This window comes from Pandoraea pulmonicola, from assembly GCF_000815105.2.
GTDB classification, from domain to species: domain Bacteria; phylum Pseudomonadota; class Gammaproteobacteria; order Burkholderiales; family Burkholderiaceae; genus Pandoraea; species Pandoraea pulmonicola.
Genome location: NZ_CP010310.2, coordinates 2,695,986 through 2,753,656 on the forward strand (window position 1 = coordinate 2,695,986; position 57,671 = coordinate 2,753,656).

The window sequence follows — 57,671 nt, forward strand, 5'->3', positions numbered from 1 at the left end:
CACGATGATCGGGCTGGAAGTCGAAGGCAAGCCGCTGCTGCGTGCCTACAGCATGGCGAGCGCCAATTACGAGGAAGAGCTGGAGTTCCTGAGCATCAAGGTGCAGGACGGCCCGCTGACCTCGCGTCTGCAGAACATCAAGCCGGGCGACAAGGTGATCGTGGGTCGCAAGCCGACCGGCACGCTCATCAACGACAATCTGCTGCCGGGCAAGAACCTCTATCTGCTTTCGACCGGCACGGGCCTCGCGCCGTTCATGAGCATCATCCGCGACCCGGAAGTCTACGATCGCTACGAGCACATCATCCTCGTGCACGGCTGCCGTTTCGCCAGCGAACTGGCGTACCGCGAACTGATCACGCAGCATCTGCCCGAGCACGAGTACCTCGGGGAGTACGTCCGCGACAAGCTGATCTACTATCCGACGGTCACGCGCGAAGAGTTCGAGAATCAGGGCCGGATCACGGAACTGGTCGAGTCGGGCAAGATCTTCACGGATATCGGCCTGCCGGAGTTCTCCCCGGAACACGATCGCGTGATGCTGTGCGGCAGCCCGGCCATGCTCAAGGACACGCGCGAGCTGCTGGAAAAGCGCGGCTTCGTCGAGGGTCACAACCATGCGCCGGGGCACTACCTCGTCGAGCGCGCGTTCGTGGGCTGAGCCCCGCGCCCGGGATCGTACGCCCGGTGAGGGCAACGAAGAAAGGCCGCTCACATTCTGAGCGGCCTTTTTTCATGCCTTCATCCTGGTTCCCGGTTCCGTCAGAAGTCCATCGTCGCGCTGGCCAGGAACGTGCGGGTCGAGCCAGGCAGCACGAAGCCGTTGTATGTCGTTGTCCAGTAGCGCTTGTCCGTCAGGTTGTTGACGGCCGCGCGCAGCACCACCGACTTGCCGGCGATACGCGTGGCGTACTTGGCCGACAGATCGATCGTGGTGTAGGCGGGCACCGAGATCGTGTTGGCGGCATCGACTTCCTGCTGGCCGGTCACCTTCACGCCGGCGGCCAGGGTCAGGCCGCGCACGAACGGCGTGTCGTACTCGACCCGGCCGGTCACGACATAGCGCGGCGTGGCGAAAATGCGCTTGCCCGAGACCACCGGATCGTCGACGTCGACGGCCTTGGTGTTGAGCAGCAGCACGCCGCCAATGACGCGCCAGTTGCGCGCCAGGCGCACCCAGCCGCTGGCGTCGAGTCCCTGGAAGCGCTGCGTGCCGTCCTGCACGTAATAGCCCGACTGATTGGTGTAGCCGTAGCCGCGCTCCACGCGGAACAACGCAAGGTTGGCGCCCCACGTGTCCTTGTCCGCCTTCCAGCCCACTTCGTATTGCTTGCTGGTGAGCGGGCCGAACGTCTGCCGATAGTTCTTGTCCGTCACGCCGGCCGAACCGCCCGGTTCCATCGACTCCACATAGCTCACGTAGGCCGTCGAATCATTGTCGGTCTTGTACATCAGCGCGGCCGTCGGCGAGACGGGCTTGGCGCGGTAGGACGCCGTCGTCTGCGCACTGATGTCGTACACGTCGTCGTGGAACTCGGTGTAGCGCAGGCCGGCCAGCACCGAAATGCGTGAGGTAATGCCGATCGTGTCACTCGCGTAGATCGCGCGCTGCGAGATCTTCTCGCTGCGGAACGGCTGATAGTCCAGCCCGATGTCCTGGTTCGGCAGCAGCGAGGGGTTGTAGATGTTGCTGGTACCGAGCGAGATGCCGTTGCCGCCGATGCCGTTGTCGTTGAGCTTCGTCTGGCTCTGATAGCCCACGCCGAACACCACGTCGTGCTTGAGCGGGCCGGTGCTGAACTTGCCCTGCACCATGCCATCCCACGCCTGATAGTAGTAGGCCGTCTTCCACTTGTACTGCGTGTCGGCATAGTCGCCGGCGGCGTTGAGCACCGACAGGAAGCTGTCGCCGTTAAGGCGATTCTGGCGTGCGAAGCGATACTTGAAGTTCGCCTTCCACTGATCGTTGATGCGGTAGTCCACCGACGTGCCCGCGGAGAGCGTGTCGCCTTCGTAGTACGTGAACGGCTGGGCGAGGTTGCGCGCGACCTTGTTCGCGTCGGCCACCGCGCCGGCGCCGCTGAAATTCATGCCGAACAGTGTGCCCGTGGTCTGGCGCTTCCAGTACATCACGTCGGCGCCGATCGTCAGGTCGGGCGTGACGCGGAAATCGGTCGCGAACGAGAAGGTCTTGCGGCGCACGTGGTTGTTCGGCTCGGCGGTGTTGCCTTCCTCGTTGACGAGGTTCAGGCGGTAGCCGAAGCGGTTGTCCGGACCGAAGCGGCCGCCGAGGTCGACCTTCTGGCTCCACACGTTACTTGCTTCGTAGCCGACGGAGAACTGGCGCAGCGGTTCGTCGGTCGGGCGTTTGAGCACGTAGTTGATGATGCCGCCCGGTGCGCCGAAGCCGTACATGAATCCCGACAGGCCTTTGAGAAGCTCGACCTGCTCGAACGGCTCGAGCGGGATGTCCGCCTGCCATGTGACGAAGTTCTGCCCGTCCACTTTCGTGCCGTCGAGCATGTCGACACGGATGCCGCGCACTGCGAAGTACGAGTTTTCATTGCGCTTGTTTTCCGAGAGCGTGGTGACGGACGGATCGTACTTGAAGGCATCCATCGCGGTCTGCGCCATCTGGTTCTTGATCTGCTCGCTGTTCACGGCCGTCACCGAGAACGGCGTGTCGACGGCGCGGCGCGCACCGAGCGCGCCGCTCGAGACGCGCTCGACCTTGACATCGTCATCGCGCCCGGCGGACACGGTGGTGGCGGGCAGGGCGGCCGCCGGAGCGTTCGCCGCCGGCTGCGAGTCTTGCGCTTGCTGTGCGAAGGCGCTGCCGGAAGCGAGCGAGAGCGAGGCGGCACAGACGGCGAAGACGCCGGCAACGGCGCGCGTCATGGACGAAGGCGAGGGCTGACAGAGCGTCGGGGCATGCGCGGCGCGCGTGCGGGCAACGCCGCAGCCTGCGAACGGACGGTGGTGCAACATCGGTGTGAATCTCCCTTGTGTAAAACGACGTGTGTGCGGGTCTTCCTGTGGGGGCGTAGCGGTGCGTACGGGAAGCGAACGTCGTTTATCGACGAGGTTCGCCATTCCCGCCGCTCGTCAGCTCTGCGCGGGGTCCGGCTGCTCGGGCAGCGCTGTCGTTTGGGTCGAGGCGCTCTGTTTCGCGGCGCGCGCAACCGCGGGGTGGGCCCAGACGCTGTTCGGATCGCCGAACCGCGCCCGTCGCCATGTGGCGCGCGCAAACAGCGCGAAGATCGCGGCGCATGCGATCGCGACCAGATCCACGCCGGCGAGCACCCAGTCGCCGCTGGCCATCGTGCGCAGCAGATTGTCCGGGGTGACGAGTGCATCGACGGTGGGAATGGCGAGGCACACGAGCGCCGTCGCGATCAGCAGGCCGGTGGCGGCCACGGCCGGTGCGCACAGTGCCGCGAAGGCGAGCGAGACGACGAGCGTGCCGGCGAAAACGGAGATTGCCGTCATGCCTGGCGCGACGACGGCCCCCACGAACGCGACGGCGATACCCAGGCACGTGCCGAGGAAAACGCCCGCGGTGGCCTTGGCCATCCAGCGCAGGTTGGCCGGTTGGATGGCGGCGTTTCGCTTGCGGCGCGACTCCAGCCAGAGCAGATTGCCGCTGTAGACGAGCACCGCGCCCATCAATCCGAGGACGAAGTACACCCAGCGCATGGCGTCGCCCGCGAAGTTGCCGAAGTGTGCGCCGTAGATCATGCTCAGCACGGCGTGGTTCGTGTCGCGGACGCCCGGGCTGTGCTGGCCGACGATGGCGCCATCGTTCAGGCGAACGGACACGGCGCCGAACACGCCGAGCGAGTCGCGCGCCTCGCCGTAGACTTCGGCCACGGCGTCGGGCTTGCCGTAGCGCGTCCATGCCACTGCGGTCGTTTCCATGTCGGGCGCGGCATGTTCGGCGCGCGCGAGCACGGCGCTCAGATCGAGCGGCTTGCCGTCGACCGGCGCGATCTTCGCGGGCACCGATCCTGTGATCTGCGGGATCTGCGACATCAGCTTGCTCTCGAACGTCACCACGTTGAACGCCATCATCAGTGGCAGGCTCAGGCAGAGCAGCGCGCCCGTGAGCGCGAAGACGATATGGAACGGCAGACTCAGCACGCCGATGGCATTGTGGGCGTCTTGCCAGAAGCGCTTGAGATTGCGCCCCGGGCGCAGTGCGAAGATGTCGCGCGTCACGCGCGGCAGATGCACGATGACGCCCGAGATCAGCGCCATGCCGTAGAACAGCGATACCACGCCCATCAGATACAGGCCGTAGTTCGGGATCGACAGCGAGTAATGCAGTGCATTGATGGTGCTCGACAGGCCAGGACGTGCGTCGCCGACCGTGAGCGACGGCCCGTCGGCGCCGGCGTTCAGATTCAGCCGCGCCTGCATCCATTCGCCGTTGGGTTCCTGCCAGTAGGCGAATGGCGTGGGGGAGTGGTTCGGCAGCACTACACCCATCTGCTCGCGGGCGGCCGGGTACTTCTCGCGCACGAGTTCGGCGAGCCGCTCGGTCTGGGCGAGCGAGAGCGGCGCGTGGCGCGTTGCCGGTTGCTCCCAGCGTTCGATCTCGTGATGAAAGACGGTCAGGGCGCCGCCAAGCATGGCAACAAACAGGGCGAAGCCGGCCACGATGCCGGCCCACGTGTGAACACTCAGATATTGACGCAGGGTTTGCGCGCGCATCGGTCGATCCTTACCAGACGGTACGCGCCAGCAGGAGCGCGGCCCATGCGACGAGCGTGGTGGCGCCGAGGCCGACCCACGCGCGCATGGCGGTGCGGCTCGCGTAGACCACGGCGAACAGGCCGAGCCACGCGAGCGGGAAGAGGGCGATGACGGGGATGACGGCCGTTTGCCAGCCGGCGGGCGTCAGATAGGCGATGGCGCCACACAGGGCGATCGCGGCGAAGAAACCGAGCACGAGGCCCGCGACGGTTCTACTCCACATGGGCGTCTCCGCGTAGCCAATGCCAACCGCCGGCGGCGTATGGCCAGAACAGGAGTCCGAAGCAAAGCGACGCGATCGCGGCGGCGATGCCGGCCGACGGTCCGGCCGCCAGCCACCAGCAAACGAGGCACGCGACGGCAGCGGCCAGCGACAGGGCCCGCGCAGGTTGCGCGGGCAAGCGTTGCGCGCGAAGGCGCTGGTGTTCGGAGGTGAGGTAGCAGGCACCGCCTGCCAGCCATGCCAATGCAATGGCCGATGCAATCAACATGCTTGCGAATCGCTGAAAGTGAGGCCCGGCAAATGAGTGCACCGCTGTTGGGGGCGGTGCACTGCCAAGGCAAATCCATACGCGGTTTCGTTGACGCGCCTACCCTCATCCTGGTCGATGAATGAGGACGTAAACGTTAACGAAAACGATTCGCATTTATATCATGTTTTGGGAAAAATCTGAAATAGTCGGGCGCGAGTTCGAACATGCATCGTTGTGCCATGCGTGTCTGGCGCGGTGTTGAGACAACGGCGCGCGAGGCGCCGTTGCGCGTCCGGTGGCACGGAACCGGCTGCCCCGGCTTTCCGACGACCGAGCGGATCGAACGAGGGGTGGGCGATTAGCCCGGCGTGACGAGGGGGCCGAGCGTGTTGGCGCGCAGCGGGCTGCCGAACTGGCGGAAGACGGCGCGCCAGTAAGCGATTGTCGGACCGGCGCTCGGCTGGGCGGCATCGATGGCGGGGAGCATATGCCAGGGGGCCGTCGGGTAGAGATGGTGCACGCGATGCAGGTGCTGATTGAGCAGTAGCGCACGCCCCAGCGCCAGTGCATGGAAATTGCGCGAGCGGCCCGGCTCGTCCATTGCCACGCCGTAGTGCGGCAGGTTGTCGGCGATCGACAGCCATATGCCACGCGCGGCGAACGTGGCGACGAATACCGGCCACCAGGGACCGTATGCCCAGATGGCGAGCGCGAGGGCGACGATCAACAGCGCGAAGTCGCGCCGGATGCGCCGACGGCGGACCGGGTCCGAGGCGAACATGATCACGCGACGGCGCACATCCTCGTCCTGCACGTCGTTGCCGAGCGCCGTCAAGGCCAGCGCTGGTAGGCGGCGTACCGGCACCCAGGCGACGAGCGGCGCGAACAGTTCGGCCAGCCACATACCGCCCAGCAGCCGGGATTGATAGCCCGTCCATGCGCGCACGCGCGCCATCGTCGATGCGTTTTCGGGCAGCGTCGAGATGTCCGGGCGGTCGTAGGGCTGGCGGGTGAAGCGGTGATGCATCAGATGGCCAAAGCGCATGATTTCGTAGGGCAGGCCGAGCAGCACGGCAAGCATGCGGCCGGTCTGCTCGTTGGCACGCGCTTTCAGGCACAACTGGCCGTGAATCGATTCGTGAACGAGGCCCCAGTGCATCGGCGTGAGCAGCAGCACGGGCAGCAGCGACCAGGCCGCGATGTCGCCCCATTGACGCAGGGCCCAGCCCAGCCCGAACCACTGCCAGAGCCCGGTCAGTCCGGTGAGCGAGATGAGCCAGGGGTTCCAGCGCGACGGCCGGCTGTGCCGCCACAGGGCAGGCGACGGGGTGAGCGAGGCGCCGTCGGCGTCTGCACTGCCCGGCGCCGTGTGCGGCGGACGATGCGAGGAAGAGGAATCTGCGTCTGGCGTGGCGGGGTCGATCTGTGTCGGATGCGCGACGACATTCTCCATGGGGTCTCCGGGGCGAGATGGCCGTGAGTCATCCGCCCTCCCGCACATTGGCAGGAGGGGGGCACGGCGACGACGGAAGTGTATGCCGCGACCCAGGATGGAATTATGTCAGTGTCGTTGCAATGCCTTGCATCAGTCTGTCGTGTTGCGCGCGACCCGCGTCGGTCAGTCGGGCGAGACGTTGGCCGCGCCCGTCTTCGGGCGCGCTTTCCTCCGTGTTCTCCGTGTTTCGCGCCGCGTTTTCCGCCGCCACCCCCACCGCCACCCAGCCCACACCGGACAGCACGCTCAGATAGCGCAGCAGGGCGCTCATGGGTAACCCGCTGCGCTTGGCCAGACGCGCCAGCGACATGGTTTCACGTCCTTCGTGACGACGGCCTTCGGCGAGCGTGTGGAGTACGCGCGCGAGATCCTGCGTCGCCCGATCGATGCCGTCGTCGGGTGCGTGAGGTGCGTGCGGTGCGTGCGGGGCCGCATGACGCTCAACCACCGCGCCGCTCCAGCAACACCGGCACGGACTTCGACGTGGGCGTGCCGGCGCCATCGACCGTCGCGTCGAGCGGCACCAGTCCGTTCGTCTCCGGGTAATAAGCGGCGATGCTGCCGCGCGGGATGTCGTACGCCACGAGCAGGAAGTCTTCGGCACGACGCTCGATACCGTCGTTCCAGATGCCCACGAGGTCGACACGCTCGCCGGCGCGCAGGCCGCGGGCATCGAGATCCGCAAGGTTGGCGAAGACCACGCGCCGCTGTCCGAAGACGCCGCGATAACGGTCGTTGAGCCCATAGATCGTGGTGTTGTACTGATCGTGCGAGCGAATCGTGGCCAGTTGCAGCACGTCGGCCCCGCGTGCGCCGGCCTGACGGCGTGCGGTGTCGATGGGCATTTCCCGCGGCAGCGGGTGAGTCGTGAAGTTGGCGCGTCCGTTGGCGGTGAGCCAGCGGCGTTGCGACGGCGGGACATCGAGGCGGAAGCCGCCCGGATGTCGCACGCGACGATTGAAGTTCGCGAAGTCGTCGAACGTGGCGGCGATCCCGTCGCGAATGCGATCGTAGTCCGCAACGAACCAGTGCCAGTCGTCGTGCCCGCCCGGTGCGCGGCCCAGCGTGGCCTGTGCGATGCCGGCGACGATCGCGGGCTCCGAGCGCAGATGCTCGGACGCCGACGCATTGATGCCATACGACAGATGCACCATGCTCATCGAGTCTTCTACCGTCACGCCCTGAACGGCGCCGTCCTGCATGTCGATTTCAGTGCGCCCGAGGCAGGGCAGGATCAGCGCTTCGCGTCCGTGCACGAGATGGCTGCGATTGAGTTTCGTCGCCACGTGGACGGTCAGATCGCAGCGGCGCAGTCCCTCCCACGTGCGCGGCGTGTCGGGCGTCGCCATCGCGAAGTTGCCGCCCATGCCGATGAAGACCTTGATGCGGCCCTCGAGCATGGCGGCGATCGTGTCGACGACACCGAGTCCTTCCTTGCGGGGCGGATTGAAATCGAACGCCTTGCCGAGGCGGTCGAGAAACGCGGCCGACGGCTTTTCATTGATGCCGACCGTGCGGTCGCCCTGGACGTTGCTATGCCCGCGTACCGGACACAGGCCCGCGCCGGGGCGGCCGATGTTGCCGCGCAGGAGCATCAGATTGACGATCATCTGGATCGTCGCCACCGCATGCTTGTGTTGCGTGATGCCCATGCCCCAGGTGGCGATGACGCGCTCGCCGCGCAGATAGACGTCGGCAATCTGGCACATCTGTGCCTGCGACACGCCCGACGCGCGCTCCAGGTCGTCCCAGCGCTCGGCGCGCACGTCGGCCGCGAATGCCTCGAAGCCGTGAGTGTGCTCGGCGATGAAGGCGTCGTCCAGCAATGCCGGCAGGCCGTCGGCGCGCGCCTGGGCGTCGCGCTCCAGCACATGCTTGATCACGCCCTTCACGAAGGCGAAGTCGCCGCCGTTCGCGGGGGTGACGTAGTGGCCGCTGATCGACGTGCCACTCATGCTCAACATCTCGGTCGGACTTTGCGGGTCTGCGAAGCGCTCCAGGCCGCGCTCGTGCAGCAGATTGACGGAGACGATGGTCGCGCCGCGGCGCGCGGCCGCGCGCAATTCGCCGAGCATGCGCGGATGGTTGGTGCCGGGGTTCTGGCCGAACAGCAGCAGCGTGTCGGCCTGCTCGAAGTCGTCGAGCGTCACCGTGCCTTTGCCCAGCCCCACGACCGGCGGCAGGCCGACGCTGGTCGGCTCGTGGCACATGTTCGAGCAGTCGGGGAAGTTGTTCGTGCCGTACTGGCGTACGAAGAGCTGATAGAGGAACGCGGCCTCGTTGCTCGTGCGACCGGAAGTGTAGAAGGCCGCCTGGTCGGGGTCGGGCAGCGAGCGCAGATGGTTGCCGATCAGCGCGAACGCGTCGTCCCACGCGATCGGCACGTAGTGATCGGTGGCGGCGTCGTAGCGCATCGGATGCGTGAGGCGGCCGTAGCCTTCGAGCGTGTAATCGTCGCGGGTGAGGAGTTCGGCCACGCTGTGCGTGGCAAAGAACTCAGGGGTGACGCGCCGCTTCGTGGCCTCGGCGGCGACCGCCTTGGCGCCGTTCTCGCAAAACTCGAACGTCGACGCATGCTCCCGGTCCGGCCAGGCGCAGCCCGGGCAGTCGAAGCCGCTGGGTTGATTCGCGCTGAGCAGTGTGCGGGCGCCTTTGAGCGGAATGCCCTGCGTGACGAGTTGAATGGCGACGTTTCTGAGCGCGCCCCAACCGCCGGCGGGGCGGTCGTAAGGTGCAATTTTGGGGGCTGACATGAGGCGGGTTCGGACGGAAGTGGTGGCGGTGAAAAGCGTTGCTTGACATCAAATAGGCAAATTAATGCATAATTCGATGGTGTTGTAACGAGGTGTTGGCGATGATGTCCGCACAAATCACCTTGAATAATCGATGTTGTAGGCATCTTATCAGGATTTTGCATAGATCGATTTATGCAATGAATAGCATAAAGGTGAGTCCATGAAGCGAATCTCCATCGCGCCGCAATTGCGTTTCCGCCACGATGGCAGCGACCTCCCGCTCGACAAGGTGCTGTCGCTGCTCGCGCAGGTGCAGGCGCACGGCAATTTGCAGGCGGCCAGCCAGGCGCTCGGACAGTCGTACCGCGGGGCCTGGGGGCATGTGAAGGAGATCGAGACGCTCATGGGCGCGCCGCTGCTCACGATGGCGCGCGGACGCGGCGCGGTGCTCACGCCGCTCGCTCAGCGCCTGCTGTGGGGACAGAAGCGTTTGCAGGCGAGGCTCGGGCCGCTCCTGGAGACGATGGCTTCGGAACTGCAGACGGAGCTAGACGACCTGCTGCTGCAGAACAGCGACCAGTTGCGGCTCTTTGCCAGTCACGGGCTCGCCGTGGCGGCGCTCGTCGAATTTGCCGGCCGCGTCGGACTGCCTGTCGAGGTGAGCTACCGTGGCAGCATGGAGGCGATTGCCGCGCTCGCGAAGCACGAATGCGAGGTGGCAAGCTTCCATGTCCCCATCGGCGCGCTGGCCGAGCCGGTGCTCGACCAGTACATGCCGCTGCTCAAGGGTAAGGCGTACCGGGTCGCCGACGTGGCGTCGCGCCGGCTCGGGCTGATTGTCGCGCGCGGCAACCCGCTCGGCATCCGAACCCTTGCCGATCTGCCGCGTACCGGCGCGCGCTTCGCGAACCGGGAGCGCGGCTCGGGAACGCGCATCATCTTCGATCTGTTGCTCGTGCGTGACGGGATCGATCCGTCGGCCATTGCGGGGGCGGAGAATATCGAGTTCACGCATGCGGCCGTGGCCGCCTATATCGCCAGCGGCCGTGCTGACGTCGGCCTCGCCATCGAAGCGGCGGCGAGCCAGTTCGGGCTCGACTTCATTCCCATCCTCACCGAGCGCTACTGCCTGATGTTCCCCGAGAGCGCCGCAGACTCGCCGCATTTGCGCGGGCTGCTGGAAATCCTGCAAAGCGGTGAGTATCGGCAAGCCGTTCACGCGATTCCCGGTTACAGCGAAGCGGAGACCGGCAGGGTGACGTCGTTGTGGGAGGCATTCCCGTCTTTGGGGTGAAAATTTCATATGCTTTGTGTTGCATATGAAGTGCGCGTGAGAGCACACCCTTCGAAGCCCCGGCCAGCGTGGGTTGCGGCTGTCCGGCATGCTGCTGTGCAGCAATGTGAGTAGGTGAGGCGCCATCGGTATTTCCACGAGGCTTGTTGGCACGCGCCGTTTGGACTAATGTCCTAAGTGCTGAGCCCCAAAAAACGGGCCGTCATCATATGCAAAGAGAAACATATGAGGCGCCGTTTGCCCCAGGAGACTTTCGAGATGGTGTCCACACCTCACGCGACGCTCGCGACGCTGCTGGCCCGCCACGCCGGCCGCGCACACGAGTTGTTGCCGCTGCTGCATGCATTGCAGGACAGCGAAGGCTATATCGATCCGGCGCATGTGCCGGCCATCGCTGCCGCACTGAATCTGTCTCGCGCCGAAGTTCACGGCGTCATCACGTTCTACCACCACTTCCGTAGCGCGCCACCGCCGCCGACCATCGTTCAGATGTGTCGCGCCGAGGCGTGTCGCAGCCGCGACGGGGAGGCGCTCGTCGCGCACGTCGAAGCCTGCACCGGCGCGAGGATCGATGGCGAGCCCTGTGGGGGCGTCGGCATCGAGTCGGTGTACTGCCTCGGGCAATGCGCGTTGTCGCCCGCGGTGACCATCAACGGCGAGCTGCACGCCCGCGTGAGTCCCGCACGCTTCGACGCCTTGCTGGCCGAAGCCATCGACGACAAGGAGGGTGCGCATGTCTGAGGCTTCCGGACGCACGATTTACCGTATCTACATTCCGCGTGATTCGGCGGCGCTCGCGGTAGGCGCCGATCGGCTGGCGGCGGCGGTTGCCGCCGAAGCGATCCGACGCGGTATCGCCGTCGACATCGTCCGCAACGGTTCGCGGGGGTTGTTCTGGCTGGAGCCGTTGGTGGAAGTCGAGACGCCTGCCGGCCGCATCGGCTACAGCAACGTGCAGGCCGCGCAGGTGAGCGCGTTGTTCGACGGCGATTGGCCGGCCTGCGCGGCGCAGGACGCCGCGCAAGTCCCGGCTGCGCAAACCCCCGATGGAAGCTGGGGCGCCGCCATTCCCGCGTGTGTGGGCGTGGTCGATGCGATTCCCTATCTGGCGCGCCAGCAGCGTCTGACGTTTGCTCGCGTTGGCGTGACGAATCCGCTGGACGCCCCGGAGTACGAGGCACACGGCGGTCTGGCAGGTCTGCGTGCCTGTCTCGCGCTCGACGCCGAGGCCGCATGCCAGACGGTGCTCGACTCCGGCTTGCGCGGGCGCGGCGGCGCGGCCTTTCCCGCCGGGATCAAGTGGCGCACCGTAAGCCGTGTCAAGGCGCCGCGCAAGTACGTCGTCTGCAACGCCGATGAAGGCGACTCGGGTACGTTTGCCGACCGGCTCGTCATGGAGAGCGACCCGTTCGTGCTGATCGAAGGCATGATCATCGCGGCGCTGTCCGTGGGCGCTGGCGAAGGCATCATCTACGTGCGCAGCGAATATCCGCACGCCATCGCGGCGCTGGAAGCCGCCATCGCCATCGCGCGTCGCGAAGGCTGGCTCGGGGAGGACGTGCTCGGCTCGGGGCGCGCCTGCGAACTGCGCGTGGCGAAGGCGGCCGGCGCCTACATCTGCGGCGAAGAAACCGCGTTGCTCGAAAGCCTCGAAGGCAAGCGCGGGGTGGTGCGTGCGAAGCCGCCGATTCCCGCGCTCTCCGGACTGTTCGGCGCACCCACGCTCATCAACAACGTGATCACGCTCGCCAGCGTGCCGTTCATCTTCGCGCACGGCGCACAGACCTATCGCGAGTACGGCATGGGCCGCTCGCAAGGGACGTTGCCGGTGCAACTCGCGGGCAACGTCCGTCGCGGCGGACTGGTGGAGTTGGCGTTCGGCGTGACATTGAACACCTTGCTCGACGACTTCGGCGGCGGCACGGCGAGCGGCCGTCCGGCCAAGGCGATCCAGGTGGGCGGGCCGCTGGGCGCCTATCTGCCGCGTGAGCAATGGGATGTGCCGCTCGACTACGAGGCCTATGCCGCGCTCGGGGCGGTGCTCGGGCATGGCGGCGTGGTCGTGCACGACGACACGGCCGACATGGCGGCGCTCGCGAGTTACGCGATGGCGTTCTGCGCACTGGAGTCGTGTGGCAAGTGCACGCCGTGCCGCATCGGCTCGACGCGCGGTGTCGAGGTGATCGAACGGATCCGTCGTGGCGATACCTCCGCGCGCCAGGTGCAACTGCTGCACGATCTCTGCGACACGATGGTCTCGGGGTCGCTGTGCGCCATGGGCGGCATGACGCCGTTCCCGGTGCGCTCGGCGCTCGAACATTTCCCGGCGGATTTCGGTCTGCCCGATGGCGCCGGATGCGCCGAAGCCGCCTGACGCGCAAGCGCCGGGCAGGGAGGACGACACATGATTCATCCGAACGCATACGTCACGCCGGGCCACGACCGGGACATGGGCACGCCGCCGCGCGAGAGCGAGGTGGGCGTCACGCTGGAGATCGACGGTCGGACGGTCACCGTGCCGGCTGGCACGTCGATCATGCGCGCCGCCGCGGGCGGCGACGTCAACATCCCCAAACTCTGCGCCACGGATTCGCTCGAGCCGTTCGGCTCCTGCCGGCTGTGCCTGGTCGAGATCGAGGGGCGCCGCGGCTATCCCGCGTCGTGCACCACGCCGGTGGAGTCGGGCATGAAGGTGCGCACGCAGTCGCCCAGGCTTCAGGACCTGCGCCGCAACGTAATGGAGCTCTACATCTCCGATCACCCGCTCGATTGCCTGACGTGCGCCGCCAACGGTGACTGCGAGCTGCAGGATATGGCGGGCGTGACGGGACTGCGCGAGGTGCGCTACGGCTTCGACGGCGAGAACCATCTCAACAGCGCCAAGGACGAGTCGAACCCGTATTTCACCTATGACCCGTCGAAGTGCATCGTGTGCAATCGCTGTGTGCGCGCATGCGAAGAGACGCAGGGCACGTTTGCGCTGACGATTTCGGGGCGAGGCTTCGAGGCGCGCGTCTCGGCCGGCCAGGACCAGCCGTTCATGGACTCCGAGTGCGTCTCGTGCGGCGCGTGCGTGGCCGCGTGCCCGACGGCTACGCTGCAGGAGAAAACTGTCATCGAGATGGGCCAGCCCGAACACGCCGTCGTGACGACGTGTGCCTATTGTGGCGTGGGCTGCGCGTTCAAGGCGGAAATGAAGGGCGGCGAGGTCGTGCGCATGACGCCGTACAAGGACGGTCGCGCCAACGAGGGCCACGCTTGCGTGAAGGGCCGCTTTGCGTGGGGCTACGCGACCCACAAGGAGCGCATCACCAAGCCGATGATCCGCAGCCGGATCACCGATCCGTGGCGCGAGGTGTCGTGGGATGAGGCGCTCGACTACGCCGCGTCGGAGTTCCGCCGCATTCAGGCGAAGTACGGGCGCGATTCCATCGGCGGCATCACGTCTTCGCGTTGCACGAACGAGGAGACGTACCTCGTGCAGAAGCTCGTGCGCGCGGCGTTCGGCAACAACAACGTCGACACCTGCGCGCGCGTTTGCCATTCGCCGACCGGCTATGGCCTGAAGCAGACGCTCGGCGAGTCGGCCGGCACACAGACGTTCAAGTCCATCGAGCATTCGGACGTGATCCTCGTGATGGGCGCGAACCCGACCGACGGTCACCCGGTGTTCGCCTCGCGGCTCAAGCGCCGCGTGCGCGAGGGCGCGAAGCTCATCGTGATCGATCCGCGCCGCATCGACATCGTCGACGGTCCGCACATCAAGGCGGCGTTCCATCTGCCGTTGCGCCCGGGCACCAACGTGGCCATGGTCAACGCCATCGCCCATGTGATCGTCACCGAAGGACTGCTCGACGAAGCGTTCATTGCCGAGCGTTGCGAAGATCGCGCCTTCGCGCAGTGGCGCGAGTTCGTGGCGCAACCTGAGAATTCGCCCGAGGCCGTGGCCGTCGTGACAGGGGTGGACGCCGAGCAGATTCGCGGCGCGGCGCGTCTGTATGCGACCGGTGGCAATGCCGCCATCTATTACGGCCTGGGCGTGACCGAACACGCGCAGGGCTCGACCACGGTCATGGGCATTGCCAACCTGGCGATGGCCACGGGCAACGTGGGGCGCGAAGGCGTGGGCGTGAATCCGCTGCGCGGGCAGAACAACGTGCAGGGGTCGTGCGACATGGGCTCGTTCCCGCACGAGTTGCCCGGCTATCGGCACGTGGCCGACTCGTTGGTGCGCGGCGAATTCGAAGCGGCCTGGGGCGTCACGCTGCAGGCCGAGCCGGGGCTGCGCATTCCGAACATGTTCGACGCGGCGATCCATGGCAGCTTCAAGGGGCTGTACTGCCAGGGCGAAGACATCGTCCAGTCCGATCCGAATACACAGCACGTGGCCGCCGCGATGGAGGCCATGGAGTGCATCGTCGTGCAGGACATCTTCCTCAACGAGACGGCCAAGTACGCCCACGTGCTGCTGCCCGGCACGACGTTCCTCGAGAAGGACGGCACGTTCACGAACGCCGAGCGCCGCATCTCGCGTGTGCGCCGCGTGATGGCGCCCGTGCCCGGCATGGCCGACTGGGAGGTGACGATCGCGCTGGCCGGGCGCCTCGGTTACGAGATGCCGTATTCGCATCCGTCGGAGATCATGGACGAGATCGCGCGTCTCACGCCGACGTTCCGGGGCGTGAGCTATGAAAAGCTCGATCGGATGGGCAGCCTGCAGTGGCCGTGCAACGAGGACGCGCCCGACGGCACGCCGATCATGCACGTGGACAGTTTCGTGCGCGGCAAGGGACGCTTCATCATCACGCGTTACGTCCCGACCGACGAAAAGGTCACGCCGCGCTACCCGTTGCTGCTCACCACGGGCCGCATCCTCTCGCAATACAATGTCGGGGCGCAGACGCGCCGCACGCACAACGTCCACTGGCACGACGAAGACCGGCTCGAAATCCATCCGCACGACGCGCAGGAGCGCGGCATCAAGGATGGCGACTGGGTCGGCATTCGCAGCCGTGCCGGCGAGACGGTGCTGCGAGCGTTGATCAGCGAGCGAATGCAGCCGGGCGTGGTGTACACGACCTTCCACTTCCCCGAGTCGGGGGCGAACGTCATCACCACCGACAACTCGGACTGGGCGACCAATTGTCCCGAGTACAAGGTCACGGCCGTACAGGTATTGCCGGTGGTGCAGCCGTCGGCATGGCAGGCGAAGTATTCGACGTTCAACCGCACGCAGCTCGAATTGCTCGATGCGGCCCGTAACCCGTCCGAGCCGGTTTCGGCGAAGTAGGGCGGCGATCTCCGGAGTTCGTGTTTGACGATGTCCAACCCTTTGCGCGATCGGCAGTCCGGTCGCGACGCTTTTCCCGACGGCAAGCCGGTCGGCGCCGCCTGCGACGTGGCGCCCGCCGCGCTCGATCCGGAAAATCTGACGACGCATGCGTCTTTCGACGTGCGCCGCTTCCGCCATGGCGCATGGCAACACGCTGGCGACGAACTGGCGGAAGAAGTGCCCGTGGCGCTGGAGTTCAATGGCATCTCCCACGTGGTGATGCTTGCGAGCCCCGCGGACATCGAAGACTTCGCCTTTGGCTTCGCCCTGTCCGAAGGGATTCTGAACGATCGGCGCGAGTGCTACGGCGTCGACGTCTCGGCGACGACGCAGGGCATCACCGCCCATCTTGAGGTGTCCTCGCGCGCCTTCGCCGGTCTCAAGGCGCGTCGGCGCAATTTGACGGGGCGCACCGGCTGCGGCCTGTGCGGCACGGAGAGTCTGGATCAGGTCTTGCGGCCGCTGCCGACCGCGGGCGAGCCACTGCGTGTGTCGCACGCGGCGCTCGCGGCGGCGCATGCCGGCCTCGCGGCGCATCAACGGCTCAACGCCGTGACCGGCGCGGTTCACGGCGCGGCATGGTGCTCGCCGCAAGGCGAAATCCTCTGCTTGCGCGAGGACGTGGGGCGTCACAACGCGCTCGACAAGCTCATCGGCGCGCTCGCGCGCCAGGATCTCCGATTCGATGGCGGCTTCGTGCTCATGACGAGCCGGGCGAGCGTGGAAATCGTACAAAAGGCCGCACAGGTCGGCATTCCGATGGTGGCTGCCGTGTCGGCGGCCACGGCGCTGGCCGTGCGCACGGCGGCGGCGGCCGGCGTCACGCTCGTGGGATTCGTGCGTGGCGAGCAGTGCGTCGTCTATACCGGTGGGGCGGCGCTCGACGGCGGCGCCCGGGCATAGGCAATCGGCATGGCAACGCAGCAACGTAGGAGCGAAACACTCGATGGACGGCAATAACCTCGTGCGTATGGCCAATCGCATCGCCGACTTCTTCGAATCCCTGCCGGATCGCGAAGAAGCCATGGCCGAAGTCGCAGCGCATCTGCACAAGTTCTGGGATCCGCGCATGCGTGCCCAGATTCTGGCGCTGGCCGAGACGCCGGCAGCCAACGACATGCATGCACTCGTTCGTGAAGCGCTGTCCCGCCACCGCGAGCGCCTCACGCCCGCCACCGCCGTGTCGTGATCGCCGCACCGCGAGACGCCATGGGCCACGCGTGGGTACGCAGCTCGCGGTATAGTGTAGGGAACGGTCGCGCCCGGCGCGGCCTTCACGAGCGGAGGACTTGATGAGCGATACCCGCAAGCCCAGTCCACAGCGTCCCCATCAGGAAGACGAGGTGGAACGCGACCTCGACGAGGGACTCGAGGAAACGTTTCCGGCGAGCGATCCGGTTTCCATTGGCATCGACAAGCCGACGCGTGTGCCTGCCTCGCGCAATACCCAGGGCAAGCGCCTTGACGAAGGGTTGGAGGAAACCTTCCCTGCGAGCGACCCGGTCTCGATCGACACGGACAAGACGCCAAAGCGCTGACGATCGCGGCACAAAGGCGGCGGATCGGGTGCCATTTCGGGCAGATTTGCCGCACAGCCCCGCCGGACGGGGCCGGCGGCCAAAAAAATATTCTCCGGCCCGGCGTGGGTTTGCCGCCCGGCCGGGGCGAATTCATGGCAAAATGCCGCGCCTGACTCTCTCAGGCTGGGACTGTAGAAAATAAATGGCGGCAGGTACGGTAAAAAAAGTTCGACGTTACGCGCTGGAAACCATCGACGTGATGGGGCAGAGCGGGCTGGGCGTCGTCGAGCGCCCGGACGGGCGATTCGTCATGTATCCGGAGTACTGGACGCAGACGCAGGCGCTCAGCCAGAAAATGCGCACGTTGTACCGCCGCAATTGCCAGCTCGAGTACCAACTGGCGAAGCTCACGCGTGAGCTGGACCGCCTGCGCAGCGTGGTCGACACGCCGCGTCCTGCCGGAAACCCGCAAGCCTCGCTGCCCGGGACCGATGTGCCTCAGCCCGAACCCCAGCCGGCCGCCGAGCTTCCGCCACGACGGCGCAAACGCGCCGCCTGAGCGCGCCGCCGTGCGCCTGCCTGTGCCACGGTTTCGTCATAGCTCCCGATTTCCCTGTATCAGCGACCAAACTCCCCCCAACCAGCCGTTTATTGCTTGCTTCGCCGACCATCATGGCGCTTACCGCATCGCAACTCGAGTCCTTCCGTAACGAGGGGTATCTGATCCTTCCGCGCTATGTTGCGCAGGCCGAGTGCGAGGCGATTCTGGCCGATGCCCGCGCCCAACTGGCGGCGGCGTCGGGGCCGCTGGAGTTCGAGGCGGATGTCGGCTATGCCGGGGCGCCGAGTTCGCGTGACGCCGAAGGCGGGCAAACGGTCCGACGCCTGCTCAAGGCGTATGACCGGGGCGATGCACTGCGCCGATGGGCGACGCGTCCGGAACTCGTCGAGTCGCTCGCACAGATCTTCGGCGAAGACGTCGTGCTTACGCTGGCGCATCACAACTGCGTGATGACCAAGCATCTACACTTCGGCACGGCCACCGGCTGGCATCGCGACATCCGCTATTGGTCGTTCCCCCAGAACTCGCTCGTCTCGGTGTGGCTCGCGCTCGGGCCGGAAACTCGCGCGAACGGCGCGTTGCGCTTCATCCCCGGCTCGCATCGCGAACAACTCAAGCCGCATCAACTCGATTCGCTCGATTTTCTGCGCCCTGACGAACCGGATAACCAGCCGCTCGTTGCACGCGGCCAGCAGGTGCAGCTCGCGCAGGGCGACGTCGTGCTGTTCCACAGCGGGCTGTTTCATGCCGCCGGCCGCAACGAGGGCGACACCACAAAGTTTTCGGTCGTATTCGCCTATCGCGGCCAGAGCAACCCGCCGACGCCGGGCACGCGTTCCGCATCAGCCGGTGAAGTGCCGCTCGGCCACTGAGGCCGGTCCTTCCTCCGCCCGGTGCTTCGGCTTCCGGGCGGTTGCCTGGTAGAACACCCTTCATTTGGGTGCTTTCCTAAAGCCTCTGCACCTTTTCCGGCGTAGACTCTTCGGCCACCCTTGTGGTGTCACGCGCTGGTGCACGCATCTTGCCCATGTCCCGCCCGTTCCTCGCAACGTTGCGGTGTCGTACCAGTAATCTGCCTGACGCCATTCCATGACCTGTGTCGTGTCACCGCTGTGCAGACATCGTTCTGCGGCGCAGGCACGGCCGTTCCCGGAGGAAATACGTGTCCCATTTGCCGATTACACCTGCTGCAACACCCGCAGCCGCGCCCGCCGCATCGAGCACGGCGCGGCGGGCCACATGGGGATCACGAATGGGGTTCGTGCTGGCGGCGGCCGGTTCGGCCGTCGGTCTCGGTGCGGTGTGGAAGTTCCCGTACGTCGTGGGCGAGCATGGCGGCGGCGCCTTTCTCGCGGTGTACCTCGCTTGTGTCCTGACGCTTGGCGTGGCGTTGCTGCTTGCCGAGATGACCATCGGGCGCCTGACGGGCAAATCGATCACCACAGCGCTACGTGAGCTGGGCGGACGCCGCTGGGCTTGGGTAGGGCGGATCGCCACGTTCAACGCCTTTGCCATCCTGTCGTTCTACGTCGTAGTCGGCGGCTGGACGGTGGCGTACCTCTTCCGTGCGGTCACCGGCACGGTGCTCTCGCGCGACACCGCGCATCTGGTCGGCGAGTTTTCGTCGTTCATTGCCGATCCGGTGGCGTCGCTCGCGAGCATGGGGGTGTTCCTGATGCTCACGGCGGCGATCGTCGCGGCCGGCGTGCAGAAGGGCATCGAGCGCGCCGGAAAATGGCTGATGCCCGCGTTCTTCGTGCTGATGTTGCTGGTCATCGTGCGTGCGCTCACGCTGCCAGGCGCGATTGCGGGCGTGGCGTGGTTCCTTACACCGGACTTCTCGGCCATCTCAGGCAACACGCTGCTCGAAGCGTTGGGACTGGCGTTCTTCTCGCTGTCGCTCGGTGCGGGCATGATCGTCGCGTACGGCTCCTATTTGCCGAAGGACGCGCGACTGGCGGGTTCCGCAGTCTGGGTCGCCACGCTCGCGACGCTGGCCTGCTGCCTTGCCGGGCTGATGATCCTGCCGGCGGTGTTCGCCTTCGGCGTCGCGCCCAATGCCGGCCCGGGGCTGACGTTCATCACGATGCCCGCGATCTTCGCGCAGATGCCATTCGGCCATCTCGTGGCCATCGCGTTCTTTCTGTTGCTGCTCTTCGCCGCACTCACGTCGGCCGTTTCGCTCTTCGAGCCCGTCACCGCGTTTCTCATCGACGAATACCGATGGCAGCGTGCTTCGGCCGTGCCCGCGGTGCTTGTCGCCACGTTTTCATTCGGTGCGCCAGCAGCATTGTCGTTCGGGGTGTGGTCGCACGTTCGTCTGTTCGATCGCACGATCTTCGATCTGATGGACTTCGTGACGGTGAATCTGCTGATGCCCGCGGGCGGGCTATGCGTCGCGATCTTCGTCGGCGCACGCATCTGGCCGGCCGCGCGCACGGTGCTCGAGGGCTCGCGTGCCCAGTGGTTCACGCCGGTGTGGCGTGTGCTGCTGCTCACGCTCACGCCGGTCGCGATCTTCGGTGTCTGGTATCAGTGCCTTTGACGTGCCGTGCGCTCACCTGCTCACGCCACCGGCGTTCGCATCGTGACCCATTCTTCGGCCGAGGTCGGATGGACGGCGAGCGTTCGGTCGAAGTCGGCCTTGGTCGCGCCCATCGACAGTGCGATGCCGAGCAACTGGACTTGCTCGCCGGCATGATCGCCAACCATGTGCGCCCCGACGATCTTGTCGGTCGCGCCGTCCACCAGTAGCTTCATCAGCGTTTTTTCCTGACGTCCCGACAACGTGGCCTTCAGCGGACGGAAGCTCGCCTTGTACACCTTGAGCTGCGCATATTGCGCCCGCGCTTCGCTCTCGGTGAGGCCGACGACACCGATTTCCGGCGTGCCGAATACCGCCGTCGGAATCAGCTTGTGATCCACGCGCGTCGGCCGCTCGCCAAAGACGGTATCCGCGAACGCCTGGCCCTCGCGAATGGCCATCGGCGTGAGGTTCACGCGGTCGGTGACGTCGCCCACGGCGAAGATCGACGGCACATTGGTGCGCGAGAACTCGTCCACCATCACGGCACCACGTTCGTTCAGGGCGACGCGGCTCGCCGCCAAGCCGAGCCCCTGCGTGTAGGGCACGCGCCCGGCCGCGCTCAGCAGCACGTCGGCTTCGTGCGTGCTGCCGTCGGAGAGCGTCACACGCAGCCGGTCCTGCACCTTGTCCGCGCGCTCGACGGTTCGCTCGAGAAGGACCTCGATGCCACGCGCCTTGTAGTCGGTTTCGAGCGTCGTGCGCACGTCTTCGTCGAACCCGCGCAGCAGATGCGGGCCACGATGCACCAGGGTGACCTTCGCGCCCAACCCGGCGAAGACGGCGGCGAATTCGATGGCGATGTATCCGCCGCCGATGATCGTGATGCGCTCGGGCAGCGTCTCCAGATGAAACACTTCGTTCGACGAAATCGCATGTTCGCGGCCGACGAAATGCGGCTGATCGGCCGGACGTCCGCCCGTGGCGATCAGGATGTTGCGTGCCGTGACGCGCTCGCCGGTGGCAGGCAGCACCACCGTGTGCGGGCCTTCGACGACGGCACGTGCCTCGATGAGTTGCGCGCCGGCGCGTTCGAGATTCGTGCGATAGATGCCTTCGAGCCGGGCGATTTCGCGGTCCTTGTTCGCGATGAGCGTCTTCCAGTCGAACGAAGGCGAGGGCACTTGCCAACCGAAGCCGGCGGCGTCCTCGAATTCGTCCGCGAAACGGCTCGCGTAGACGAGCAGCTTCTTCGGCACGCAGCCGCGAATGACGCACGTACCGCCCACGCGATACTCTTCCGCCACCTTCACCCGTGCGCCGTACTGCGCCGCCACGCGCGCCGCGCGCACACCGCCGGAACCGGCGCCGATCACGAAAAGATCCACATCGAACTGGGGCATTGCTGACTCCTTGTTGTCTGGCGACACGCGGCGCGCGCATGCGGAAAACGTGCGTCGAACCGTGCGTGTCACGTTGAGCGATTGTGCCAGAGAGCCGCACGCCACGTCGGTGCGGCCCCATGGATTCGGAACGCTCCGATCGTGGTTCAGGAAGTCCCTCGCATGCTTTGTGGCATCTCGGCCATTTCATCCGCCAAGCGGTCCGTCAATCCGGGTTTTCGCACGGTCGTGCACTTTCATTGACGCACATCAATGTGCCAGACGGAACACGGGACGAGAATCGAAGGCGTCGGAAGTCGATCAACGTTTCACCGGTGCGTTGGGACTGGCCCACGAGGTCGTCCATGGCGTATCGCCGCAATGCCGCCGCGGCGGATGGATGTTTCTCAAATGAAACACTTCCCGGGACACCTTTCCGACATGACGCGAATGATGAGGTTGGAAGTGCATACGAATCAACATGTTGTCCTTAGTGGCCCGAAAGTTGCTGTGGAAGTGGCAAGACAGGCGGGATGTACCGCCGACACTCGAGGATGTCATGACGAAGTCGTACTCTTGCCTCATGGGCGCCACGATGGCGCTGGCATTGCTGTATTGCGTCTGGCTGCCGGCGTCGGCACGCACCGCGAATTCGCCGGACGCTCCGGGTCAATCGGAGCCTTCGGTCATCAAGTCGCACGTGGCGGCCAGCGCTGCGCACGGCGCCCGGTCGTCTCGGGGCGCGCGCGTGAAGCGTGCCACCAGGACTTCGGCCTTTGCTCCGCCGGGCTCTCCTCCGCCGGCGCTCGTCGGCGCCGCACCGACGCCGTGGCACGACGTGTTCGGGGAAGCGGGAGCATGGGCGGCCGATCCGATCGTCGTGAGCGGCAGAACATTGAACGACACGCTCGCCAATGCAGGCGTGACGCATCCCGCATCGGGTCTGATCACCGGGCCGCGTGCGGGTCTCACCGGCCTCTATCAGACGGTCTGGCATCACGCGCTCGCAAACTCGGCGTCGAAAGCGCCGTTGTTTGCCGGCGCTCCCGAGTACTTCGGGCTCCATTTCTAATCGGGTTCGCCTTGCCGGATCGCGCGTCGCGCATGCGCTTGCGTGCCGTTCTTCTTGCTGTTTCCCTCGTTGTTTTGCTTCTCCCCCACGCTTGCCTCGCCAAGTTCAAAGCGGTTAGGATTAATCCGCAGTTCAAGCGTGGCATTTCCTCCAGACATGCCGACTGCCGGCATGCCATTCCGTTTCGGAGCCCCTATGAGCACGCCTGAAGTCTCTGTGCAAAGTCTCCCTCAGAAGAAAGCGGTTCCCATCGGACTGATAGCGGGTGTGATCGTCCTGATCGCCGTGCTGTTGATCCCCATGCCCGATGATCTGCCGGTCGCCGGGCATCGCATGCTGGCGATTCTCGCGTTCGCGGTGGTAGTGTGGATCACCGAAGCCGTTTCCTATGAAGCCAGCGCCATCATCATCACCTCGCTGATGGCGTTTCTCGTGGGCACCGCGCCCACGGTGCAGGATCCGAGTGTCGAATATGGCACGTCGCGCGCCATCAGCATGGCGCTGGCCGGTTTCTCCAACTCGGCGCTTGCGCTGGTCGCCGGTGCGCTGTTCATTGCCGCGGCGATGACGCTCACCGGACTCGATCGTCGCATCGCGCTGGTCACCCTCTCCAGAATCGGCACCAGCACGCGACGCGTCATGGTCGGCGCCATCGCCGTGACCATCCTGCTCTCGCTCGTCGTGCCGAGCGCCACTGCGCGCAGCGCGTGCGTGGTGCCGATCATGATGGGCGTGATTGCCGCGTTCGGCGTGGACAAGCGCTCGAACATCGCGGCCGGCATCATGATCATCGTGGCGCAGGCCACCAGCATCTGGAACATCGGGATTCAGACGGCGGCCGCGCAGAACCTGCTGACGGTCGGCTTCATGGACAAGATGCTGGGCTCGCGCATCACCTGGGCCGAATGGCTCGTCGCCGGTGCGCCGTGGGCCGTCATCATGTCGGTGATTCTCGTGGTCCTCGTGCTCCGCATGATGCCGCCCGAGGCCGACGCCATTGCCGGCGGCAAGGAAGCCGTCGAAGCGCAGCTGCGAGAAATGGGGCCGATGACGAGCGCACAGAAGCGCCTGCTTGCCGTGTCGATCGGTCTGCTTTTGTTCTGGGCGACGGAGGGCAAGCTGCACCGCTTCGATACCACGTCGGTGACCTACGTCGGCCTGGTGGCGTTGATGCTGCCGCGCTTCGGCGTGATGACCTGGAAAGAGGTGCAATCGCGCATTCCATGGGGCACCGTGATCGTATTCGGTGTTGGCATCAGTCTCGGCACCGCGCTCCTCACCACGCAGGCGGGGCAGTGGCTCGGCAATCACGTGGTGGCGGCGACCGGTCTCGACTCGCTCCCGACGCTGTGGGTCTTCGCCATTCTGGCGGCGTTCCTGGTTCTCATCCATCTCGGCTTCGCGAGCGCCACGGCGCTGACCTCGGCCATGCTGCCGATCCTGATCTCGGTGCTGCAGACACTGCCGGGCGATTTCAACCGGCTGGGCATGACGATGCTGCTCGGCTTCACGGTGAGCTTCGGTTTCATTTTGCCGATCAACGCGCCGCAGAACATGGTGTGCCTGGGCACCGACACCTTCACCGCGAAGCAGTTCGCCAGGGTCGGTATCGTGGTTACGATCATCGGTTACGCGATGCTGCTGCTCTTCGGCGCGACTTACTGGCGCTGGCTCGGCTGGTTGTGACGTGTGGCAGTCGAAAGGGAGTAAAGGGAGTAAAGGAGTAATGGAGTAATGGAGTAATGGAGTCATCATGCGAATCCCTCTGAAAGATGCCACCGAGTTCGGCAAGCAGCTGCTGCTCGCGCAGGGCGTGCCCGACGATATCGCGCTGGACGTGGCGCAGCACCTGGTCGAGTCGGACCGCGTCGGCTATGCGAGTCACGGCCTGTCGATTCTGCCGACGTACCGCAAGGTGCTCGAAGACGGGCAGGTCAATCCGACCGGCCGACCGACGGTGCTCACCGATCACGGCAATCTGCTGCTCTATGAAGGCAACCGCGGTTTCGGTCAGCATGTGGGCAAGTTCGTCGTCGAGCATGCGATCGCCCGCGCGTTCGACAAGGGGGTGTCGATCCTGACGCTGCGCAACAGCCATCACCTGGGCCGGATGGGGCAGTATGGCGAGATGGCCGCGCAGCAGGGGCTGGTGTTCATGGCCTTCGCGAACGTCACGAACCGCCAGCCGATGGTCGCGCCGTATGGCGGCAGCGAACCGCGTCTGACGACCAATCCGCTGTGCTTCGCCGGTCCGCTGCCGAACGATCGGCCGCCGCTCGTCGTGGACATGGCGACGAGCGCCATCGCGATCAACAAGGCGCGGGTGCTGGCCGCCGAAGGCAAGTCGGCGCCGGTCGGCTCGCTCATCGATGGCTACGGCAATCCGTCGACCGACCCGAGCACGCTGTTCGAGGAACCTTTCGGTGCGTTGCTGCCGTTCGGCGCACACAAAGGCTATGCGCTCGGCATCGTGGCGGAGCTGCTCGCGGGTGTGCTCTCGGGCGGCGGCACGATTCAGCCGGAACACCCGCGCGCCGGCGTCGCGACGAACAACATGTTCGCCATCGTGCTCAACCCGCAGGTCGATTTCTCGGCGACGTGGCGCTCGCACGAGGTCGAGGCGTTCATCGAATATCTGACGTCGTGCCCGCCGCAACCGGGCTTCGATCGTGTGCGATACCCGGGCGAGTACGAAGCGGAAAATCGCAGGAAGCATCACGATCACATCGATCTGACGGCGCCGATCTGGGCGTCGCTCATGAAGATGGCCGCCGAGCTCGACGTGCCGCCGCCGCGTACACTGTGACAAGAAGACCGCTCGTCCGCCCACTCGGGGCCTCGCACGAAAAGCGCGTGTCCGACGGGGATCCGCGGGCCAGGGGAGTGGGTGAAGTCGATATTGAAATGGCGACGTCCAGGCGGCGTTGCAGGGAGAAGTGATACGAATGGCATTCATCAAGGTGGACGTGGTCAGCACCGAGCGTTCGATTTTCTCGGGCGAAGCGCGCTTCGTTGAAGTGCCGGGCACGGCCGGCGAACTGGGCGTACTGCCCGGACATACGCCGTTGCTTACCGGCATCCGTCCGGGAACCGTGCGCATCGAGGCGGCGGACGGCACGGAAACGTTTCTGTATATCGCGGGCGGCTTCGTGGAGATCCAGCCCGACCGGGTCACGGTCCTCGCCGATACGGCCATGCGCGCCGACAGTCTCGATCAGGCGCGTGCCGAGCGCGCGAGAGAGGAAGCGAAGGCGTTGCTTGAACAACAATCGGACGACATCGACTACGCCAAGGCCCAGGCAGAACTCGCGGAAGCCGTCGCCCAATTGCAGGCCATCAAGCGGATGCGCAAGCAGAAGCAGGCCGGGTAATTCCGCTCCAGACCTCACACACGATCCTCACGTGACGCGCCGTATCCGCGGTGCGTTGCGCTTCTCCTGAACGTCCATCGGCAACCGACTTGCCGATCCCGCCGCACGCACTCGCACCGTATCGGTTCCCCCGTTTTCCCCTTCGCCTCGACGCGAAACGTGCCGGTGCCGAACGCCTCGGCGGCGTCTTCCCGTTGCTTTCATCCGCGCTATCCCCCACAGCCATCGTCGTCTGACCGAGGCGGATGTCTCGCGTCCGCCATCGGCCCGTTCTGCCGACGCTCGCATGAGTGCCCGGCATGCGGCGACTGGCGTCGTCACGTCCACGCCCGTGTCTTCGTCGGGACGAGGTGCAACCCGCATGAGGTAAACCCTGAATCGAATCGGCTTGCACCATTTTTTTGAAATAACTATATTGCTTTCAGATAACAGTTATTGCACTGAAATAATTGTTTAGCGATTTGTGCGATGGTCGCATGATCGTCTTTCAATGCACGCGTTCGTGCCTTTGGAGTTCAAATGAGCGAGACAGCAAAGCAAACGGAGCAGGAAGTTCTCTTCAAGCAGGTTGGCAAGGTGGCGGTGATTACCTTGAATCGTCCGCAGGCGCTCAACGCCTGGACCATTGCCATGCGCGAACTGATCATTGCGGCGCTGCAGCGCTACAACGCCGACGAGAGCGTGGCCGCCGTGATCATGACCGGGGCGGGGCGTGCGTTTTCCGCCGGGCAGGATCTGGCCGAGGCGAAGCACTTCGACGGCGACACGGCCATCGAATGGATCAAGGGTTGGGAGCACTACTACGACGTGATTCGCAGCCTGAAGAAGCCGCTCGTCATGGCGCTCAACGGCACGGCCGCTGGCTCGGCGTTCCAGGTTTCGCTGCTCGGCGACATACGCGTCGGGCATCCGGGCGTGCGCATGGGGCAGCCGGAGATCAATGCCGGCATCGCGAGCACGACCGGCCCGTGGATCATGAATCACATGCTGGGTCTGTCGCGCACGATCGAGCTCACGCTCACCGGCCGTCTGATGGACGCCGAGGAGTGTCATCGTCTCGGCCTCATCCATCACCTGGTGCCGGAAGACAAGGTGTTCGAAAAGGCGCTGGAGATTGCCACGGAGCTTGCCGCCAAGCCGCCGGTGGCGATGCGTCTGGACAAGCAGCGCTTCCGCGAGATGACCGAAGGCACGTTCCAGGACGCCATCGCGGCGGGCATGCGCATTCAGCGCGAGTCGTACGAGTCGGGCGAGCCGGCGCGCATGATGGCCGAGTTCTTTGCCAAGCGCGCGGCCAGGACCGGGGCGGCAAGCGCCTGACGACGAAAGCCGCCGTCGAGCGGCGTCTCGCCGCGCGCGCCATGCGCCACCGAGCCGGGCGCGGCGCGGCATTCACCACTACCGGGCATGCCTGTCGCGCCTGTCCACACGTTAGCGGAGTTACCCATGTCCTATTCGCACGACCCGCAAAACCCGTCCCGCCGCCGTTTGCTGCAAGTCGCCGGCGCTACCGCGCTGGCCGGTGCGCTGCCGATGGCGGCATCGCGCATCGCGCATGCGCAGGCCAGGCAATTGATCGTTTCCGACCCGGGCGGTCCGTACACCGTCGCCTATCGCCGTGCGTTCTACGATCCGTTCGAGAAAGCCACCGGCATCAAGGTGGTCAGTGTGGCGCGCGATTCGCAGCCGGTGGCGCAGTTCGCGGCAATGGTGCAGACGAAGAACTTCGTGTGGGACGTGACCACGCTCACACTCTCGGCCGATATCCCGTATCTCGAATCGAAGGGCTTTCTCGAGCCCGTCGGCATGAAGGCGGCCGACTTCCCGGGCATCATGCCCGAGGCCGTGACGGCCGACTGGCTGGGCGTGGACGTCTATTCGACCGTGCTGGCCTATCGCACCGACAAGTTCTCCAAGGAAGCGCCGCAGACGTGGGCCGACTTCTGGGACGTGAAGCGCTTCCCGGGCCGTCGCTCGCTGCGTCGCAGCCCGCTCGACACGCTCGAGCAAGCCCTCATGGCCGACGGCGTGCCCATCGACAAGCTGTACCCGCTCGATCTCGATCGCGCGTTCAAGTCGCTCGACCGCATCAAGCCGCACATCAATCTGTGGTGGACGTCGGGCGCGCAGGCCATGCAGGCGATCCAGAGCGGCGACGTGGACATGATGTCGACGTGGAATGGCCGCGCGCAGGCCGCCATCGACAACAAGGCGCCGGTGAAGATCGTCTGGAACCAGGGCCTCTATTCCATCGAAGGTTGGGGGATCCCGAAGGGCACGCCGCGCGCCGAGTTCGCCCGCCAGTTCGTGCGCTTCTGCGGCGATCCGGCGCGTCAGGCACTGATCACGCAGGATCTCGCGTACGGTCCCACCAACCTCAAGGCGTTCGACGCCATTCCGAAAGATCGCGCACCGCTGCTGCCGACCGCGCCCGCCAACCTCAAGGGCATGCGTCTGCCTAGCCCGCAATGGTGGGCCGAGAATCGCACGAAGGCCACCGAGCGTTTCAACGCGTGGCTGTTGTCGTAAGTCGTCGGGCGTCACGGAGCAGGATGAGCAGAACATGAGTACCAAACTGGAAACCATCGGTCTTGCCAAGACTTATCGCGAGACCCCCGCGCTTCTGCCGACCGACCTGCGGGTGGCGGCGGGAGAGTTTCTTACGCTGCTCGGACCGTCCGGTTCGGGCAAGACCACGCTGTTGCAGATGATCTCGGGACTGGTCGAACCGAGCGCGGGACAACTGCTCATCGACGGGCGCGACGCCACGCACGATGCGCCCGGCAAGCGGGGCATCGGCATGGTCTTCCAAAGCTATGCGCTCTTTCCGCACATGAGTGTCTGGGAAAACGTGGCGTACGGTCTGCGCATGCGCAAGCTGCCGCGCGCCGAGCTCGCGCCGGCAGTCGATGCGGCGCTGGCAATGGTGAAGATGCAGGCATTCGCGCAGCGCCTTCCGTCCGAGCTCTCGGGCGGCCAGCAGCAACGCATCGCGCTGGCGCGCTGCTTCGCGTTTCGTCCGTCGATCATCCTGCTCGATGAACCGCTCGGCGCGCTCGACAAGAAACTGCGCGAGCACATGCAGCTCGAGATTCGCCGGCTGCATCAGGAACTGGGCGCAACCTTCATCTACGTCACGCACGATCAGGACGAGGCGCTCACGCTCTCCGATCGCATTTGCCTGATGAACCAGGCGCGCATCGAGCAGATCGGCACGCCGGCACAGCTGTACGACCGGCCGGCCACGCGCTTCGCCGCCGACTTCCTGGGGCATTCGAACTTGCTCGACGGCGTGGTCGAACGATTGGCGGACGGCCGCGTTGCGCTGCGTGTCGGTGATCGGCTAGTGCCGGTCGGCCCGAGCGCCGATCTGCCGTCGGCCGGCGAGGCGAGCCTGCTGGTGCGCCCGGAGGCGGCGCGACTGACCTCGCCCGAAGACGGGGCGCTTGCCGGCACGATCCGGGAAGTGGTTTTCCTGGGTTCGGATACGCGCGCCATCGTCTCGCTCGGCCGGGACGGCGCGCATCGGACAGATGGCGCCGGCGACGGCGAGGGCGCCGCCTTCACGGTGCGTTGTCCGCGCGAGCTGACGCCGCGTGTGGGCGATCGCGTGGGGCTCGCGTGGGACCATGGACGCGCCACGTTGCTCACGCGCTGAGCTTCCAACATTCGCCAAGTCGTTAGCATCTGGAGTATTTGCCATGTGGCTTGTTCAACGCCTGCCTCAGGCGGGGGCCCGTATTGCCTGGCCGAAGCATCTGGCCCGGTGGTTGCCGGCCTTGCCCGCGTTGTTGTTCCTCGCGGTGTTCTTCATCGTGCCGGTCGTCGAGATCCTGCAAGGCGGGCTGTACGACGGCGATGGCGTGCTGTCGGTCGCCCAGTTCGCCCGGATGACGCATTCGGCCGTGTATGTGAAGGTGCTTGCGTCCACCTTTTGGATTGCATTCCTGACCGCCGCGCTCAGCGTCCTGCTGGGCTATCCCGTCGCGTATTTGCTGGCGCGTCTGTCGGCGCGTTCGCGCGAGCGTTGGCTGCTGTGGATCGTGCTACCGTTCTGGACGAGCTATCTCGTCAAGACCTATGCGTGGATGCTGCTGTTGTCCAAGACCGGTCTGCTCACCCTGGTGGCGACGCACCTCGGGCTGCTCGATGGCGCGGGAACACTCGCGCCGTCGCTGACCGGTGTGCTGATCGGCATGGTCCACGCCATGCTGCCGCTCGCCGTGATGACGATGCTGCCCATCATGCGCGGCATCAACATGCAGCTCGTGCAGGCGGCGCAGACACTCGGCGCCGATCGCGCCACCGGCTTCTTCACGGTGTTCCTGCCGCTGTCCGGGCCGGGTGCGGCGGCGGCCGGGCTGCTCGTCTTCATCACGAGCCTGGGCTTTTTCATCGTGCCGGCGCTGCTTGGCTCGCCGCGTGAATCGATGGTGGCGCAGCTCGTCATTTCCTCCGTGCTGGAACTGTTCGATCTGCGCTTTGCCGGGGCGCTCTCGACCGTCCTGCTGCTGTGTTCCATCGTCGTGTTCTTCGTGTACGACCGCGTGGTCGGCCTGTCGTCGCTCGCCGGCGAAGCGCCCGAGCGCCGCGGCGGCGGGCAGGGTGGCCGCCTGGTGCCGGTGCTGATGACGGTCGGACGTCTGGCGGGCAAGCTGTCGTTCACGCGTGGCGGAGGGGGAAGCGCACACGGCGGTTTTGGCTTGAAGGCCTACACCTGGGTGATCGTGCTGGCGCTGGTGCTGCCGATCGCCTTCGTGGTACCGCTGGCGTTCACCAAGCAATCGTTCGTGGCGTTCCCACCGGAACTGTTCACGATGAAGTGGTTCGTGGCGTTTCTCGAATCGAGCGTGTGGCAGGCCGCGTTGCTGCGCTCGCTCGGTGTGGGGTTCGCCACGGCCGCGCTTGCGCTCGTGCTCGGTTTCGGGGCGAGCCTTGCGCTTGTGCGCCTGCCGTCGCGCTGGCGCAAGCCGCTGTTCGCCGTCTTCATCGCACCGTTGATCGTGCCGCGCATCGTGGTGGCGGTCGGATTGCTGTATCTGTTCGCCCGGTGGGAGTTGGCCGGCACCAACGCGGGGCTCGTCATCGGTCATACCGTGCTGGCGATTCCTTACGTGGTGGTCACGCTGTCCGCGAGCTTCAAGCGTTTCGACTGGCGGCTCGACGACGCGGCCAAGATGCTCGGCGCGTCGGCCTTCACGCGGGTGCGCACCGTACTGCTGCCGTTGCTTGCGGCGAGCCTCGGGTCCGCCTTTCTGTTCGCGTTCATCGTGTCGTTCGACGACCTGACCATCGCGATCTTCGTGTCCGGCGGCATCAACACCACGCTGCCCAAGCAGATGTGGGACGACATCCAGCTTGCGGTCACCCCGACGCTTGCTGCCGTGGCGACCTCGCTTGTGTTCCTGATGGCCTTCGTCGTGTGGCTGTCTTCGATCTTCAAACGCAAGAGCTATTGATTACCGATATCCGCGGATTTCCGTATGCCCATCTCCAATGTTGCCCGAGTTGCGCCGTCGAGCGCACAGTCTGCGTCGATGTTTGATGTACCGCAAACCGCTTCACATCCTTATACAAAGTACTTCCCCCAGCGGGCCGAGGGCGACCGGCTCGATGTCGTGCCGCTGCTCATGGCGGGCTTGCGCGGCGCATCGACTCATCCCGTCGTCGTATTCGAGGGCGACGCGATCGATCGCCCGCAGATGGCTGCCCGTGTGGGCGCCATGCAAGGGTGGTTGGCCGCGCAGGGCCTGGTGCCCGGTGATCGCGTGGCGGTCATGCTTGGCAACAGCGCGGCGCAGGTCGCGCTGATCTATGCCTTGATGCTCTCGGGACTCGTGTGGGTGCCGGTCAACACGCGGCTCAAAGGGGATGGCATCGAGTATCTGCTCGGGCATGCCAAGCCGAAACTGCTGATTGCCGAACCGGCGTTCGCGGAGGTGCTCGACGCCGGCGTTGCGCTGGCGGCTCGGCAGCCGGGGCATCACGGGCCGAGCGTCGTGCGCCGGATGCTCTCCGACGTCATGGCGCAGGCCGACGCCTTCGCGGGCATGGCGCCACGAGCGGCCGCACTGACGCCGGCATCCGTGCTGTGCATCATCTACACGTCGGGAACGACCGGCGCGCCCAAGGGCGTATTGTTCACGCACCGGATGATGCGCATTGCGAGCGAGGCGGCGTTGCAAGTGGCCGATGCGCGCGACGGTGACCGCTTGTTCCTGTGGGAGCCGCTGTGCCACATCGGCGGGGCGCAAATGTTGCTGTTGCCGTTTCTGGCTGACGTCGAGATGCATATCGTGGAGCGCTTTTCCGCGAGTCGTTTCTGGGCGCAGTGCGGGGCGGCGCAGGCCACGCACCTGCATTATCTGGGTGGCATTCTGGACATTCTCATGCAGTTGCCGCGCGACGCGCAGCCGGCGCAAAACAGTCTTCGTGTGGCGTGGGGCGCCGGGGTGTCGGCGAGCGCGTGGCGAGCGACGAGCGAGCGTCTTCAATGCACGTTGCGGGAGTGTTACGGCATGACCGAATGCTCGAGTTTCGCCACACTCAACGACGCTGACGTGCCGGGTTCCATCGGCCATGCCTTACCGTGGCTGACGCTGGAGTTGCTTGACGACGACGGCAGTTCGGTGGCGGATGGGGAGCCGGGCGAGATCGTGCTGTCCAGCGAGGTGGAGGGTGTATTCCTGCCGGGGTATCTCGACAATCCCGAGGCCACGGCCAAGGCATTGCGCGATGGCAAGTTGTTTACCGGCGATAGTGCGCGGCGGGGTGCAGATGGCAGTCTGGTTTTCATCGGCCGGCGCACGGACAGTATGCGGGTGCGAGGCGAGAACGTGTCGGCGTGGGAAATCGAGCGTGTGTTTGCGCGTCATCCGGCTGTGGCGGCGTGTGCGGCCATTGGAGTGGCGAGCGATATAGGCGAGCAGGACATCATGCTTTACGTGCAGTTTCGCGAGGGTCAGGTGCTGGAGTGGACGGTGCTGTCGCAATGGGCGGCGGACAAGCTCGCCAGCTACCAGCGACCACGATACTATCGCGAGACGGTGCGTTTCGAGACCACGCCATCGGAGCGTATTCGAAAGCACTTGCTTTCACGCGACACGGCCCCGGCATGGGACATGACCAAAGCAAAATAACACCAAAGGCATGTGAAGAAGACTGGGGGGCAAAGAGGTGGGGAGCCGGACCGGGGCCCCTTTCTGCAGCGAGTTGGGTTTATGTTTGAGAGGCGGAAAGGGGCCCCGGTCCGGCGGGGCGGGTGACAGTGCGAGAGAGGGGGGGCGACCTCGATCCAAGGCAGTGCGGGACGATTGGCGACCTAACTCTTATCGCATAAAGATAGAGCTTTATGTTTATGAGATAATCCGAAACTGCCTGCCCCCAATCCAACATCACTGTGGCCACCACCAAAACACCTCGTGCCCGCGCCAAAGCGGCTGCCGTTGTCGATACGCCGATCCTGTCCGGCTCGCCGGCCGAGTCGACCCTCTACGTTCAGTCCGTCGAGAAGGCGATGAAAGTGCTGACCGCCTTCGACGGTTCGAAGCGTCATCTTTCGCTTTCGGAAATCGCAGCCGCGACAGGATTCGATATCAGTGCGGCGCAACGTTTCACCTTCACGCTATCCGCCCTGGGTTATTTGCTCAAGGACCCTCAGAGCAAGAAGTATGAGCTCTCGCCCAAGCTGCTCGATTTCACCTATCACTATCTTGTCTCGAACGAGCTGGTGAGCCGTGCGGCGCCGTACCTGCAGCAACTGGCGGCGGAGACCGAGGAGGCGACCAACCTCACCGTGCGGCTCGACACTGATATCGTCTTCGTGTTGCGGATCGTGAGTCGCAGTGTGTTCAATGCGAACGTGATCGTTGGTTCGCGCCTGCCCGCGTACTGCACGGCGCCGGGCTTGGCCATGCTTGCCACGCTCGACGATGCGGAGATCGACGACATCCTCGAGCGTACCAACCTCGTGCAGTTCACGCCGGCGACCGTGACGCAGCCGAAGAAGATCAGGGAGCGCCTCGCCAAGATCAGAAAACAAGGCTATTCGCATACCGAAGACGAGTTCTTCATGGGCGATATTTCGACCGCGGCGGCCGTCGTCAATCAGGAGGGGCGCGCCATCGGCGCCATCAACATCGCCGTGCCGCGCGTGCGCTGGAACGCCGGGCGCGACGAACGGCGCTTTGCCGACCTCGTGATCCAGACGGCGGGGGCGTTGTCGGCGCGGCGTCGCCAGGACATGTGAAGCATTCCAGCGAGACACTTCGACGATACTTTCCGTGGAGGCCTTCCGGTCGGCCAGACGGCCGGTGTTCTCATCGCGGCGTGCTAGAATCCCGCCGCATGGGTATGGAGCAGAGTTGAATTCCGGGAATGCCGGCAGCGCGCGGAGCGTTTCGCGAAACCGCTGACGTCTCGCACAGGTTTTCCATCCCCGTACTTCACACATCGCGCATTGCGCATCGGGCGGTCGTGCCCGGGCGAGGGGATGCGCACGGGGGATGGAGCATGGCTCTTGGTTTGTCGCTACCGGCGCTGGACCTGCCGACCTTACAGTTTGTGACCTTCCTGTTGAGCATTGCGACAGGGATCCTGTTCATGCTCGACGCCTTGCGCCGCGACGAGGCCGAGTCCCCGCGCTGGTGGAGCCTCGCTTTCCTGCTCGCCACGTTTTCCCCCGTTCTCTACCTGCTCGCCGCCCGCAGCACGCGGCTCGCGGTGCTTTACCCGCTGGGCAACGCCGTGGCAACGCTCGCGTTCGCCATGGTCTGGAGCGGCGCGCGCCGCTTCTATGCGCGCAGCGTGCAGTGGGTGGCCGTCTTCGGCGGGCCGGCCGTGCTGCTGTGGGGAACCTGGCTGTTCGCGCGGCCGCTCGACGCCTGGAGCGGCGGCGTGTTGTTCTTCTCGCTGCTGGCTTTCTACAGCCTGATGGCGGCCAAGGAGTTCTGGCAGGCATCCGGGCGAAGGTTGCCCAGCAGCATCGTCCTGGCCGTGGTCGCCGTACTGCACGGCGTGTTCTATGCGGCACGCGCAATGGCGCTCGTGTGGCTCGGCCCGGCCGATCCCGTCTTTCTCGCCTGGTTCGGGCCGCAGGTCGCCACCACCGAAATGCTGGTCCTGATCGTGGTCGCGAGTTTCCTGATGGTCTCGCTCGGCAAGGAGCGCTCCGAGATCGCGCTGCATCGGGCCGCCACGCGCGACGGCCTCACGCAGGCCTTCAACCGTCCCGAGTTCACGCGCCTTGCCCGCGAACAGATGCGTCGGCATAGCGCCGCACGCTCGCCGGTGGCCTTGCTGCTGCTCGATCTGGACCACTTCAAGCGGATCAACGATACCTTCGGGCATCCGTTCGGCGATACGGTGCTGCTGCTGTTCGCGCGTACGGCGACGCAACAACTGCGGGCGGACGACATTTTCGGACGATACGGCGGTGAGGAGTTCGCGCTTTTCCTGCCGGGCGTGGGCGCTGCCGAGGCGCAGACCATCGCGGAGCGTGTGCGCGAAGCCTTCGAACGCGCGGGGCGCACGGTGCAGGGCGAGGCAGTCGGGGCGACGGTGAGCATCGGCATCGCGTGCGACGAGCGCTCGCGGGGCGAATTGTCCTCGCTCGTGCAACGGGCGGACCGTGCGCTGTATCAGGCCAAGGCAGCCGGGCGCAATCGTTGCATGCGCTATACGCCGGAGAGCATCATGCCCATGAACGAGCCGCGCCCGGAGACGCAACCGCTGCGCGCGGCGGCGAGCGGTTGAACCGATTGCCGCCCGGATTTCGTCTACCACGACCAGCTCGCGCCATTCACCCTCGATGCCTTCCACCATTCGCAATTCCCTTCTCTGGATCTTCGACGCGTTCGAACACAACGAGACGTTTGTGCACAAGCGAATGTTCGGCGCGGACGCGGCGTACGTGAATGGATTGCAGTGTCTCGCCGTGATCGACAAGGATGCGCCTTGGGACGGGCTGCTGGTGTGCACGTCGCACGTGCATCACGCGTCGCTGATCGAAGAGATGCCGGCGTTGCGGCCGCATCCTGTGCTGGGGAAGTGGTTGTACGTACCGCAATCGGAGCCGTCGTTCGAGGCTGTCGCGCAGCGCGCGGTGGCGTTGGTCCTCGCGGGCGATCCGCGCGTCGGGATCGAGCCGCGGCCGCGCAAGCCGCGCAAGTCCGCCTCGCCGCGCTCGCGCAAACCCGCATGAGGCGGCAAGACGGGATCGCCGGAACCGGTCGTCGCAACATCTTTGTCAACGAGCATACCGCGACAGAAGCAGCGAGCGTTACCCGTCAGCGTTGATAGGTGACGCACGGGGGCATTTGTGTTCCCATGCCGTAGCGGCGCAAGCTCCCCATCGAAGCAGTGCATCCCTTTCGAACCGTCATCGGATGCCGAGTTCGGCCTGCCGGATTTCCTGCGCGTGGCAAGCGTCGTTGTTCACGGAGAGGGATCATGACGCATTGCCGGAAACCTGGGCATCTGGCCCCAACGTGGGTCTCGCGCTGGCGGGCCGTCGTGGCATGGCTGGTCCTGGCCGGCTGCGCCTGGTCCGCGCCGGCGGTGGCGCTGACGGGCACCGACGTCGCGACGCTGATCAACCGGCGCTATCAATCGACGGTCGCGACGTGCGGCGTCGGCAAGCCGGCGTGGTATTGCTCCGGCGTCGTCATCAGGGGCCTGCCGGCGAGCGACCAGTTCTGGACACTGACTGGCGACGAGCAAGCACTGCAGTCGGTGGAATTCGCCTATCTGCGGCGCGACGTCGATACGGACAAGCTCGCTTCCAGCGCCGGTGTCATCTTCGCGGACGCGCTCACCGCCATCGGTTGGGGCAAGCCCTACGCAGTGCGATGCGCCTACCCCGTGGCGGTGACGCCGGCGGCGGGTACGCCCAATTACGGCTGCAATCTCACGGGCCAGCCCCTGCCGCCCAACCAGGACGCGCAGGACGACTCGTCATGCGTGGGCGTCGGGGTGAGCAACGCCAGCCAATGGGAGACCCGCTACCGTGCCTCGGGCAATGATCCGAATACGCAATGCTCGTTCAGTGCGGAGAGTGCGGCGCAGTTCAGCCAGAGTCTGGAGGCACACAACCGGGTGATGCCGCCCGCGGCGCCTGGCGTCGACGGCGTGCTGGTGGCCGCTTGGGACCCGACGCGGCCGGCAATGCTGCCGGTCGAAGCATTCTTCTATGACGTGAACAACGGTGGCCAGTTGACCCAAGCGCAGCGCTACCAGCGTGCGTATTTCGAGGCCACGAGCCAGTGGGTGCCGATTCTGCGCGCAGCGCTAGTCTCGGGCGGCGGGTCGGCATTCGGTTACGACGAGCGCGATCAGCTCGATTACGGGTTCAAGGTCGCCAACGATCTGAACAAGCGTTATGCCGACACCACACCGTGCCCGAACGGGTTGGCCGCGTACATGTGCAACGGTGTCATGATGCGGGTGGCTACCGCCACCACCGCGTTCCATGCCTGGAATCCGAGTCCGAATTCCATCAGAACCAATGGCGTGTCGTTCACCTACGCGCGGGCAGACGCTCGCAGCAATATCGCCTGGCTGGGTGGGGGGGGAATGATCATGCGGGCATTCGGCGCGCCCGCGCAGACGCCGCTGGTCTTGCGCTGCATCTATCCGACGGACGGTTTCACCGGCAACCGTGCGGACAGGTGCGGCATTCACACTTCCCAACTCAGCAGACCGTGCGCGGAGCAGGGCATATTCACGCTTGCGGCCTGGCAAGCCAACTTTGCCAAGACAGGGGCGGAACAAGCATGCTCGCTCGGCGCGGACACCGCCGCCTTCGATCTCAGCATCGAGGCTCGCGGGACCTTGCCTCACCCGATCAAGCGCGATGTCGATAAGTGGAACGAGCCCATCGTAGCGCCATGGCCACAGGACATCCCCACGCAGATTCCGCTCGAAGCTCTTTTCTATTCGAACGGGTACCTGAACAGCGCGCAGTTCATTCAGCAGGACTATATGGAGCAGACCGGGCGATTCCTGCCGATCGTGCATGTGGACATGAGCGTCACCACCCCTGGGCCATTCAGCTACTTGCCGGCGGACCAGGCCACGGCGAAGGCGGGCAGCGTGCGGGCTTCCGACTGATTGCCCTGTACACGGCAAGCGTCGTTCGCATTGTTCACGGCGGGCATTCGGACTCGGCGCGCGTGAGGTTCGCCAACACTTTGCCCAGCAGCCGCGAAAGCTCCGCCCGCTCGGCCGGTGTGAGGTCCTGCGGCATCTCGCGCTCGCGGCGACCAGCCCCTTTTCCCGAGCCTGTCCAGCAATCTGATCGTTCGGCCTGTTCGGCCTGCGTCTGAACCCCAACCAGAGTCGTTCTTCGGACGGTCACTGTGGCAAATAGGTGACACCGGACGGGCGGCCGGCCGGTGCGACCGCCGTTTTACACGGCGCGACGGGCGTTCCCGGGCGGTTGGCACGATGAATGGAAGGGCGGGCGAGCGGAGATCGTCAAAAATGTGAAAAAGCCAGCAAAAATAAGCACTTGACACATTGCCTCGGCGGATCAAGAAAGGAATGGTGCGATGCATCGGCGAGAAAGCCCGAGCGCGTGGCACCAGCCCTCTTTTTGACCCTAAGGAGTGTCAATCATGTTTGATCTTTCCCAAGCTTCGGACGCGCTGTCCATTACAGAAGCCGACCGTTCGCACGGTCAACCTCACCGCACGTCCTCAGCACCCGCGTCTGTTGCTGTGCCGCCGTCGGCCCAGTCCACTCCCTCGGTTCCTTCCGCGGTGCTTTCCACGGCTGGCCTGCGGGAAGAACGGCTTCCGTTCATCGTCACCATCGCGAGCGACGAGTCCGCGCTGCGCGACGCGGCGGCGATGCGCCAGGCGGCGTATGGGCGGCATCTGCCCGATCTCGCCGCCACGTTGAGCGAGCCCGAGCCGAGCGATCGCGAACCGGGCGCCATCGTGCTCGTGGCGCGCGCGCGCCTGGACGGCGCCGTGCTTGGCACCATGCGCATCCAGACGAATCGCTATCAACCCCTGCATCTGGAAGATTCCGCGCCATTGCCGGAATGGCTCGACAGCGCTGCACTGGCCGAGGCCACACGGCTCGGTGTGGTGGCCGGACCGGTCGGGCGGGTGGTCAAGACCGCACTGTTCAAGGCGTTCTATCAGTATTGCCTGCTCAGCGGCATCGACTGGATGGTGATCACGGCGCGTCCGCCGCTGCATCGGCAGTACGAAGCGCTGATGTTCGTCGACGTGTTTCCGTCACAGCCGCTGATTCCGATGGCGCACGTGGGGGGCATTGGGCACCGCGTGCTGGCGCTCGACGTTGCGCAGGCGCGTGCTCGCTGGCAGGCGGCCGGGCATCCGTTGTTCGGCTACATGTGCCTCACCCACCACCCGGACTTGCGGTTGGGTGCGCCGGATGAGGGGAGCGTCAGGCAGGCAGTGCCGGTCGAATCCAGTGTTGGCGCGCGTTTGCGGGATTTATCTTTTGGTGCCGACGCGGTAGGATGCGTAGCATCGGGCTACAGCCTGGCGGTGTGATGCCGTTATTGCAAATAACGTTATCCCGTCGCATGCAGTGTTGGATGGTTGCAGCGACGGCGATAGCGAGCAAGACGGGTGAGAGACACCTGCCCGTGCAGGCCGGACCGACCGGCGGCACGGGACAGGGCCTACCCGGCCGGCGAGGCGGGCGAAGACCGCCGCCTTGCCCGGCGACAAACGCGGGGGCGACCAACAAGACAAGGGCAGACGAGTCATATGGCGGGGGAACTCGGCAACGAGCGTGATGATCACGGCCGCAATTCGAACGATTTTGCCGACGAGTTGGTTGAACTCTCCGGCCCGCGCCGGCGTTGGCGCGTCACCGCGAGGCTCGACGAACTCTTTCGCAGCATTTCCCTGTATGCGGTGCCCGCCGCCATCATGTTGTTCTCGGGCATCGTGCTGCTGTTCCAGGAGAGTCAATACGCCGTGCGCGGCGCGACCCCGCTGACCTTTCAGGCACAGAACGACCTGCCCACGACGTTCGGGCCGTCGCTGGTGCTGAACTCTCTCGAACGAGCGCCCACCGTCTCGCAGTTCACTACGCATCTCTCCGAAGCTCCCGTGTGGTTCCGGGTGAATGTGCTTCCCGTGGGAGGCGATCAGCACACCGTCATCGAGTTTCCCTCGCGCCATGCGCAAACGCTGGCCTGCTGGCGCGAGCCCGAGGCGTTGGCCATCGGACGTGCCGATCGCGGCGCGGTGAGCGGGGCGGTGCGCGTTTCCAAGGCGGGCTTCGCGATCGACCTCGGGCATCTCACGGCGCCCGTTGCACTGCTCTGCGAGGGCACGTTCTCGGGGCCGGCGCATCTGACGTTGGTGGCCTGGCCTGCCGACCAACTGCGCGTCTCCGAAAGGGAATTCCACCGCAGCAACGGCTTGCTCGAAGGCGGGTTGCTGACCCTGTCGGCGTTCGTGCTGGTGACGGCCATCATCAATAAGGAGTGGCTGTACGTGCTCTTTGCCGCGTGGCTCATCGGCAATCTGCGTCTCGCGGCCAATTCGCTCGGGGCGGACACGCAATGGCTCGAGCGCACGATTCCGACCGACTGGGACGCGCTCGTGCGCAAGGCAACCTTCGCCATCTATTACGTGCTGACGTATTCTCTGTTCACGCAACTGTTCAAGCGCGAGTTGCGCCGCATCGGGTTGCGCTGGATGGTGATGGTGCTGCAGTGGGCCGGCGTGGTGCTGTGCTGCGCGGCAGTCGCGTTGCCGTATGCGCATTTCATCCCCGTGCTGTGGAGCGTGGCCGCGCTGGGCATCGCGATCGTACTGATCTTGCTGGCGCGCATTCTCGTGATTACCCATTCGCGCGTGGCGGTCTGGTATAGCGCGTCGCTGGCCATCGTACTGTTCGCCACGTTCTCCGAAGTCATCGCCGCCGCGTTCAACGCGCGGGCGTTGTCGTCGGCGCTCAACAGCGTGACGGCGGCATTGTTCTCCAGCCTCATGGCGGCGCTGGCCATTGCCGAGCAAATGCGCGCGGAGCACCAGGGCAAGCTCGAAGCGCAGGCCGAATTGCGCAACGCCTACGACGTGACGCCGGTCGGGCTCTTCACGCTTAACGATCAGGGCGTGTTCGTGCGCGGCAACGCGGCGCTGCACACCATGCTGGGCATCCACAATATCGAAGGCCGGACTTTCCGCTGGGACCAGTTCTTCGGCCAGAGCACCTGGCGCATGCTGCTCGACGTGGCGCAGCACAGCGACGAATCGGAGCTCGAAATCCTCTCGCTGCCGCGCGACGACGGGCGTACGAGCCGCTACCTCGTCAAGGCGATTTTCGCGGACGGACGCATCGAAGGCTCGCTGCAGGACATCACCGAGCGTGCGCGCACGATGGAGCAGTTGCGCTACCTCGCCGAGAACGACCCGCTCACCGGCGTATCGAACCGGCGCGGTATCGAGAAATCGCTCGGCGAGGCGATTCGCACACTCTCCGATGCGCGGCCCGCGGCGCTCGCGTATCTCGATCTCGATCGCTTCAAGCTGGTCAACGACCTGTTCGGGCATGCGGCTGGCGACGAGGTGCTGCGCCAGGCATGCGATCGCATGCGGGCGCGGCTCTCGGCCGATCAGAGCGTGGGCCGCACGGGGGGCGACGAGTTCATCGTCGTTTTCCGCGATGCCACGATCAAGGAAGCGGCGGCCGTGGCACGGCGCCTGGTCGACGCCATCGCCGGCGAGCCGTATCAGATTGGCGAGCGGGCGTTTCAGGTGCGTGCTTCGGCCGGCGTGATCGAGCTCACGACCGACATGCGCGTGCCCGACGCGATTTCGTCGGCCGATCGTGCTTGCCGTGAGGCGAAGAAGAGTCGGCGCGAACTGGTCGTCTATGAGCGCGGGGCAGCGGCATTCCGCGAACGGCTCGCCGAACTGCGCCTGATCGACGCGCTCGACGCGGGCCTCACGCCCAACACGCTTTTCCTCGAGATGCAGCCGATCATGGAGATGGCCTCGCCGGGCGAGTCGCTCAACTTCGAAGTGCTGCTGCGCATGCGCGACTCGGACGGCAACATCGTGCCGGCCTCGCGCATCATCAGTGCGGCCGAGGAGAACGGCAGCATCGGCATGATCGACAAATGGGTGCTGACAAACACGCTCGCGTGGATCGACTCGCACCGTGATCGTCTCGCGAAGACGCAGTTCGTATGCGTGAATCTGTCGGGGGCGTCGCTCAACGACGAGCATTTCGTGCGCGACATCTTCGCCACGCTGGCCGCGCATGAGCGCTCGGTGGGACTGCTGTGCATCGAGATCACCGAAACGGTGGCGCTGCACGATCTGGACAACACGCGGCGCTTTGTCGATCGTATTCACCAACTCGGTGGCCGGATCGCGCTCGACGACTTCGGCGCGGGCTTCAGCTCGTTCTCTTATCTCAAGGATCTGGCGGTCGACGCCATCAAGATCGACGGTGCCTTCGTCAAGAGCATGGCGGCGCATCCGGCCAACCTGGCCATCGTCGAAGCGATCGTCGCGCTGGCGAAGAATCTGGGCATTCGCAGCGTCGCCGAGTGGGTCGAAGATGCTGCCACGCTCGAAGCGCTCTCCGAGCTGGGCGTGGATTATGTCCAGGGCTTCCTGATCGCCAGGCCGCAGACGCCCGAGGCGATCCTCGCCGCCGATTCCGCCGCCAGTTTCGTACGCGATCCCGAACTGGCGTCGCTGCTCGTGCAGCTCGGCCAGGCGTTCTATCCGCATTCGGGCAGCCGTCAGGCATTGCACTGAAGGCTGCCTGCCAAGGATTGTCAGGGCTGCGTTGCCATACCCTGACAGTCCTCCGGAACGATCGGGAATCCATAACATCCTTCGGCCATTGTGTGCATTTTTCGCAATGCTCTCTTTCCCGGCGAGTTTTCTTTCGCTGTCTATTTTGACGGGTGTATGCCCCGAAAAGCCGCATGAATGGGGCATTTCGACGTCAAGTCCTGCGATTTCTCATGGATTTTTCATGAGCTTCGAACGTAACCCGACGTAAGATTTCCAGTTGGAATAAATCTTGTCCCCGGCAAAGTCCGCGGGCAGAATCTGACCATCGACGTGATGGGGGCGAAGCCTCCATGCGCCGTAGGGCTACCGCCGGGTTCGGGGGGAACACGGTGACGCGCAGTCCTTCGGACGCTCGACCAACGACAGACACGCGATGTGCAACGGGGTTAGGACCGCAGGTATCCGGAAGGAGCTTGCGGTGCGGCCGGTAAACCTAACCAAAAGAACGACAATGATTTCGTCAATCCTCAAACTCGTGTATCGCTACAGCCATACGGCGAAGTGGCGGCACAACGAGCGGCTGTGGCCGCACGCACGCATCGACCGTGATGGCATGGGGGCTATCGAACGCTTCACCTGGCGCGGACGTCCCGTGCCGCTCGCACGCCGCGCCGATCTTCAGCGCCTGCGTCAGACGCCGTGCCACATCATCGCGAGCGGCCCGTCGATCGCCGACATCGACTACGAAGCGCTGCCGATGCATCACGTCATGGGCGTGAACGGGGCGATCGCGCTCACCGACCGCGCGCCGGTCAAGTTCAACTACTACTGCATTCTCGACGCGGGCTTCGTGAGGCAGCGCCCGGATCTGGCGCGCCGCATCGTGGCGCGCGATCTCGTGTTGTTCGTCACGCCGGTGGTGCTGGCACGCCTGCTGGAGATGTATCCGACGTCGGCATTCGGCTGCCGTTTCTATCTGGTGGACGATATTTTCAAGCGCGGCCTCGAAGGCGCCAGCACGCCCGAATCGCTGCGCGCCAACGCGCGGGTCGCCGCGAGCGCCGCATTCCTGGGCGAGCACGGACGTCTGGGCTTCAGCTTCGATATCGACAACGGTTTCTTCCATGGCGGCACGGTGGCGTATTTCGCCTTGCAAGTGGCCACGTGGCTCGGCTTCACCGAACTGTATCTGCACGGCGTGGATCTGCGCGACGCGGCACATACGCCGCGCTTCTACGAAACGATGCAGACGCGGGCGCCGACACGGCTCGACGCCGAGTTCGCCGATCTGATCGAACCGTCGTTCCGGCATGCCTCGGGCGTTCTGCGTGCGCGCGGCGTGCGCGTCGAGAATCTATCGAGTGCGAGTGCGCTCGGCGAAGACATCTTCCCGAAGGTCGACTGGCGATCGCTGCGCCGTCGCAACCTGAGTCTGGTGGTGCCGGGCGAGGCGGTGGAGGCCTCGTCGTCGAGCCTCGCCGAGGGGGCCGGTGTCGAGGCGTCGCCGGTGCTCCGTCCGACCGGCACGCACTGATGCCCGCCGCGCGTGGTGGGATGAACGACCGCGCCGGCGCCGTTCGGGGCGCCGGGCGTTGGCCTACCTGCTACAATCGCACTCCGGGTTTTCCTGAAGCATGAGCGATTATGGGGTTTGGCTGGTTCGGACTGTCGACGTTTTGGTTGCTGGCATTGTGCTGGCCTGGCGTACGGGGTCTGCTTGGCGGTGAGATTCGACTCTTCGGCCCCGGCACCCTGCGCATGTTGCTTGGCGTGCCGCTTACGATGGTGTCGAGCGCCACGCTGGCCGCATTGACGGGCGGCGACGGCAACACAGCCGGCGGCAGCGTCGGTCAATCGCTTTCCCACGGTCTGCACGTCGCGCTGGGCGGCACGCTCGCGATGGGTGTCGCCGGCTTCGTCCTTCTCTTTTCTCTTCCCCTGGTTTTCGGCACCACATGGTGGGGCATGTTCGCACGCGCGAAGCCTGTCGACGACGATGACGACGAGTCGCCTTATGAGTCGCGCCTTGCCGCTGGCGGTCGTCAACCGGTGCGCGGTCTGTCGCAGATGTCGTTCGACGCCATGCACGAGCGCACGGCGGAACGCGGCGAGCGTGGCGAACGCTTCACGCCGACGTTGGGACAGGGACATCACAATGTCGGCCATCTTGCCGAGGAGCCGGTGCCGCGCCGTCGCGGGCTTGCGGCACAGCCGCGCTGGAAACTGACCGACGAAGAGCGCGCGCGGCTCGACGCCATGCAGCCGCCGCCGCTCGCCACACGCGGTGCGCCGCGTGCCGAACCCACGTTCAAGCATGGCGCAACGGCGCGCACGACGGGAAAGGGCGCTTCAGCCGGCCGCTCGGGGGCGGTCGCCGTCGGTGTCGCGGGCGCGGCTTCGACCCACGCCGCAGCGGGCACGCTCAAGCCGGCCTCGGGCGCACCCCTCGACGCAGCGTCGGCGGCCTCCGCCGATCCTTTGCACGCTACCTCGATTCCCGGCGCCGCCGGTTATCGCCGGCCGGTCGGGATGGCGCCGGCGCATCTGCGCGGCACGATCGTGCGCAGTCCGTTCCGCAAGCCGCAGCTCGGTCTGGAGGATGTGCCGCCGCGCGGCACGGCGCCTGTTCCGGCCGGTTCATCGCCGGCGGTTGAGGCCGCCCTTACGAGCAATACTGCCGCTAATCGCCCCGAGGCGTCCCCTGTGCGGACGTCGGCTCCGATTCGGGGTGCGGCGTCGTGGTCGGCGATGGATGCTGCATCGCCACTGACGTCCGACGCCACCGAATTTTCCCCCCTCGATTTGTCCACCAAGGCAACGCCGGAAGAGGCGCCCATCGTCGCACCGTCGGAACCGAGCCCAGAGATGCTCGCCGCGCAGGAAGCCGAGCGAGCCGCCGAACTGGCGCGAGTCCAGGCGCTGGCCGCTCTGCGTGAGGAAGCCGAAGCGTTGCTTCGTGACTTGCGAGTGTGGTCGTCTGGCGCTGCCGAGGAGGCGGAACTCGCTGCGGAAGCACCTGCAGCGCTGGCGTCTCCCGACGTCGACAGCAACGTCGTGGATGACATCACCGTCGACGCGAGCGCGATGCACGCCGAGGGTAATGCACCGCCGGCGCACGATGCCCCAGTGCAAGCGAAAGCGCCGTCGCGCGCGGAGGTGCTGGACGTTCCGCCAAGGATATTGATCGCGCCGCCGCCCGGGCAGTCGATGGGCGTCACCCGCCGTCCGTTCCTGTTTGCCGATGTGCTGGCCAGCGTGCAAGTGCAGGACCCGTCGCCTGCGGATGCCTCCATCGCAAACGCCGCCGAAAGCGCGAGCGTGGCGCCGGTGGAGCCTTCGTTTGCCTCGTCGTCCGAACTGGCGGCGGACGCGTCGACGCCTGCAGATGCCGAGACGACCGTCGGCATGCCAACGGAAGCCTCATCCGCCAATCCCGTCGTCGGAGCGGCCGAGTCACCGGCCGAGTTGCCGGTTGAGGTGGCGTTTGCCGCACCGGTCGAGTCCCGCGAAGCGGACCTTGCATCGCATGACGAGCTTTCGCCGCCGGCGGCGGATGCATTCGCGCCACCGAACCCGATGGCCGATGCCGGCGAGGCGGCGTCCAAACCTCACTACGTTCTGCGTGCCGACGGCACCTGGGCGCGCGCGGAACCGGATGCTGTCGCGCAGACCGATGCGCCCGCGCCAGCCTCCGCGGACTCGGAGTCGTCGCCGGCGCCGATGTCCGCCAGGTCCGGCGAGGTACCCGCCATCCCGTCGTTCGCCTCGCTCGGCGCGTCGGCATCACAGGGGGCGCCGTTCGGTCCGTCGGCGGCCGCCGAGCCGCGCGCCGCGAGCTTCGCGGCGGACGCCCCGTATGCGCTTCCCGCCCCGCGCGAGCCCGTCGACTACGATCTTCCCTCGCTCGAGTTGCTGAGTCCGGCGACGTCGCAGGATGTGGCGAACGTCGTGTCCGACGAGGCGCTCGCCGCCGTCGGTCAACTGATCGAGCAACGCCTTGCCGAATTCAAGGTGCCGGTGACGGTGGTGGGCGCGTCGGCCGGGCCGGTGATCACGCGCTTCGAAGTCGAACCGGCGGTGGGCGTGCGCGGCGCGCAGGTCGTCGGTCTCATGAAGGATCTGGCGCGAGCGCTGGGCGTCACATCGATTCGCGTGGTCGAGACGATCCCCGGCAAGACCTGCATGGGGCTCGAGTTGCCGAACGCGCAACGGCAGATGATTCGCCTGTCCGAAATCCTGACGGCGCCGGCCTTCGATACGCACCGATCGCACCTGGCGCTCGCGATGGGCAAGGACATCACGGGCGAGCCCGTGGTGGCCGACCTCGCGCGTGCACCGCACCTGCTGGTGGCGGGCACGACCGGCTCGGGCAAGTCGGTGGCGGTCAACGCCATGATCCTGTCGCTCCTATACAAGGCCACGCCGGACGACGTGCGCCTCATCATGATCGACCCGAAGATGCTGGAGCTGTCGGTCTATGGCGGCATTCCGCACCTGCTCGCGCCGGTCGTCACCGACATGAAGCAGGCGGCGCACGCCCTGAACTGGTGCGTTGGCGAAATGGAAAAGCGCTACCGGCTGATGTCGGCGCTCGGCGTACGAAACCTGGCCGGCTACAACGAGAAGATCGATGTGGCGCGCGCCGCGGGCGAGAAGGTGAGCAATCCGTTCTCGCTCACGCCCGATGCGCCCGAACCGCTCGATCGCCTGCCGTTCATCGTGGTGGTGATCGACGAACTCGCCGACCTCATGATGGTCGCGGGCAAGAAGATCGAAGAACTCATCGCGCGTCTCGCGCAGAAGGCGCGCGCCGCGGGCATTCATCTGATTCTCGCGACACAGCGCCCGTCGGTCGACGTCATCACCGGTCTCATCAAGGCGAACATTCCGACGCGCGTGGCGTTCCAGGTGTCGTCGAAGATCGATTCGCGCACGATTCTCGACCAGATGGGCGCGGAATCGCTGCTCGGACAGGGCGACATGCTGTTCCTGCCACCGGGCACGGGCTATCCGCAACGCGTGCATGGCGCGTTCGTGGCCGATGACGAAGTGCACCGCGTGGTGCAGCATTGGCAGCAGTATGGCGAGCCAGATTACGACGAGGCGATTCTCGCGGGCGATCCGGCCGAAGCCGCCTCGGGCGACCTGTTCGGCGATTCGCCGGGCGACGCCGAAGCCGATCCGCTCTATGACGAAGCGGCAGCGTTCGTGCTCAACTCGCGACGCGCGTCGATCTCCGCCGTGCAGCGTCAATTGCGCATCGGGTACAACCGGGCGGCGCGTCTCATCGAGCAGATGGAGACCGCCGGGCTGGTCAGTCCGATGGGGCGCAACGGGGCCCGGGAAGTGGTTGCGCCGGGCGACTAATCGCCATCGCTTACATTTCCCTTACGACCCGCATTTCAAGTCGAACTCTTTGGCACTCCGTGCCGATCTCCGGACACGCGCCGTACATGACGCGCACCGCCGAACCCCTTGAAAACCCGCGCCAAATGGCGCTGACAGGACGTAAACCCGCGTCCCGATAGGGGTATTCCCGCCTTTGCGGGCGAAACTCAGCGATCACATAATCGGCGCGCTAGGTTGGTCGTTCGACGCGTGCTTGACGGTATCGCCCTGACACGAATTACAAGACCGGGGCGGTGTGGGCGGGGAGAGACAACCCGTGAATCGCGCATCTCACGGCAGGGCCTGCGACACCAGGAAATCGCAGCAAAAAGCGTCATATCGAAACGCATCGCACCGAAGGAGACCCTTATGCAATTCCGATTCAAGCTGATGGCTGGCGCCGTGGCATTTGCGCTGTCTGCCTCCATGGCCGTCGCGGCCGATCCGATCAAGATCGGCGTGTCCGGCCCGTTCACCGGCGGCTCGTCGTCGATGGGCGTTTCCATGCGCGATGGCGTGCGTCTGGCTGCCGCGGAAATCAACAAGGCGGGCGGCGTGCTCGGTCGTCAGATCGTGCTGGTCGAGCGCGACGAAGAAGCCAAGAACGAACGCGGCGTGCAAGTCGCTCAGGAACTGATCAACAAGGAAAAGGTGGTTGCCACCGTCGGCTACATCAACACCGGCGTGGCGCTCGCCTCGCAGCGTTTCTACCAGGACGCCAAGATTCCGGTGTTCAACAACGTGGCCACCGGCACCGTCATCACCGAGCAGTTCAAGCCGCCCCAGTACCCCGACAACTACGTCTTCCGCAACTCGGCCAAGGACAGCATCCAGGCGCCGATGATCGTGGAAGAGGCCATTACGCGCCGCGGCTTCAAGAAACCGGCGATTCTGGCCGACTCGACCAACTACGGTCAGCTCGGCCGCGAGGACCTCGAGAAGGCGCTCAAGGCGAAGGGCATCACGCCGGTCGCCGTCGAGAAGTTCAACATCAAGGACGTCGACATGACGGCGCAGTTGCTCAAGGCCAAGCAGGCCGGCGCCGACGTGATCCTCACCTACGGCATTGGTCCGGAACTGGCGCAGATCGCCAACGGCATGGCCAAGCTCGGCTGGAAGCTGCCGATCGTTGGTAGCTGGACGCTTGCGATGGCGAACTACATCGACAACTCGGGCGTCAACGGCGAAGGCGCGCGCATGCCGCAAACCTTCATTCAGGAACCGAACACACCCAAGCGCAAGGCCTTCATCGACGGCTACCTGGCCATGTTCAAGCCGAAGAACAACCGCATCGACTCGGCGGTCTCGGCCGCGCAGGGCTACGACTCGATCTATCTGCTCGCCGCCGCCATCAAGCAGGCCGGCAGCACGGACGGCCCGAAGGTGCGCGCCGCGCTGGAAGACCTGAAGACGCCGGTCGAGGGGGTGGTCACGACGTACGATCATCCGTTTACGCATGACGATCACGACGCGATCACCGCCAACATTCCGGTGTTCGGCGAAGTGAAGGGCGGCCGTGTGGTGTATGCCTACGACACCGATCTGAAGGCCGGCAGCAAGGTTCGCGAGAAGACGGCCGGCAAGTAAATCGTACTTCCTTCCGGCGCTGCATCTTGCCGCCATGACGGGTGAACGACGGCGCGCGTCGTCCGTGTCCCGGAGTGCCGTTCGCGGCGTTCCGGGGCGCGGCCGCGCGCCGTATCGACACCCGCTGCCTGACGTCGGCACTCGGGACCGGCGCGCGGCACAAGTCTCGAATACCTCCCGTGCATCGCTCGTAGGCTCGCACTCGCGAGAGAGGAACGCATGACCATCCTGATTCAACTCATCTACAGCGGTATCGCGCTGGGGATGATCTACGCCGTGATCGCCTTCGGTTACCAACTGACTTTCGCGACGTCCGGCACCCTGAATTTCGGTCAGGGCGAAGCGCTGATGCTCGGCGCACTGGTCGGCCTCACGCTGGTCGACACCCTGGGTCTGAACTACTGGCTGATGATCCCCATCGTCTGTCTGTTCGGGCTGGTGCAAGGCGCGCTCGTCGAGCGCATCGGCGTCAAACCGGCGTTGCGAATCAAGTCCGAGTTCGGCTGGATCATGTCCACCATTGCGCTGGGCATCATCTTTCGCAACGTCGCGGAAAACGTGTGGGGCCGCGACGATCTGAAATTCCCGTCGCCGCTGCCGGAAGCACCCGTGAACCTGCTCGGCGCCAACGTGTTGCCGATGGAGTTGCTCGTGGTCGTGGGGGCACTGCTCATGATGGCGGCCGTCGAGTTCTTCAACCGGCGCTCCATCTACGGCAAGGCTGTCGTGGCAACGGCCAACGATCGCGACGCCGCCGGACTCATGGGCATCAACACCGGTCTCGTGATCACGTTCTCGTACGCGCTCTCGTCGATGGCGGCCGCATTCGCCGGCGTGCTCGTGGCGCCGCTCACACTCACGGGCGCAACCATGGGTGCGGTGCTCGGCCTCAAGGCCTTCGCCGTGGCGATCATCGGCGGGCTCTCGAGCGGCATGGGGGTGCTCGTGGGCGGCGTGATTCTCGGCGTGGCCGAAACCACCACCGCGTTTTATCTCTCGACCGGGTACAAGGACGTACCGGGTCTCGTGCTGCTGCTGCTTGTGCTGGCCGTGAAGCCGGCGGGCCTGTTCGGCAAGACCGCCATCAAGAAGGTGTGACCATGACCGCACAGACCTCTTCCTCACGTGCGGACCGCAATCTCGGTGGTCTGCGCGTGACCACGAAGCTCGCCGCGATCGTGGCTGTCCTGGCGTTGTTCGGTTTCCCGCTGGCCGTCGGCAATCCATACTACATCCACATGATCGAGACGATCATGATCTACGCGATCCTGCTCTTCGGGCTGGACATCGTCGTGGGCTACACCGGGCAAGTGTCGCTGGGCCACGCGGGCCTGTTCGGCATCGGCGCCTATGTGGCGGGCGTGTTCTTCGCGAAGCTCGGACTGACGCTGTGGCTGGCGCTGCCCGCGGCGATCCTGATCACCGCGGCGTTCGGCGCCGTGCTCGCGTTGCCCGCGCTGCGCGTGATCGGTCCGTATCTGGCCATGGTGACGCTGGCGTTCGGCACCATCATCCAGATTCTCATCAACGAGATGGATTTCCTCACGGCGGGCCCGTTGGGCATCAAGCTCACGAAGCCGCTCATCGGCGGGCACCCGATCGACGAAGTCGAATACTACTGGCTCGTCGCCGTGCTGCTGTTGCTGAGCATGCTCGTGGCGCATCGCATCCTGAAGTCGCATCTCGGCCGCGCGTTCGAAGCGCTGCGCGATTCACCCGTGGCCTCCGACTGCATGGGCGTGTCGGTGTATCGCTACAAGGTCTATGCGTTCGTGATCAGCGCCGGCTTTGCCGGTCTGGCGGGCAGCCTCTATGCGTATTCCGAGCAGTACATCTCGCCGAACACGTACAACTTCGAGCTCACGATCCTGTTCCTGCTCGCCGTGATCATGGGCGGGCGCAAGACGCGCAGCGGCTCGCTGCTGGGCGCGGCCATCATCGTGCTGCTGCCGCAGTTGCTCGACGATATCGGCATTTTCCGAGTCGTCGCGACGGCGATTGCCGCCGTGACGACGGTCGTCGCCATCGCCGCGATCGCCAAGGGACGCACGACGCTTGCCAAGGCCGCCGTGCCGGTCGTCGGCACGATCGCGCTGGCGGTCGTCACATGGTGGCGCGACAGCATCACCGACTGGCGCCTGACGATCTTCGGCCTGATGATCCTGTTCGTGGTGTACTACCTGCCCGACGGCATCGTCGGCTTCCTGCGCTCGCGCCTTCTGCATCGCCGTCGCACGTCGACCGTTTCGGCCACGCAGGTCGACGAGTCGAGCGCCGGGGATGCGGACCCGGTGCTCGCCGCGGCGGCCAGCGGCCCCGAGGAATTGCTCAAGGTGCGTCAGTTGCTCATGCAGTTCGACGGCCTGAAGGCGCTCAATCAGGTCGATCTGACCGTCAAGCGCGGCACGATTCACGGGCTGATCGGCCCTAACGGCTCGGGCAAGAGCACGATGATGAACGTGCTGACGGGCATCTACGTGCCGACGGCGGGCAACATCGAGTTCGCCGGACAATCGCTCGCGGGACGGACGTCGTCGGATATCGCTCTCTCGGGTGTGGCGCGCACTTTCCAGAATGTGCAGCTCTTCGGTGAAATGACGGCGCTCGAGAACGTGCTCGTGGGCCTGCATCACACGTTCGACTCGACGCTGGTCGATGTCTCGCTGCGACTGCCGCGCTACAAGCGCGAGGAAGATGGCGCTCGCGCGCGTGCGATGCGTCTGCTCGATTTCGTGGGGCTGGCAGCGCTTGCCGACGAGGAAGCACGCAACCTGCCGTACGGCAAGCAGCGCCTGCTCGAAATCGCTCGCGCACTGGCGCTCGATCCGCGTCTGCTGCTGCTGGACGAACCGGCGGCCGGTCTCACCGCGCCCGATATCCGCGAACTGCTCGCGATCATTCGCAAGATCCGCGACCACGGCATCACGGTCATCCTGATCGAACACCACATGGACGTGGTGATGAGCACCTGCCAGACGGTGTCCGTGCTCGACTTCGGGCAGAAGATCGCCGAGGGGTTGCCGGCGCAGATCCAGGCCGATCCGAAGGTGATCGAAGCGTATCTGGGCGGCGCATCGACCGCGCACTGACCGCGCGACGACAGGTGTGACCTGTCGTCGCGCAGCAACGACGGACAAACGGAACCACTATGCTTTCCATTCGTAATCTGCAGGCCGGGTACGGCAAGGTGCAGGTGCTGCACGGTATCGACATCGATGTGCCGAGCGGCCAGGTCGTCACGCTCATCGGTTCGAACGGGGCGGGCAAGACCACCACCATGCGCGCGGTGTCGGGCATGATCAAACCGACCTCGGGCGAAATCACGCTGGGCGAAAAGCGTATCGACGGACTCGATTCGCACCGCATTGCCAAGCTGGGGCTGGCGCATTCGCCCGAAGGCCGGCGTGTGTTCGCGACGATGTCGGTGACGGACAATCTGCGGCTCGGCGCTTTTCCGCGCCTGACCGGCAGTCGCCCGCGCGGCGACGTGGCCGCCGATCTGGATCGTGCGATGGATCTGTTCCCGCGCCTGAAGGAACGTCGCAATCAACTGGCCGGCACGCTCTCCGGCGGCGAGCAGCAGATGCTCGCCATGGCCCGCGCGGTCATGCTGCGCCCGGACATCGTGTTGCTCGACGAGCCGTCGATGGGCCTCGCGCCGATTCTCGTCGACGAAGTGTTCCGCATCATCGGCAATCTCAAGGCCGAGGGCGTGACGATGCTGCTGGTGGAGCAGTTCGCCGCGGCGGCGCTCGGCGTGGCGGACTACGGCTATGTGCTGGAGAACGGGCGCATTTCCGTGCATGGCCCGGCCGAGCGCCTGCGCAATGACGACGCCGTGCGTGCAGCGTATCTGGGCGGCGGCGGGCACTGAGGGTCGGCGCCGCATCGCTGGAACACCGCATTGCCGGAGCGTCAGTCTTGCATCGATAACGAAGGGCAGCCGCGAGGCTGCCCTTCGTGTCTCACACGAACAATAAGGCAAACTGTGGACCCGACCGCCTCTACCTGACGGGCATGTTTCCCGGCGCCATCATCGCTGGAATCTGGGCCGCGAGCGCGTCGATGGCGACCCGGGTCTTGCAACGCAGGTGGCGCATCTGCGGCCATACCGCGTGGATTTGCTGAGCGCGCGTACTGCAGCTCTCCAGGACGGGAACCAGTTCTCCGCGTTGTACGTATCCGGCAAGCAGCCAACTGGGGAGCCAGGCAAGGCCGTAGCCTTTGACGGCTGCGGCCGCGACGGCCTGAATGTCGTCCATGCTGATCTGTGAACGTATCGCGGGCCGCCGGGCATGGCCGCCGGCAGGATGTGCATCCCAAGGCGCGGGGACGCACGGGTGGGACAAAGCTATCTCGGTGTGTCCGTCAAGCTCCTCGAGACTGCCTGGTATGCCGTGTTGTGCCAGATAGGCCGGAGACGCGCCAATGCTGACATGCTGGGTGCCGAGGCGCCGTGCGGCCAGCGTGCCGCTGTCGTGCAGCGTGCCGATACGGATGGCAAGATCGAAGCCTTCTTCGATCAAGTCCACGTACCGATCGCTGAATGACAGGTCGATATGCAGTTGCGGATGGACGCGCGTAAGCTCGAGCAGGACTGGCGCGACGCATAGATGCCCGAACGCTTCCGGCACGCTCACCCGCAGCCGGCCGCTTGGCTGCATGCGACCTTTTTCCAGAACGACTTCCGCAGCGTCCAGTTCCATGAGTGCGCGCACGCAGCGCTCGTAGTATGCCTGTCCCTCCATCGTCAGTGCCTGGCTGCGCGTGTTGCGCTGAAGCAGCCGCGCACCCAGCCTCGCTTCCAAGCGGGCGATCGCCTTGCCGACCGCCGAGCGCGTCAGGCCGAGTCGCTCCGCCGCCGGCGCGAATCCGCCCGCTTCGACCACCTGCACGAACGTTGTGACGCCATCCAGCTTATCTTGCATGGTTGTCTCGGTTGGTTCCTGTGCGGAATATTGTATGGGAAGAAAACGCGTCAATATGGGAAATTATTTCCCATAAACTGGGCTTCGGTACGGGTCGCCAGACCTTTCTCAAAAAACTGGAGTGAAAAAACGATGCAAGTGTGCGACATCGAGCAACCGCCTCAGCCGCAGACAGGCGGTCCATTTGCCACGCGCAACGCCATGGCGCTATTGGCCGTGTGCCTGGCCGCGCTGATGTTCGGACTGGAAATTTCCAGCGTGCCGGTGATATTGCCTACGTTGGAAGTGGCGCTACATGGCGATTTCGGCGACATGCAGTGGATCATGAACGCCTACACCATCGCCTGCGCCGCCGTCCTGATGGCCGCGGGAACGCTGGCGGACCGCTATGGCCGCAAGCGTATATTCCTCTGCACCATCGCACTGTTTGGCGTCGCTTCGCTGCTGTGTGGCCTCGCGTGGGATATGCCTGTTCTGATCGCCAGCCGCTTCCTGCAGGGTGCCAGCGGCGGCGCGATGCTCATTTGCCTGGTGGCGGTGCTCTCGCACCAGTTTCCCGCTGGCGCGGAACGCGCCAGGGCGTTCGGCATCTGGGGGATCGTTTTCGGCATCGGGCTCGGGTTCGGGCCGCTGATCGGGGGCCTGATCGTCGCGGTATCCAGCTGGCAGTGGGTTTTCTGGGCGCATGTCTTCATCGCGGCCCTGACGCTCGGCCTGGCGGTCGTTGGCGTGCGTGAATCGGTGGATCCGCACGCAGGGCGACTGGATCTCGCAGGCATCGTCACCCTGTCGCTCGCAGTGCTGGGGCTGGTCTACTTCGTGACGCAGGGCCCCGAGATGGGATTCGGCAGCGTTCCCGCCCTGAGCGTCATCACGGCGAGTGCCGCCAGTTTCGTGCTGTTCCTCATCGTCGAAACACGCGCCGCGCACCCGATGTTCGACTTCTCCGTATTCCGAGTGCGGAATTTCTCGGGCGCGTTGCTCGGTTCGGTGGGCATGAACTTCAGCTTCTGGCCGTTCATCGTCTACCTGCCCATCTACTTCCAGAGCGCACTGGGCCAGGGGCCGGCGGCGGCAGGCGTATCGCTGCTGGCCTACACCTTGCCCACACTGGTGTTCCCGCCCATCGGCGAACGACTGGCGCTGCGTTACCAACCCGGCATCGTCATTCCCGCGGGCCTGCTCACCATCGGTCTGGGATTCTTCTTGATGCTCATTGGCAGCCACGTCCAGCACGCGAGCTGGCTGACAGTGCTGCCGGGCTGCCTGCTGGCCGGTGCGGGGCTTGGCATTACCAATACCCCGGTGACGAACACCACGACGGGCTCGGTGTCCAGCGCGCGCGCCGGCATGGCGTCCGGTATCGACATGAGTGCCCGCATGATCTCGCTGGCGATCAACATTGCCTTGATGGGATTCGTGCTGGTGCAAGGGGTGCTGCGACATCTGCAAACGGCGCTGGACAAACCGTCCGACGCAGCGTCGTTGCGCGCACTGGCCAACAGCATTGCGTCCGGGAGCCTGTCGTCCACGGATCTTGGTGCGGGGGTGTCCATGTCCGCGGAGGCGCTGGCGGTGACGGGGCGCGCGGCGCTCGTGCACGGGTTCAGTGGGATCATGCTCTACAGCGGCATCGCTGTCTGCGTGCTCGCCGGTATCAGCTTCCTGATTTTCCCGGGCAGGCGGGCGAGGGCGCCGGCCGGTGCTTGCGATTGACGGTGGGGAGTCGTCGACGGCGACAGGCATGTCGCCGTCGACGGACAGATCGCGCTTACCGCTGGAAGCTGGTGGCCGTCATGATCGCCTCACGCGTTTCCCGGGTAAGGACGTCGACCAGTTCCGCGGCAGGCAATGCGCGCGCAAGCGGCGCCGCCTGACCGGCCCATTGAGCAGCGTAATCGCTGCTGCCCTTTGCCTTGGCTGCGGCGTTGAGCGACTTGCCGGCGTCGTACGTGATCGGGTAGTCGGGAATGGCCGGGCGGTCGGGCGCCTGTTCGAGCGCCCAGAAGCGATTGGCCAGCCCGCGCGCCGGCCGTCCGGAGATTGCGCGAATGAGAGCGGTGCGTGGCGGCTCGCCGCTGGTCAGCGACGCGCGATAAGCCGCATCGGCGCCGGACTCGGGGCAAGGCACGAAGGCTGTACCCATTTGCGCTGCCTGTGCACCGAGTGCGAGCACGGCTGCCACACCGGCGCCGTCCATGATGCCGCCGGAGGCGATGATCGGCAGCGAGGTGCGCGCGGCCAGCCGGCGCACGAGTGCCAGGGTGCCCAACTGTTCATCCTCGCTCGGCTGACGATCGCCTTCATCGTTGAAGCGTCCGCGATGGCCACCGGCCTCCCAGCCTTGCGCGACGATGGCATCGATGCCCGCGGCTTCGATGGCCGCCGCCTCGTCCTCGTTCGTTGCCGAGGCGAACAGCAGGATGCCGGCGGCATGCAGCGCGTCGATCCACGCCTGCGACGGCAGGCCGAAATGGAAGCTCACGACGGCCGGACGCTCCTCGAGAA

At 65.4% G+C, this 57,671-nt stretch carries 44 protein-coding genes (2 of these 44 cut by a window edge); 33 read left to right on the forward strand and 11 right to left on the reverse strand.

Features of this window, described 5'->3' with window-relative positions; all coding sequences use genetic code 11:
- Window positions 1–661, forward strand: partial view of a ferredoxin--NADP reductase gene (locus RO07_RS11910; RefSeq protein WP_039410954.1) — the 3' portion only. The gene continues 110 nt to the left of window position 1, outside the view; 661 of the gene's 771 nt are visible here — the last part of the coding sequence; its start codon lies off the left edge, out of view; it ends in the stop codon at window positions 659–661.
- A gap of 101 nt (window positions 662–762) precedes the next feature.
- Here RO07_RS11910 and RO07_RS11915 read toward each other — a convergent pair whose 3' ends face one another.
- From RO07_RS11915 to RO07_RS11945, 7 genes are all read right to left on the reverse strand, one after another.
- Window positions 763–2,988: a TonB-dependent siderophore receptor gene (locus tag RO07_RS11915; protein ID WP_237171425.1), complete on the reverse strand. Its 2,226-nt coding sequence runs from the start codon at window positions 2,986–2,988 to the stop codon at window positions 763–765.
- Between the two features lie 117 nt (window positions 2,989–3,105).
- Window positions 3,106–4,713 (reverse strand): PepSY-associated TM helix domain-containing protein, encoded by a 1,608-nt coding sequence (locus tag RO07_RS11920; protein ID WP_039410957.1) that lies wholly within the window; start codon window positions 4,711–4,713, stop codon window positions 3,106–3,108.
- A 10-nt stretch (window positions 4,714–4,723) separates the two neighbouring features.
- On the reverse strand, window positions 4,724–4,978 hold the full coding sequence (locus RO07_RS11925) for a hypothetical protein (RefSeq protein ID WP_039410959.1): 255 nt from the start codon (window positions 4,976–4,978) through the stop codon (window positions 4,724–4,726).
- Window positions 4,968–5,246: a hypothetical protein gene (locus tag RO07_RS11930; protein WP_039410961.1), complete on the reverse strand. Its 279-nt coding sequence runs from the start codon at window positions 5,244–5,246 to the stop codon at window positions 4,968–4,970. Before RO07_RS11930 ends, RO07_RS11925 begins: the two co-directional genes overlap by 11 nt.
- Window positions 5,247–5,586: 340 nt before the next feature.
- Window positions 5,587–6,681, reverse strand: a complete 1,095-nt coding sequence (locus RO07_RS11935; RefSeq protein WP_052267216.1) for a fatty acid desaturase family protein — start codon at window positions 6,679–6,681, stop codon at window positions 5,587–5,589.
- 103 nt (window positions 6,682–6,784) lie between these two features.
- Complete coding sequence (locus RO07_RS11940) at window positions 6,785–7,171, reverse strand: helix-turn-helix domain-containing protein (RefSeq protein ID WP_039410963.1); 387 nt, start codon at window positions 7,169–7,171, stop codon at window positions 6,785–6,787.
- Window positions 7,164–9,476 (reverse strand): FdhF/YdeP family oxidoreductase, encoded by a 2,313-nt coding sequence (locus RO07_RS11945; protein ID WP_039410965.1) that lies wholly within the window; start codon window positions 9,474–9,476, stop codon window positions 7,164–7,166. The genes RO07_RS11940 and RO07_RS11945 overlap by 8 nt, the downstream gene beginning before the upstream one ends.
- A gap of 202 nt (window positions 9,477–9,678) precedes the next feature.
- On the opposite strand from RO07_RS11945, the gene RO07_RS11950 reads away from it, so the two are divergent.
- The 10 genes from RO07_RS11950 to RO07_RS11995 all read left to right on the forward strand — a co-directional run bounded on the left by RO07_RS11950 (window position 9,679) and on the right by RO07_RS11995 (window position 20,711).
- On the forward strand, window positions 9,679–10,752 hold the full coding sequence (locus RO07_RS11950) for a substrate-binding domain-containing protein (RefSeq protein WP_039410967.1): 1,074 nt from the start codon (window positions 9,679–9,681) through the stop codon (window positions 10,750–10,752).
- A 258-nt stretch (window positions 10,753–11,010) separates the two neighbouring features.
- The gene (locus RO07_RS11955) at window positions 11,011–11,493 is read left to right on the forward strand and encodes an NAD(P)H-dependent oxidoreductase subunit E (protein ID WP_039410968.1); all 483 of its coding nucleotides are present in this window, start codon (window positions 11,011–11,013) and stop codon (window positions 11,491–11,493) included.
- On the forward strand, window positions 11,486–13,126 hold the full coding sequence (locus RO07_RS11960) for a formate dehydrogenase beta subunit (RefSeq protein ID WP_039410970.1): 1,641 nt from the start codon (window positions 11,486–11,488) through the stop codon (window positions 13,124–13,126). Before RO07_RS11955 ends, RO07_RS11960 begins: the two co-directional genes overlap by 8 nt.
- A 30-nt stretch (window positions 13,127–13,156) precedes the next feature.
- A complete protein-coding gene (fdhF, locus tag RO07_RS11965; protein ID WP_039410972.1) occupies window positions 13,157–16,042 on the forward strand; it encodes a formate dehydrogenase subunit alpha in 2,886 nt (961 codons plus the stop codon).
- Between the two features lie 30 nt (window positions 16,043–16,072).
- The gene (gene fdhD, locus RO07_RS11970) at window positions 16,073–16,987 is read left to right on the forward strand and encodes a formate dehydrogenase accessory sulfurtransferase FdhD (RefSeq protein ID WP_084072573.1); all 915 of its coding nucleotides are present in this window, start codon (window positions 16,073–16,075) and stop codon (window positions 16,985–16,987) included.
- 43 nt (window positions 16,988–17,030) lie between these two features.
- Complete coding sequence (locus RO07_RS11975) at window positions 17,031–17,273, forward strand: formate dehydrogenase subunit delta (RefSeq protein WP_039410974.1); 243 nt, start codon at window positions 17,031–17,033, stop codon at window positions 17,271–17,273.
- Between the two features lie 103 nt (window positions 17,274–17,376).
- Window positions 17,377–17,622, forward strand: coding sequence for a hypothetical protein (locus RO07_RS11980; RefSeq protein WP_039410976.1), 246 nt, complete (start codon window positions 17,377–17,379; stop codon window positions 17,620–17,622).
- A gap of 184 nt (window positions 17,623–17,806) precedes the next feature.
- Window positions 17,807–18,163, forward strand: a complete 357-nt coding sequence (locus RO07_RS11985; protein WP_072637020.1) for a hypothetical protein — start codon at window positions 17,807–17,809, stop codon at window positions 18,161–18,163.
- Between the two features lie 113 nt (window positions 18,164–18,276).
- The gene (locus RO07_RS11990) at window positions 18,277–19,038 is read left to right on the forward strand and encodes a phytanoyl-CoA dioxygenase family protein (protein WP_039410979.1); all 762 of its coding nucleotides are present in this window, start codon (window positions 18,277–18,279) and stop codon (window positions 19,036–19,038) included.
- Between the two features lie 380 nt (window positions 19,039–19,418).
- Window positions 19,419–20,711 carry a sodium-dependent transporter gene (locus RO07_RS11995; RefSeq protein WP_039410980.1) on the forward strand — a complete coding sequence of 431 codons (1,293 nt, stop codon included), beginning with the start codon at window positions 19,419–19,421 and terminating at the stop codon, window positions 20,709–20,711.
- Window positions 20,712–20,731: 20 nt separating this feature from the next.
- Here RO07_RS11995 and gor read toward each other — a convergent pair whose 3' ends face one another.
- Window positions 20,732–22,093: a glutathione-disulfide reductase gene (gene gor, locus RO07_RS12000; RefSeq protein ID WP_039410983.1), complete on the reverse strand. Its 1,362-nt coding sequence runs from the start codon at window positions 22,091–22,093 to the stop codon at window positions 20,732–20,734.
- A gap of 538 nt (window positions 22,094–22,631) precedes the next feature.
- Here gor and RO07_RS12005 point away from each other — a divergent pair.
- Window positions 22,632–23,144 carry a hypothetical protein gene (locus tag RO07_RS12005; protein WP_115088821.1) on the forward strand — a complete coding sequence of 171 codons (513 nt, stop codon included), beginning with the start codon at window positions 22,632–22,634 and terminating at the stop codon, window positions 23,142–23,144.
- On the opposite strand, the gene RO07_RS25915 is transcribed toward RO07_RS12005, so the two are convergent.
- Entirely contained in the window at window positions 23,141–23,317 is a 177-nt protein-coding gene (locus tag RO07_RS25915) for a hypothetical protein (RefSeq protein WP_157118202.1), read from the reverse strand. The genes RO07_RS12005 and RO07_RS25915 overlap by 4 nt on opposite strands.
- 22 nt (window positions 23,318–23,339) lie before the next feature.
- On the opposite strand from RO07_RS25915, the gene RO07_RS12010 reads away from it, so the two are divergent.
- From RO07_RS12010 to RO07_RS12105, 20 genes are all read left to right on the forward strand, one after another.
- Window positions 23,340–24,830: a DASS family sodium-coupled anion symporter gene (locus tag RO07_RS12010; RefSeq protein ID WP_039410987.1), complete on the forward strand. Its 1,491-nt coding sequence runs from the start codon at window positions 23,340–23,342 to the stop codon at window positions 24,828–24,830.
- Between the two features lie 67 nt (window positions 24,831–24,897).
- Complete coding sequence (locus tag RO07_RS12015) at window positions 24,898–25,950, forward strand: Ldh family oxidoreductase (protein WP_039410988.1); 1,053 nt, start codon at window positions 24,898–24,900, stop codon at window positions 25,948–25,950.
- Between the two features lie 139 nt (window positions 25,951–26,089).
- The gene (locus RO07_RS12020) at window positions 26,090–26,515 is read left to right on the forward strand and encodes a F0F1 ATP synthase subunit epsilon (RefSeq protein ID WP_039410991.1); all 426 of its coding nucleotides are present in this window, start codon (window positions 26,090–26,092) and stop codon (window positions 26,513–26,515) included.
- Window positions 26,516–27,034: 519 nt separating this feature from the next.
- Window positions 27,035–27,835 carry an enoyl-CoA hydratase/isomerase family protein gene (locus tag RO07_RS12025; protein ID WP_039410993.1) on the forward strand — a complete coding sequence of 267 codons (801 nt, stop codon included), beginning with the start codon at window positions 27,035–27,037 and terminating at the stop codon, window positions 27,833–27,835.
- 126 nt (window positions 27,836–27,961) lie between these two features.
- Entirely contained in the window at window positions 27,962–29,044 is a 1,083-nt protein-coding gene (locus RO07_RS12030) for an ABC transporter substrate-binding protein (RefSeq protein ID WP_039410994.1), read from the forward strand.
- 34 nt (window positions 29,045–29,078) lie between these two features.
- Window positions 29,079–30,173 carry an ABC transporter ATP-binding protein gene (locus tag RO07_RS12035; RefSeq protein ID WP_039410996.1) on the forward strand — a complete coding sequence of 365 codons (1,095 nt, stop codon included), beginning with the start codon at window positions 29,079–29,081 and terminating at the stop codon, window positions 30,171–30,173.
- Between the two features lie 43 nt (window positions 30,174–30,216).
- Entirely contained in the window at window positions 30,217–31,974 is a 1,758-nt protein-coding gene (locus RO07_RS12040; RefSeq protein ID WP_039410998.1) for an ABC transporter permease subunit, read from the forward strand.
- Between the two features lie 78 nt (window positions 31,975–32,052).
- Window positions 32,053–33,654 carry an AMP-binding protein gene (locus tag RO07_RS12045; protein ID WP_039410999.1) on the forward strand — a complete coding sequence of 534 codons (1,602 nt, stop codon included), beginning with the start codon at window positions 32,053–32,055 and terminating at the stop codon, window positions 33,652–33,654.
- 320 nt (window positions 33,655–33,974) lie between these two features.
- The gene (locus tag RO07_RS12050) at window positions 33,975–34,763 is read left to right on the forward strand and encodes an IclR family transcriptional regulator (protein WP_052267574.1); all 789 of its coding nucleotides are present in this window, start codon (window positions 33,975–33,977) and stop codon (window positions 34,761–34,763) included.
- Between the two features lie 263 nt (window positions 34,764–35,026).
- Window positions 35,027–36,268 (forward strand): GGDEF domain-containing protein, encoded by a 1,242-nt coding sequence (locus tag RO07_RS12055; protein WP_072637022.1) that lies wholly within the window; start codon window positions 35,027–35,029, stop codon window positions 36,266–36,268.
- A gap of 55 nt (window positions 36,269–36,323) precedes the next feature.
- A complete protein-coding gene (locus tag RO07_RS12060) occupies window positions 36,324–36,716 on the forward strand; it encodes a hypothetical protein (protein WP_039411001.1) in 393 nt (130 codons plus the stop codon).
- A gap of 248 nt (window positions 36,717–36,964) precedes the next feature.
- Window positions 36,965–38,623: a hypothetical protein gene (locus RO07_RS12065; protein ID WP_052267217.1), complete on the forward strand. Its 1,659-nt coding sequence runs from the start codon at window positions 36,965–36,967 to the stop codon at window positions 38,621–38,623.
- 506 nt (window positions 38,624–39,129) lie between these two features.
- A complete protein-coding gene (locus RO07_RS12070; RefSeq protein WP_147284506.1) occupies window positions 39,130–40,041 on the forward strand; it encodes an N-acyl amino acid synthase FeeM domain-containing protein in 912 nt (303 codons plus the stop codon).
- Window positions 40,042–40,260: 219 nt separating this feature from the next.
- Entirely contained in the window at window positions 40,261–43,278 is a 3,018-nt protein-coding gene (locus tag RO07_RS12075; RefSeq protein WP_052267219.1) for a putative bifunctional diguanylate cyclase/phosphodiesterase, read from the forward strand.
- Window positions 43,279–43,771: 493 nt separating this feature from the next.
- The gene (locus RO07_RS12080) at window positions 43,772–44,794 is read left to right on the forward strand and encodes a hypothetical protein (RefSeq protein WP_052267220.1); all 1,023 of its coding nucleotides are present in this window, start codon (window positions 43,772–43,774) and stop codon (window positions 44,792–44,794) included.
- A gap of 110 nt (window positions 44,795–44,904) precedes the next feature.
- A complete protein-coding gene (locus RO07_RS12085; protein ID WP_039411003.1) occupies window positions 44,905–48,627 on the forward strand; it encodes a DNA translocase FtsK in 3,723 nt (1,240 codons plus the stop codon).
- 390 nt (window positions 48,628–49,017) lie between these two features.
- Window positions 49,018–50,235: an ABC transporter substrate-binding protein gene (locus RO07_RS12090; protein ID WP_039411005.1), complete on the forward strand. Its 1,218-nt coding sequence runs from the start codon at window positions 49,018–49,020 to the stop codon at window positions 50,233–50,235.
- A 219-nt stretch (window positions 50,236–50,454) separates the two neighbouring features.
- Entirely contained in the window at window positions 50,455–51,333 is an 879-nt protein-coding gene (locus RO07_RS12095; protein ID WP_039411006.1) for a branched-chain amino acid ABC transporter permease, read from the forward strand.
- A gap of 2 nt (window positions 51,334–51,335) precedes the next feature.
- A complete protein-coding gene (locus RO07_RS12100; protein WP_237171426.1) occupies window positions 51,336–53,324 on the forward strand; it encodes a branched-chain amino acid ABC transporter ATP-binding protein/permease in 1,989 nt (662 codons plus the stop codon).
- A gap of 59 nt (window positions 53,325–53,383) precedes the next feature.
- Window positions 53,384–54,109, forward strand: coding sequence for an ABC transporter ATP-binding protein (locus RO07_RS12105; RefSeq protein WP_039411009.1), 726 nt, complete (start codon window positions 53,384–53,386; stop codon window positions 54,107–54,109).
- A 130-nt stretch (window positions 54,110–54,239) separates the two neighbouring features.
- On the opposite strand, the gene RO07_RS12110 is transcribed toward RO07_RS12105, so the two are convergent.
- Complete coding sequence (locus tag RO07_RS12110) at window positions 54,240–55,163, reverse strand: LysR family transcriptional regulator (protein ID WP_039411011.1); 924 nt, start codon at window positions 55,161–55,163, stop codon at window positions 54,240–54,242.
- A gap of 132 nt (window positions 55,164–55,295) precedes the next feature.
- Between RO07_RS12110 and RO07_RS12115 the strand changes: the two genes are divergently transcribed.
- Window positions 55,296–56,879, forward strand: coding sequence for an MFS transporter (locus RO07_RS12115; protein WP_039411012.1), 1,584 nt, complete (start codon window positions 55,296–55,298; stop codon window positions 56,877–56,879).
- Window positions 56,880–56,934: 55 nt separating this feature from the next.
- Here RO07_RS12115 and RO07_RS12120 read toward each other — a convergent pair whose 3' ends face one another.
- On the reverse strand, window positions 56,935–57,671 hold the 3' portion of the coding sequence (locus tag RO07_RS12120) for an NAD(P)H-dependent flavin oxidoreductase (RefSeq protein WP_039411015.1). The gene runs 376 nt beyond the window's last position; the window shows 737 of its 1,113 coding nt (coding positions 377–1,113); the start codon falls outside the window, past its right edge; the stop codon is at window positions 56,935–56,937.

Excerpts from the sequence above, each read along its gene's own strand:
- RO07_RS11955 (WP_039410968.1), top strand. The coding sequence starts at position 11,011 with ATGGTGTCCACACCTCACGCGACGCTCGCGACGCTGCTGGCCCGCCAC.
- RO07_RS12010 (WP_039410987.1), top strand. The coding sequence starts at position 23,340 with ATGAGCACGCCTGAAGTCTCTGTGCAAAGTCTCCCTCAGAAGAAAGCG.
- RO07_RS11995 (WP_039410980.1), top strand. The coding sequence starts at position 19,419 with ATGGGGTTCGTGCTGGCGGCGGCCGGTTCGGCCGTCGGTCTCGGTGCG.
- RO07_RS12060 (WP_039411001.1), top strand. The coding sequence starts at position 36,324 with ATGCCTTCCACCATTCGCAATTCCCTTCTCTGGATCTTCGACGCGTTC.
- RO07_RS11960 (WP_039410970.1), top strand. The coding sequence starts at position 11,486 with ATGTCTGAGGCTTCCGGACGCACGATTTACCGTATCTACATTCCGCGT.
- RO07_RS11920 (WP_039410957.1), bottom strand. The coding sequence starts at position 4,713 with ATGCGCGCGCAAACCCTGCGTCAATATCTGAGTGTTCACACGTGGGCC.
- RO07_RS12095 (WP_039411006.1), top strand. The coding sequence starts at position 50,455 with ATGACCATCCTGATTCAACTCATCTACAGCGGTATCGCGCTGGGGATG.
- RO07_RS11980 (WP_039410976.1), top strand. The coding sequence starts at position 17,377 with ATGAGCGATACCCGCAAGCCCAGTCCACAGCGTCCCCATCAGGAAGAC.
- RO07_RS12020 (WP_039410991.1), top strand. The coding sequence starts at position 26,090 with ATGGCATTCATCAAGGTGGACGTGGTCAGCACCGAGCGTTCGATTTTC.
- RO07_RS12075 (WP_052267219.1), top strand. The coding sequence starts at position 40,261 with ATGGCGGGGGAACTCGGCAACGAGCGTGATGATCACGGCCGCAATTCG.
- RO07_RS11985 (WP_072637020.1), top strand. The coding sequence starts at position 17,807 with ATGGCGGCAGGTACGGTAAAAAAAGTTCGACGTTACGCGCTGGAAACC.
- gor (WP_039410983.1), bottom strand. The coding sequence starts at position 22,093 with ATGCCCCAGTTCGATGTGGATCTTTTCGTGATCGGCGCCGGTTCCGGC.
- RO07_RS11925 (WP_039410959.1), bottom strand. The coding sequence starts at position 4,978 with ATGTGGAGTAGAACCGTCGCGGGCCTCGTGCTCGGTTTCTTCGCCGCG.
- RO07_RS11945 (WP_039410965.1), bottom strand. The coding sequence starts at position 9,476 with ATGTCAGCCCCCAAAATTGCACCTTACGACCGCCCCGCCGGCGGTTGG.
- RO07_RS12090 (WP_039411005.1), top strand. The coding sequence starts at position 49,018 with ATGCAATTCCGATTCAAGCTGATGGCTGGCGCCGTGGCATTTGCGCTG.
- RO07_RS11990 (WP_039410979.1), top strand. The coding sequence starts at position 18,277 with ATGGCGCTTACCGCATCGCAACTCGAGTCCTTCCGTAACGAGGGGTAT.
- RO07_RS12080 (WP_052267220.1), top strand. The coding sequence starts at position 43,772 with ATGATTTCGTCAATCCTCAAACTCGTGTATCGCTACAGCCATACGGCG.
- RO07_RS12025 (WP_039410993.1), top strand. The coding sequence starts at position 27,035 with ATGAGCGAGACAGCAAAGCAAACGGAGCAGGAAGTTCTCTTCAAGCAG.
- RO07_RS11975 (WP_039410974.1), top strand. The coding sequence starts at position 17,031 with ATGGACGGCAATAACCTCGTGCGTATGGCCAATCGCATCGCCGACTTC.
- fdhF (WP_039410972.1), top strand. The coding sequence starts at position 13,157 with ATGATTCATCCGAACGCATACGTCACGCCGGGCCACGACCGGGACATG.
- RO07_RS12040 (WP_039410998.1), top strand. The coding sequence starts at position 30,217 with ATGTGGCTTGTTCAACGCCTGCCTCAGGCGGGGGCCCGTATTGCCTGG.
- RO07_RS12015 (WP_039410988.1), top strand. The coding sequence starts at position 24,898 with ATGCGAATCCCTCTGAAAGATGCCACCGAGTTCGGCAAGCAGCTGCTG.
- RO07_RS11950 (WP_039410967.1), top strand. The coding sequence starts at position 9,679 with ATGAAGCGAATCTCCATCGCGCCGCAATTGCGTTTCCGCCACGATGGC.
- RO07_RS11930 (WP_039410961.1), bottom strand. The coding sequence starts at position 5,246 with ATGTTGATTGCATCGGCCATTGCATTGGCATGGCTGGCAGGCGGTGCC.
- RO07_RS12005 (WP_115088821.1), top strand. The coding sequence starts at position 22,632 with ATGACGAAGTCGTACTCTTGCCTCATGGGCGCCACGATGGCGCTGGCA.
- fdhD (WP_084072573.1), top strand. The coding sequence starts at position 16,073 with ATGTCCAACCCTTTGCGCGATCGGCAGTCCGGTCGCGACGCTTTTCCC.
- RO07_RS12065 (WP_052267217.1), top strand. The coding sequence starts at position 36,965 with ATGACGCATTGCCGGAAACCTGGGCATCTGGCCCCAACGTGGGTCTCG.
- RO07_RS12045 (WP_039410999.1), top strand. The coding sequence starts at position 32,053 with ATGTTTGATGTACCGCAAACCGCTTCACATCCTTATACAAAGTACTTC.
- RO07_RS12030 (WP_039410994.1), top strand. The coding sequence starts at position 27,962 with ATGTCCTATTCGCACGACCCGCAAAACCCGTCCCGCCGCCGTTTGCTG.
- RO07_RS12070 (WP_147284506.1), top strand. The coding sequence starts at position 39,130 with ATGTTTGATCTTTCCCAAGCTTCGGACGCGCTGTCCATTACAGAAGCC.
- RO07_RS12115 (WP_039411012.1), top strand. The coding sequence starts at position 55,296 with ATGCAAGTGTGCGACATCGAGCAACCGCCTCAGCCGCAGACAGGCGGT.
- RO07_RS12105 (WP_039411009.1), top strand. The coding sequence starts at position 53,384 with ATGCTTTCCATTCGTAATCTGCAGGCCGGGTACGGCAAGGTGCAGGTG.
- RO07_RS11915 (WP_237171425.1), bottom strand. The coding sequence starts at position 2,988 with ATGTTGCACCACCGTCCGTTCGCAGGCTGCGGCGTTGCCCGCACGCGC.
- RO07_RS12035 (WP_039410996.1), top strand. The coding sequence starts at position 29,079 with ATGAGTACCAAACTGGAAACCATCGGTCTTGCCAAGACTTATCGCGAG.
- RO07_RS11935 (WP_052267216.1), bottom strand. The coding sequence starts at position 6,681 with ATGGAGAATGTCGTCGCGCATCCGACACAGATCGACCCCGCCACGCCA.
- RO07_RS12085 (WP_039411003.1), top strand. The coding sequence starts at position 44,905 with ATGGGGTTTGGCTGGTTCGGACTGTCGACGTTTTGGTTGCTGGCATTG.
- RO07_RS12055 (WP_072637022.1), top strand. The coding sequence starts at position 35,027 with ATGGCTCTTGGTTTGTCGCTACCGGCGCTGGACCTGCCGACCTTACAG.
- RO07_RS25915 (WP_157118202.1), bottom strand. The coding sequence starts at position 23,317 with ATGCCGGCAGTCGGCATGTCTGGAGGAAATGCCACGCTTGAACTGCGG.
- RO07_RS12110 (WP_039411011.1), bottom strand. The coding sequence starts at position 55,163 with ATGCAAGATAAGCTGGATGGCGTCACAACGTTCGTGCAGGTGGTCGAA.
- RO07_RS12100 (WP_237171426.1), top strand. The coding sequence starts at position 51,336 with ATGACCGCACAGACCTCTTCCTCACGTGCGGACCGCAATCTCGGTGGT.